Raw genomic sequence first — 57671 nt, 5'->3', positions numbered from 1 at the left:
AGAGGCTGTTTGGACGCCAATTTGCCCAAGTACGGTGATAAAAACGAGTGCGACGAGTACGTAATAAGTGATATTTTTTGTAAAATTGCAAATGGTTGGGTCGATATTACGGGCGTTCATGCCTTTTTCAAGTAGCTTAGATAAGAGCCCTGCCAGCCATTTACCCACAATATAAATAACAATTGCGAGAACGATCTTTATTCCATAGGTAACAATCAATTCGGGGGCTTGCTTAAGCAGAGCCTCGATGTCCAGTGTCATGATATTTCCTTGTCAAATGAAGGGGGATTTGGAGTGGATAACAGCGGGGAAATTATAAGTTAATTATTATGAAAAGCTTGAATAGTTTTAATAATAGAAGCAATCGGGCCGACAAGTTGTAACTAGCGTCACGGCATAGCGGAGGGAATTTAAACGGATTGGTTGGCCTGCATCCAAGCGTTTAGAGCTTCAATTTCGGCTGGATTGAATTCGATACCCAGTAGCGTACGTCTCCACACAATATCATCCGCATTAATCGCCCACTCCATATCCATTAAGTAGCGTACTTCACGTTCATAAAGGTGGTGCCCGAAATGCTTGCCCAGTAAATTGACGCTTTTACAGTGCCCCAATACAACATAGGTTAAGTTGCCGTAGTTATGGGCCAACCTATGCAGTAGTGCGCGAGGAAGTTGACTGAATTCATCGCATAACGCCTCAATAAATTCAGCAAGGCTGGCTTGTGTAATATCGCCCCCTGGCAGTATTTCATCGGTAAAACGCGCATGCCTGCGTTTCTTTGTGAATGGCTGCAAAACATCTAAGGCTTGTTGCGCGACCTTGCGGTGTAGCGCCGGGTCTACGCCAAATATATTGAGTAAAACGCCTTTTTTTCCAGGGTTGTCTAGGTCCAGTAGTGGGGCTGTCATGGGTGAATCGTTGGTTGAGCAGGGGTCAGCAATCAGCGCAAGTTTTGCTTTGCGTTTGTGAATAAAATGATCGCGTGTTAGTCGAGTTTCCAATCCATTTTTAAGTGCGTTGTTATTCCAGGTATCGATAAAATCCTGCATCAGGTCTATGCATTCTTCGTAACCTTGCTGGTCGCATTTTCGCGGCCCAAATGCGAGCACTTGGTCGTCGATGGCATAGACATAATAGGCATGGCGGCTTTCGCCCTGAAGCTTCAGTACAAAATTTTGCGGGTAAAGGTTGTTGGCCGTTGGTAGGGGGTTTTTGAAAAAAAATTGTGTGCGATGCTCTTTGGTCGCGTGGCAGCGTGTTTTTACTTTGAGTACTTCTTCTAATAGTTCGTTGGCCCAGTAGCCGCTGCAATTAATTATGAGCTTACTGGTGAGGGTTTTATGGGGTTCTGATTTTTCTTGTTGCGATTCGAGTTCGAGTTGCCAGCTATTCTCGTTGCGTAGGGCGTTTATTACCTTGTGGTAGGTGAGTATTTCGGCGCCGTATTTTTGTGCCTGTTGCGCTTTTGCGAGGATGAGTCTCGAAGGTTTAATGCGTGCGGCCAAGCTTTGGGGGGCGGGGGATAGCTTGTCACCGCAAACACTGGCAAAAGCCTTATCTCTTAAACCTTGAAAATACTTTTCGACGAGGCTATGACCTTTTTCCTTTATGGCTTCGCCCGCTATGTTGGTAACCGGTAGTAGCTCAATTAAATGAGGCGCCTGCGTTCTTAGGCGCTGTAGTTCATCGAGCATGCTATTTAATTGAAAGTAATCGAGCGCGGACAGATGTTGCAGGTGTGTACCGGCGAGGGTGGCTGGAGCTGCAGAAGCACTGGAAGCGATGTCGCCGGTGTGAACCAATAGGGTTTTTAAACCACGGCTTGCCGCTTCTGCGGCAACACTTACGCCATTTATGCCGCCACCGATGACGGTAATATCAACGTCTTGCATACCAGCACTCCAAAACCCGGGGGCCCGGTGGTTAGGGAAGTTTTTCGCCGTAAATATCGGTCATCATGTTGGTCAGCTCTTTATACTCCTCGTCGATCTGATTCTCTAGATCTTCGAAATTCGTATTTATGTTGCGGCCACTCATCATATCGCCATCACGCTCCAGTGAGCGAAGAAAGCTTTCAAAGCCACGCCCTGCGTGAAAATAGCCGCCTTTACTTAGCAGGTAGCGAGCAACCAGCCCACCGCAGTCTCTACACTGCACAAAAACTTTTTGTAGTTCGTCGCGAACGAGAACATTGCGTAAATTTCTGGACTGACAATTTTGGCATTTTTGAATTTTAACTTCCATTATTTCTCCCATAATGAATCCCCCGAGGAATCGTCAGTTGGCTCAAATAAGCACAAAGCTTATGGAGCCAACACGCTAGTTTTATTGTTATACGCCCATTATAGATATTATGAATTCCCAATAGGGAGGGCCAATGAAGGCGACACATATATAGCCAGCAATAGTAATTAATCCGCCGGTTAGAATCATATCTTTACTTTTAATTGCACGAGAACTAAAAGCAATTGCATTCGGCGGTGTGCTGACGGGCAGTGCCATAGCCATGGAACACATTAGCGCCAGAGCTACCACAAGGGCAAGGATAAATTCATTTTCGAAGGGCAGGTTCATTACCAGGGGGATAACCAAGCCAGCAGTAGCCGTATTACTCATAACCGTAGACATCAAGCCGGCAACGGCGGCGGTAATGAGTAGCAGAATGAATGGCGAGCCATTGAGGGGTAAAGCGCTAATTAAAACTTCCCCCAGCCCGGTTACATTGAGCGCAACGCCCAAAGCCAAGCCACCGGATACCATGTAGAGCACATCCCAGGGTAAATCACGGAAATCCTTGGTGCTTAAAAGTCCGAACCAGAAGCAAACAATAACGGGGAATAGCCCCACGGTGCCCGTTGCTAGGCCGAGTTTACTGGCGAAAAACCAGCCAAGGGCGGTAATGGTGAAAACGGCAACCGCCGCCCAGTGTTTAACGCCAAATTTACCGGTGTGCCTTTCTGGCACTTCTAAGCGCAAGTCACCGGCGGGGAATAAACGCACCAACATTTGCCAGAGTATCAGTAGAAATACAATCATGAACGGCATGGTAAGCGCCATCCACTTGGCAAAAGTTACGGTATAGCCATGTTGCGTGAGGTAGGTGAGGGCAATGGCATTGGGTGGCGTGCCTATGGGTGTGCCTATACCGCCTAAATTACAGGCAAAAGGTATACACAGAACTAAGGCTTTACGAAAGGGATTTTCGTCGGGAATCTTTTTGATTAGAGGGAATACCATTGTCAGCATCATGGCTGTTGTCGCGGTATTACTGATCCACATCGACAAAAAAGAACACGCAATAATAATGCCCAGCAAGGTCATAGAGGGCAGACCTTTGGTACGCCGTAAAATCATTTGTGCGAAACGAATATCCAACCCGTATTTTTGCATCAGGCTTGAGAGTACAAAACCACCAAGGAAAAGCAAAATAATATTGGAAAAAAACGGGCTAAAGAATACGTTAGTTTTTATCGGCGTTGTACTGAGTTCGTTAAACGCCGGTAAAAGCCAGACAATTTCCAGCGCAAGAATAAGAAAGCTAACGACAAACAGGGAAACCCATTCTGAAACCCATAATACAGCGGCAACAATGAGAATGGCTGCTGTAATTTCTTGCGCATGGGTTAAATTCGCACCTGGGATACCAAAGAGTTCAACGAATAGGATAGCTGCAAAGAGTAAAACCGTAGCTGCCAAACTACGTATATTGGCGGAGGCCATACTGTCTCCTTACGAGTCTTGGGGGTAGTGGGTTGGGGGGGAGGGACCACCTCGATGTTGTTGTTCAACGGAGATGTTTACCTTAATACCTTTTGGGTAACACTATTGTAGCCGCTTCGGTAGCGTTGGTGTTTCGGATTTACACCTTGATTGACATGTAGCAAAGCGCTACGCCCAGATAAGGTAAGGCAAGCTACTTTACCTGCACTAATACCCAGGGTGATATAACCACGGCCCAAACAGGGGTATCGTTTTCATACCATTGCAGAGCCTGTGGGTCGGGAACCGGTTGCACTTTAGCTTCGTCGAGCCAGGTTTTTAACTCTGTGGCTTTGTCTTCACTTATCGCCATGGCGACGTTGATGAGATCCAGCTCTGGGGCGACCATTATTGCGTTACCGGCGGCAAAAAAACGTTGCAGGTCTCGCCAAGCAATGGTCGCCGTTTCCAAGTTAAGCTTGGTTTTTAAGGTGTTCCCTGTTAACTGTTCTGTCATTCTAGCGCGCGTAAAATTGTGAGTGGTGGTCTTAGGGTAACTTTTCTGGCCGACAGCCAGCCGATTAAACCAATGAGGATGGCGCCGCCAGCAGGGCCGCTGAGTATTATCAATGGGTTGGCGGTAAAGTCCAGTTTAAACACCTGTGTTTGTATAAAATAGAGTGAAATTTGTGCACCAAGGGTGCCCAGCAAACCCGCCATACAGCCAAGGCTACAAAATTCAATAATAAGTACTTGGTTTACAAATCGCCTTCTGGCGCCAAGGGTTCTTAAAATTGCGCTTTCCTGAAAGCGAATGTCCAGTGTTGCTTGAATACTGGTAATTAACACCAGTATGCCTGCGGCGAGCACCAGCACAAGAATAAATTCCACCGCCAGAGATACTTGGTGGATAATACTCTGCATCTGCGTAATCATCTGGTCGAGCTCAATGATAGACGTGGTTGGAAAATCTCTCGCCAATTGGTTAAGAAAGGTTTTTTGGCCTGCGGGGAGATAAACACTGGTTAACCAGTTTGTGGCGGTGTTGTCGAGTAGAGGCTGATTAAAAATCATAAAAAAATTGGGGTTCATGGAATCCCACTGCACTGAACGGATACTACCCAGTATTGCGGTAACTTCCTGACCGGCAACACTAAAGGTTAGTGTGTCGCCAACAGCCAGTTGAATACCGTTGGCGTACTCTGCCTCGGCCGACACGGTTAATAGACTCTCGTCATCTCCATGCCAGTCACCTTTTACTAGGCTATTGTCTTTGCCTAGAGCCGTGGCCCAAGTAAGATTTAGCTCTCTTTGGTAGTTCATTTGCGAGCTGGTGGCTTCTACGCGAGGCTTAACGGACTCTGCGTTTACCATGATAAGTCGGCCGCGCATCATGGGGTAAAACGGGCTGTGGACAAAGTTAGACTCGGCGAGAAGCGCTTCTACTTTCGGCTTTTCTTCGTTAAAAATGTTAAACAAAAAGTGGTTGGGTGTATTTTCCGGTAATTGTTTTTGCCAAGTACCGATTAAGCTAGTACGCGTGTCGATCAAAATTAGCAGCAGCATTATTAACGTAGAGAAAATAACAATTTGGACCGCGTTAAAGCCCTGGTGGCGTTTCAAATTGGATAAGCCAAGCCGCCAGGCGTTGCCAAGCTTGTTACTGACCAATTTACCCAGAGCGAGAATTCCCCACGCCAGTACGCCGCCTCCGGCAAGAGTAACGATACCGCCCGCGGCTAATACGGCGGTAATGAGAACGCTCTCGCTGTAGCCAAAAATAAGTGCAACAACACAGACAAACCCAATGGCGGCAGCAATACGAGGGCTAATAATACCGTTTGCAGCACCTTGTCGCAGCACGGCGGCGGGGGGAACATTACGCAGCGAGAGTAGAGGCGGGGCCGCAAAGGCAAAAAGGGTAACAAACCCTGAGATTGCACCCGTAGCAAAAGCATCGGTAGAGGCCTGAGAAAGCTCCCGAGGTAAGAGTGAGCCTAATATTTGCAGAATTAAATTATGCAATAACCAGCCTGTAATACTGCCCAGGAACACACTGCTAATGCCTAAAATGAGCAGAATAGAAATATAGCGGCGTGAAATTGCGCTAGGCGTTTGGCCAAATGTTTTTAACAAAGCAACGGATGTAGATTGGCGAATGGCATAGCGACGGGCCGCAAGTGCTATGGCCACGCCGCTTAACAAAACACTTAGGCTACCGGCGAGTAGCAAAAACTTTTCGGCGCGTTCTAGTGCATCACCGATATTGCGATTACCCTGTTTAACGCCCACCCAGCGATTGTGGTGCCCCAGTTGCGGTTCCACCACATCTTTGAACGCTTGTATATGCTCGCTAGTACCGGCGAGCAGTAACGAATAGTTCACTCGGCTACCCGTTTGCACCGCACCAGTGGCTTCTACATCGGCAAGATTAATGATTGCCCGAGGGGCAACACCAAAAAATGATTGCGGGCTATCGGGCTCCTTGATCAAGGCACGCGAAGCGATAAACGCTTTGTCGCCAATACTGATTGTGTCGCCAGGGGAAATATGCAAAGCGGCAAACAGGCGTGAAGCAAGCCACACTTCGCCTTGTGCTGGGCCACGCTGATGCTTTTCGCCCTTGCCAAAGGGTTGTTTCGCAAGGGTAACGGCGCCTTTTAAGGGGTACTCTTCAGTCGCGGCTTTAACGGCCACCAATTGCATACCTTGCTCGGTAAAAGCCATTGCTCGAAACGAAATTAGCTTGGCTGTGCGCAAATTGTGCGTGGCGGCTAGTTCTTCCCAGTGATTGTGTTGTGGCACGGTACTGCGAATTTGCACATCGGCGGCGAGAAATTGAGTTGCTTCGTCGAGAATAGAATTTTGAATTCGGCTGGTGAATAAACTAATACTCGTAACGGTTGCGGTGGCTAGCAGTAGTGAAAATACCAAAATGCTCAGCTCTCCACTACGCAGGTCTCGCCACAGAAGCAGCAGGGTGGATTTCATTATTCGTGAGCTCCAGCGGGGTTTACAGCTTGAGTGTCGAGCCGTCCGGCATCCATACGGAATTGTTGTTCGCAGCGCGTGGCGAGCGTTTGATCGTGGGTTACCAAAATTAGCGTTGTACCGGCTTCACGGTTCATGTCGAACAGCAGGTCTGCAATGGTGTGGCCGGTGTCTGAATCCAAGTTTCCGGTGGGTTCATCGGCAAATAAAATGGGTGCTTCTGAAGCAAAGGCGCGAGCCAGCGCAACCCGCTGTTGCTCACCCCCAGAAAGTTGCCTGGGGTAGTGACGTTCACGTTCAGACAACCCAACCCGTGCAAGATAATCCTTGGCTTGTCGTTCGATATTGGCGCGGTTGGCTACTTCCAGCGGCAGCATCACATTTTCCAGGGCGGTAAGGCTGCCCAACAATTGGAAGTTTTGGAAGACAAACGAAACCAGCCGAGCGCGAACCAGTGCTCGGGCTTCTTCATCAAGGCTGGTGATTTCGGTATTGTCTAAATACACTTGCCCTTCCGAGGGAACATCTAAACCTGCGAGCATACCCAGCAGAGTGGACTTGCCGGAGCCAGAGGCGCCTATTATGGCTACCGATTGGCCCGATGCGATTTCCAGGTTTATACCTTTAAGAATATCTAAGTGCCCATCAAAAACGGGTACTCTTTGGTGGAGGTTTACGGTTTTAATCATGTACTACCTACTTAAAATGAGAACGACTCTGTATCGAGTGATTTTGTGCGTAACCATACTTGTGCCGCTATACAGCGCTAGCGCCCATGCAGCCATTGAACCCTACAAAAAGCTCCTTGTAGTAGGTGACAGCCTGAGCGCCGCCTACAACCTAGCAGAAGAGCAGGGCTGGGTTGCCCTGTTGGCAAAACGCCTACAAGAGCGTGAAAGTGGCTATCAGGCAATTAACGCATCGGTGGGCGGCGCCACCAGTGCGGCGGCCCTACAGCGCCTGCCATCGCTTTTAGACCTTCATAAGCCGGCTCTGGTTATATTAGAGATGGGCGCCAACGATGGTCTGCAGGGCAAGCCTGTTAGCTATATAAGCGCCAACCTTAAGCACTTGATAGAACTTTGTCTGGCGCGCGGCATTCGAGTTGTAATGGTAGGCATACAGCTTCCGCCAAACTACGGTAAACGCTACACCGCCCCCTTCTATAACCAATACGCACAACTCGCGGAAAAATATCAATTGCCCCTCGTGCCTTTTCTACTGGAGGGCGTAGCCGGCAACAATGCGCTGATGCAGGCTGATCGTTTACACCCAACGGCCGAGGCACAGCCCATCATACTGGAAACGGTTTGGCGAATATTAGAAGAAGAACTGTGAGGGCTAAGTGTAGAAGGTTCAGGCTCATTACACCCGGCAACGCTAAGCCTTTGACTTAATTCAGCAATTTTTTGCTCAAGCACTTGCGAGAAGCGGAATCATATGTATAATTCGGCCCCTTCCGGTGGGCTGGCTGAGTGGTCGAAAGCGGCGGTCTTGAAAACCGTTGAGTGTAATAGCTCCTGGGGTTCGAATCCCTAGCCCACCGCCAAATAGAAAAAGGCTCGTCCCTATGGACGGGCCTTTTTTATTGCTCTCGTGAAAGTCTGATCATTGAAGCCACTACCTTTATGCGCACGCTCTGTAGCGCTGCATGGCCCGTAACGCCTACCTTCTGCCTATCTGGCTACGTAAAAACACTAGTTTTGCCCCTGAGCTCATGAGTGTTGAATTGTGTCTGGTGAGGGATCTCTAAGCCTTTTTATTCCTGGTGACTACAGAATGGGCGCATAGGTTTGCTGTTGTAGCTTAAAAAACCAACAGTTTTACTCAGCGCGTCACAATAGTTAGCTGAAGGTACTGGGCCGTTTTGGGTTTGTGCATCAAACCCACACAGGAATGCTCGGCGTACGCAGCGAGAGGTATAATGTAAGTAGGGCGTGGCTTCATAGGGAGGTTTGTTGCTGCTCTGGGCGCAGCATGTCTCATTCCTTCAGAAGCTGATGTCTGTGTTAATGCACAGTGATATTTTGTTGGGTGCAAGTGTTGGTGTGGGTGTCTGAAAAAATGGGGAGATTTGTTGCTTCCTTGGGCGGGGCATGGCTCATTCCTTGAGTTGCTATTTGCTGGTGTAATGCACAGTATTTTTTTGTTGGGTTCAAGTGTAGGTGTGGGTGTCTCGAGAGTTCGTTGACCCGTATCCGGACTTTCAGCCCGTAATGCTAACCCACCAGCTTTAGCTGGTGGTTGTTGAGTTACGCGGGAAGATTGATTCGTCCAAATGGCCAGTTAGTGCTGAGCATGAACTCAAATGACACACTGAAAAATGATATGGATAAGTATTTCGCGTGCCTAAGTTAGCCATATTTATGCATAATTAGGGTTTATTCAAGCAATGTTTTTCTTACGCCAAATGAGTACTGCTACCATTGAAAATAATAGCAAATACACGGTTGATGGCTCCGTAACAGTATTAACAATTACATTGTCAAAAGCTACACCACTAGACAAAAATTCCACGCTTGTTAAGTTTTTCCAGTTTAATAGATAACTTTGAAAATCATCATGCCCACCGGCATCGTCTAATATTTTATCAATTGATAGTTCAGCCAAAAGTACTCCACCATCTGCTTGATACCCAGCCAAATTAAATGTATCTATGAACATTACATGTTCACTATATTCAGCAATATCTAACGAAACAAATGAAAATACGCCACCGTTATCGCGTGTTAAAATCGGACCACCACCAAGCGTTATTCCCACATGCGTTGTCCCATTGTTTGGAACAATTGCGTTTTGATTATTTGGGTTGAAACGGATAAATGACCCATACTTATCTGAATGGTTTGTTAATGAAAAACCGTCCTCTGAAAATGCATCACCATCACCATAGCTAGTTTGGAAGCCGACCAACGGTTCATCAAAATCCAAAATAATGGCGTGAACCGAACTACTTGCGAACACAATAGCGAACAATGTGCATATAAAGTATTTCATTGTTTTAACCCTTCTCTCTGTTTAACAAATTTTGTGCATAACGAGGCTGTCGAATTACTCACTTATCAGGCCGAATAAACTCAACTAGCCTTTACTGTTTAATTTTCACTAATCGAGGAACATTTATTTATCCATAATGGAAAAGCAATGCCCTAACATTAAAAAACGACAAAAAACCCCTGCAGGGGCTCATATTCGCGGTATTTTTGAATCTTTACCATATTATGTACCATTGTGAATAGCAACCATTAACCCGTGACCTTTTCTAAGCCTCGTAGGCTCAGCCACTTTAATCCAATGTTATGCTTGATGTCGGCTCTACAGCACCCATTTTACCACCGTATATGTCACGTCCCTCCGGCGAATCTATCTTTTCTTTCATCAAATCATAAGGTCTCGGAGGATTCGATTCCGCAACATTACGCTCACCAAAATCAGCGAACTCCCAGGCAGGAAACTCTTCGTCGTTTCCATACTCCCAGCCAAGCTTTTGAATTTAGATTCAAACTGGGTGGTCAGTACACGCCATTCACGGCTGGAGATATTGAGGCGCTCAAGAATGGAAGGCAAGTTATTGTCGATAAAGCCACGCTTGTCTTCACGAATAGCCCTTCCGGTAATATCCACAAGCTGCACGTAATCTTGTAGATGAAAGGGTAGGCCTTGGGGCATGGGTTCTCTTGGGTTACCCACAAATTCGGCGAGCTTTAACGGTTGTGGGTTATTAGTCTCTTGGTTTTCAATACGGCGTTTTATTGAGGTGTGGTCAGAGCTTTCTGGTGTCTTGGCCATTCTGGCTCGAATGGGGTTCAAATCCACATAGGCCATACAGGCGGCTAAGGCTTTTTCATCGAGCAACGCTTGTGATTTAAACCGGCGCTGACCAACATGGATGTTGGAAATGCAGGTTTTGCAGGAGCAAAAACCTGTCCAGAAGCGTCCTGTACATTGGTCTTCGGCGTTGGCCATACGGGCAATGGGTTCGTTTAAGGCCCACATCCAGCGGCTGATATTGGCCAGCTCAAGGCGCCAGTGGTCCAGTTTTTCTTTAACGGCAAGCCATTGGGCTTCGTCGAGTAGCTCACCCTTTAAAAATTTCTGAGTTAAGAGGGTGCCCTTGTAAAGCTTGTGCCAGCGTTCGCATACTTCTAGGTCCGTCAGGCTTTGGGCATCAGCCATATTGATGTGTAGCACCACATGGTGGTGGTTACTCATTACGGCGTAGGCACACACGTCAATGCAGAAAATCTCACCCAAAAATAGAATACGGTCTTCAACCCATTGCCGACGATGCTCGTAATCCTTGCCCGTTAACGAATCCAGTCCACAGAGAAAGGCTCTGCGTACACAGCGAGAGGTACACGACTGCAGGACGCAGAGCGACGCAGGATGCCAAAGCCGAGTGGTAGTAGGGGGTAGCATCTAGGGAGATTTGTTGCTTCCTTGGGCGGGGCATGGCTCATTCCTTGAGTTTCTGGATACTGGGATAATGTGCAGTGATTTTTTGTTGGGTTCAAGTGTTAGTGTGGGTGTCCTATATTGCGTTTTTGCCTTATTGGCTTGAAAGTCCCATGTTTACTGAACTTGTTGCCTTAAGTAAGTACCATTCAGGCCTGACTCCAGCCCTTACTTACAAATACAAAGTTTTTGTTTCTTCAATAAACCCTGAAAGCGAATATATGTCACCACGTATCCCCTTAGGAAAAGCTTTGTGCAACGGCTTGGGAACAACCAATTTCACCTTTTCTTCCTGCATTTCCTTGAACTGATTTTCAGAAACACCTTGCTGTAAGGTAAAAAGGTAGGAGAAATCAATACGATTTGCTTCATTCAAAATTTGTCGCCATCGATCTTTTACTGTTGTTTTTACCGCAAGCATACGTAGCTTATTTTCAGGGTATTCGGGATCATGATAAGAAGCGCAGTCAGGAAATAAAAAATCAGGTTTTTTATTTCCTTCTGTTGTACACTGAACACCGAAGTCATCAAGGCCCTCTTCTTTGAATATGTTTTCAAGATGTAATTCAAGAGATTTGCCTGATCGTGATTTTCGCCTGTTAGAAATAGAATTTGCTAATTTTATAAATCCTTCCACATTTTCGAATCCCTTTTTTATCAAAGGAAAGGAGTGGTGGTGCTCGACAAGCTTGAACAAATCAAATTCGTGATCACGCCTTTTCAAGATTCGAGAATCCACACCCAATTCAGCATGAAAACCTTGTGCGAAGAGGTGGTTGATGATTTCTGAACCAGAGGGAAATGCATCGTTCCACTCGGGCGGATATTTTTCAACTTTGAGCGAACCGGCAGGAAGTACACCTCCAAAAATTATATCTCCACGCTCAAAATACGAACTTTTCGGGTCCACCTCACCAACACGTTCCTCCAAATAGTTTTCTTCTTCTATGTTTCGGCAAACCCAAGACCTCATGTATTCAGAATCGCCTGCACTGTTATTAAAAGCAAAAACTGCAATAGCCCCAGTTTTTTCTTTATCCTGAAGCGGGGTGTAATCTACTCCAGTGCTCCAGCGTGTAATTCTTTTTTCATTTCTTGTCGATTGCTTTAGAACCTTACCATTATAGTAAACTGCGCGAAGGCTTTGTTCTGGAACATCGTCTGAATCAACTACCGCTCTGAAATTAACATCTGGATTTTTTACATCAATGCGATTTATTGTCGGAAATACTGTGCCCAGCACTGAATTTGGAAAGTAAATACCTACCTGATGGCTTTTGGTTGCGCCCGTGTCATTTGCGGAAAGTCGTTTTATGTAAATAATCCAGTCGTCGTTAGCAATATCAAATACCCAGTCTTTAAACTCCATGCTACCCATCCCCCCCCAAAAGTGATTTTCGGTCACATCAATTACTTATTACATAGTGCTCCCTCAATATAATCACTCTGGAGCCACTTTCAAAAATTCCGCTCTACCGATCATTTCAAGATTCGCATCATTCCCATTGATAGAAGTTGTTTTTTTACTAAGCCGTTCCTGCTTTAGGCTATTTTCCACAAGTCTTGTCGATCCGGTATAACTTCACGATCACGCTCAACGAGGTCCAGAATATGAGGTTGCATAATACGTGCAATTTCATTAACAACCGGAACAACAACAGAATTTCCAAACTGGCGGTAAGCCTGGGTGTTCGACACTCCAATTTTTAGCGAATCAGGATAACCCATTAATCTAGCGCATTCTCGCGGGGTTAATCGTCTTGGGTTTTTCCCTTTCCCCCTGTAAATCAGAACCTCAGAGCCATCTTTGTGATAACGAGCTGACAAAGTTCGGCAAGTATCATCCCCAGTCACAATGCCAAAGCCAAAGCCATTCCCCTTCTCTTCATGCTTTTTCTTATAATTTTTTAGATATTTCCATAGCTTTGTGGTGATTATAAAGTTTTTTGATACAGTTGCTCTTTTCCCTTCTGTAAAAGGGTTTTCAAATTTTTCTTTCCCATCTTCCGGGTGCAAAATATCCTTCATTGTTACCGTCCCCTTGCCCGGATGCCTGAATTCACCCCAATCAAACGAAACATCATCACGAAACCCAACTATAAATATACGCTGACGGTTTTGCGGAACAAATCCGTTTGCGTCAATTACCCTGTAAAAAATCTTATACCCAAGCTTCTCTTGAAGAGAATGAGTGATTACCTTGAACGTCTTTCCTTTGTCGTGACTCATAAGGTTCTTAACATTTTCCAGTAAAAATGCTTTAGGATGCTTTGCTTCAATAATTCGCTCTACATCAAAGAAAAGAGTACCTTGGGTACTGCAATCGAAACCATGGGCACGACCCAAAGAGTTTTTCTTGGATACACCAGCAAGAGAAAAAGGCTGACATGGAAAACCAGCCAGAAGCACGTCATGATCGGGGATTAGCGCTGTATCGACTTTGGTGATATCCCCCACTACAGGATGATGATCAGGATAATTAGTGCGATAAGTCTTCTGAGAATACTTATCCCATTCCGAAGTAAATACACATTGACCACCAATTGACTCAAATCCACGACGAATTCCGCCAATACCGGCAAATAGGTCAATGAAGGTAAAATCAGAAGCAGGTAATATTACTGGGTTTACTATGCTGGCCAATATTTGATCAAACTTGGCCGAAACCGTACTTTCTTTAGGGATGCTTTCTTCCTTCAGCCAGTTTTTGAATGTCTTATTTGTAATGTCTAATAACTCTGTAAGCTGATCCTCACCAATCAAGCCATGTAGTTTTTCCAGCTTTTGTACATTATTCATACGGGAACCTTGGGGGGAATTATTTCCATTTTTATTCCCAGAAATAATACATTATTGACCTTGAAGGTCAAGAAGAACTGCTTAAATATACAGCATTTTGTTCCACGTAATCACTAAGTGGGCGCGCGGACCACTTACTTACTTGGGGCACCCACACTAACACGCTGAGGGAGCTCCTAAGCAGAGCTCTAAGCACACGGCGCACCACATTTGTCTTGGTAGAGGTCGGTGGGAAAAGAACATGGTCCGTAATACCCGTATCCACATACATTCTCACGGCATAATAATCAACGACCCTGCAAACGGAGTCTACTTGGTGCACAAAGATGATTACACGCCTCACCACTTAATGCCTAGCTCAAGATGGCACCTGAAGAACCATACCCGTGAATACGAAAAGCTTGTGGCTGCTCGTATCGGTACGCTCCCCAATCAGGACGTTATTAAAACCCAGCTTCAAGCGATTGGGCGGTTGCTACAACAGCATGAACCTAAACCCGTATTTACAAAGATGAGGGGGATGAGGCTGTAAGTAAAGTCTACGCAATATGACGCTCAACGCAGCCGTGTTTTCGTGAGCTGGAAGTGGATGTGATGGACACAGCGCGCTACTCGCCTGATGGCGTCTCGATAGATGATGTCATCTGGTTTTCTGAGTTGAATACATCCATGGCCGACTGGTGGCAACCCATCATCACCAATCTTTATGATGATTCAGGCGACAGGTGTGTGGATATTCCTGAGATCTGTCAGTGGGTTGGAGGTACCTTAATCCTTTCTCCCAAAGCTTTCAGGGCAGTTGAAGATTCAACTGCAGGGTGTGGTGAGTTTTACCGGTCAAGGTTGGGTCTGAAGAGTATCAAGTATTTAATTGTTTAAGCTTGGGAGGGGATGACCCGGCTGCGCCTGGAGTTGAATATGATGGCGATGTGGCGATGTGGCGATGTGGCGATGTGGGCCAACAACCTGGTTACGTAACCTGCGAAGGATAAGCAGATTGTGTTTAAGTCATCACTGGAGAGGGGCGTAACTTTTTTTGCACTGAACGGTCTAAGGGTGTGATGGATTCCTTTGGGGTGAAAGGGCATCACTTTTGTGAGGCGCTTATTTAGGTAAAGGTATTTTAGCCATTGATGATGGCGGTATTTCAGGGATAGAAAACTGAATACGGCTTACACTCTACTAGCGTTAGTTTCAGATGAACCTTCACCACCAATGCAGCACCAACAACTTTAATACCACCTTTCAATCCAGATTTATCTGCATCTGAAGCCGTGACTGCAATATAAAACTGATTGTTTTGAATAAGGCCAGTATGCATAATTTTGGTGCCCCAACTAAGGTTGATTGCTCCATTAATATAATTTAGATTAGTCTCGTCTATTGCTACTTGAACGCCTTCTTGAATTTCATTAAGATTTTTTTCTGCTACTATGGGACTTAATAATTCATTGGCTTGTCCGGTACAATGCTTTAGTAGAGTTGTTGGCCAGTAATTCCTTATATTTTTCAGCGGAGCCAACTAAATCTAAATGGCTATATCGATCATTTGATATCACGGGGTAAGTTGAATAAACAAGTTGAATAAAATCTTCGTAGTTTTTTTTCTTAGTGGCATCGATAACAAAGTTAGCGATATCTTTTTGCTCTTTAGTTAAGTCAAAGCTTCCCTCAAATTTCTTTTTAAGCTTAAATAGTTGTTTTTTTCCGCCATAGTAATTTGATGTATTCTCAACGGATATATCCTTATCTTCTTTCGCCAATTTCACAAAATCTTCGACATAAGGGCCATAGTGATCGAAGTGCCACTGAGCATTAGTTATCTGATGGCCAGAATCAATTGAGCTTTTCCAATCCATGAGGTAAATCATTTTGGTTAGCCGTGAAGCTGAAAGTTCAGATTTATGTGGATACTCTTTTAATAAATACTTGATGATATTTGATATAACAGTTTTCATTAAAACCCCTCCTCTCTGGCTGATTTTAGAGTTGGTATATGCTCATCCAAAGATTCAATAAGTGTTGTTAAATTCGTCTTTTCCTGTTCATTTAATAGACGCGCAAGTTTTCCAAATGGCAGGCCATTTGGTTTCAACGACTCGAAAAGAATCACTGCTATAGTTTCATTTCGAGAGTTTTTTAGCCGAACCCCATAAAAGGCCCGACTCTTCATTCTTATGTTTGACAGCGCCTCTTCCGTGAACGAGTATTTATTAACATTGTAGTCAACCCAAGCTTGCATATCATCCACTGGGTCTGGCGCTTCCGTATCTTGAAATTTGCCCATTTCCCAGGCACGAGATATACCGCCTTGCTCCCTTGGATAAAGACGATTGGGCTTGCTATTAAACAGTTCATTCTCTGAATATCTACCAATACAAGAAAATAAATCCATGTCCAGCTTGTAGAGGCTTACCCTTTCATCTACTGTCAGACCAAGATGGTTACTATATGAATACAACCAGTTACTAAAAAGCCTATAACAATTGATTGATTTACTTTCACTTTCTTGCCTTAAAGACACATAAGAATCATAAACTTCTCTGCACTTGCGTTCCACTAGGGTCAAAGTCACATGACTTCCAAGGCCGCCCCAAATCAAACAAACAACACTTATAACGAGAACTACAATTAGCCAAGTACCTGTGGTACATAGAAGAAGTAGGTGCTCTCTAGCAGTTTCTGGAAGCCACCGCCTAACAGTTATCTGCAAGCTTTCCGGTATACCTATGTAAGCAAAGCCTATGGCGCTAACAATAGTTGGCACAAGGCTGGCGCCAGCAATTTTATATGACCACCGTTTATACCAAGGAAGCTCTTCCAACGCTATTTCCATTCTTATTTCTACATCCTAATTCTGACGTGGTGCTCCAGCATTTGAATATGCGTCATCTTATATGTAGACATTATGTCTACATATAAGAAAAAATGTCCACATTCAGACTCTGCATGAACCATGGGGTCAATGGGGTCAGGCTTTAAATCACACAACGAGAAAAGGGGGAATATCTATCCTTTTATGTGTAAATGTAGGCATCGCAATCACAAAGATTAATTTGTTTTGTGTCTCCAGTCCATACTGGGCTCGCGGGCAAGATGTTGGCGGTAAATAGTCCGTTAATGTAGGGGGTATAAATGGGGGTATATACAATTTTATATTTATTTATTATTAATAATATCAATAATTTATAGGTAATTCATGAATCCCTAGCCCACCGCCAAACACAAAAAAGGCTTGCCCCCCAATGGGGCAGGCCTTTTTTGTTCAGTTTGTAAATGACCTATTAGGGTCTCCTAACTCGATCAATTAGCCAAAAAGCCAATGGAGCTGCCGTAGGCTGCATGCTTCAGTGAGTACCATTAAAGCGTTAAAGCCTTATTGCAAAAGCGGACAAGTGCGCGGTAGCCGCCAACCGAGGAGGGTAATCAGAAATAGCAAAGCATAAAAAAAGGGGCCAATCGGCCCCTTTACATAGAGTACTTGTTAATTATTAAGAATCTTGCTCGGCTTCACGCTTCTTCCTGGGGTCATTGGTAGGGCGTTTGAGTTCTCGAGGCTTATGTTCGATTTTTGCCGGTGCAGATGTGTCTAATGGGCGCCCCATACGGCTATCAGCGTCCACACTTGAAACCAGCGTATTCTTTACTGGCTTGGGGCTGTAGCGAGGGTCGTTAGACGGACGAGAAACATCTCGTGGGGCTACTTCCTCTTTGGCAGCGGGTTTCTGTGAGCTTTTGGGAGCAGCGGGTGCGGGTATTACCGCTGCTTCCTCGGTGCCGGCCTTCACTTCTGTCGCTGCTGGTTTAGCGGCAGGTTTTTCGGCAACAACAGTTGGCTTGCTTTCTTTTGCCGCTGGCGGGCTGCTAGGCTCTGCGTTAACGGCTGGTGCAGCTTCTTCAGTAGTGACTACTTTCTGGGTTGCTACTACTGCGTTAGCGTCGGCTTTAGCCGACTCTGCTTTTAACGCTTGGGGTTCTTGTGCAATAGCTGCTGTTTCAATAGCGGCAGCGGCTGGTTTTTCGGCTGGCGCATCAACAGCAGGTGCCTGTGCGGGTGTTTCCTGGGCAGCTGTTTGTGTCGGTGCGTCGGTTACAGGTTTTTCTTGCGCCTGAGCGGTATCGGTAGTTGAGTCTGCTGAGCGTTCCGCGTCTCTGGTGCGGTTGCGGTTGCGGCCTCTGTTGCGACGGTTACGGCCTTCGCCACGATTGTCGGCATTTTTGTCCGTTTCTGTTGCCTGAGGGCTGCCGGCTGATTTTTCTTCCGTAGGCTCGAGTGCGTCATCGGCTGTTTGCGTTAGGCCTGCTTCCACTTCGGGTAATGGACCACGCTGTCTCTGTTGAGGACGGCCACGACGATTGGATGGTCGTTTGTTCGGACGATTTTCATTACTAGTCTCAGTTTGCGGCTCGCTACTAGGTTTGCTTTCGGTCTGAGCAACGTTTTTATCTTCAGGCTTCTCGTCGGGGCGACGACTGCGGCGGCGGCGCTCAGGACGGTTCTGGTCGCGACGCGTTTTTTCTTGATTATTGCGGTTGTTTGTCTTGTTAGCGGGTTCCTCTTCACGCTCACGAGGAGTCTCTTTTTCGCCTTGGCGGCTACCCTTACGGTTACGATTGCGATTCGAGTTGGTGCGTTTCTGGTGGCCTTTGCCTCTACCTTTACCTTTGAACTCTTTCTTGGCAGGCTTGCTATCACTGGTGAAGAAGCCCTCAATAGCTTTGAGTATGCGGGCTAATAAACCGGGTTGCTTGGGCGGTTTAGGGGCAGGCTGTTCAGGGGCTACTTGCTCTACAGCGGGTTTAGGTAGGTCAATGGGTTCACTGCTTATATCAAGCCCTGATTCAGAGCTTTCCTCGGCGGACAGGTCTATCTGGTAACTGATTTCGCTTGTACCTGAATCGTCATCGCGTAGGCGATGCACATCAAAGTGGGGGGTTACCATTTCGGTGTTAGGTAAAATGGCGACGCGAGTTTCGTGTCGCTTTTCGATACCGGAAATGGCCGCGCGCTTTTCATTTAGCAGATAAGTGCCGACATGCACAGGTACGATGGCTCGGATTTCTGCGCTGCGCTCTTTCTGGGCTTCTTCTTCTACAAGGCGAAGAATGGAGAGTGCGATGTTCTTGGTGCCACGAATAGTACCCTGACCACTACAGCGTGGGCAGACTTTCGACATTGTTTCACCCAGCGAAGGGCGTAAACGTTGACGCGACATCTCAAGTAAGCCAAACCGGGAAATGCGCCCGACTTGTACACGGGCGCGGTCCATTTTCAGGGCTTCGCGCATACGGTTTTCAACTGCACGCTGATTGCGCACAGGCTGCATATCGATAAAGTCGATAACGACTAGGCCGCCCATGTCTCGAAGGCGGAGCTGACGAGCAATTTCATCGGCGGCTTCAAGGTTGGTTTGTACGGCGGTTTCTTCAATATCGCCGCCTTTGGTCGCGCGAGACGAGTTGATATCGATACTAATGAGTGCTTCGGTAACATCGATAACAATGGAGCCACCGGAGGGTAATTTAACTTCGCGCTCAAAGGCGGTTTCGATTTGCCCTTCGATTTGGAAGCGGTTAAACAGGGGTACATCTTCGCTATAGAGTTTAACCTTGCTGCGGTAGTTGGGCATAACCTGCTGGACAAACGTCGTGGCAAGGTCGAAGGCCTCTTGGTTGTCTACAATGACTTCGCCGATATCAGGGCGTAGGTAGTCTCGAATTGCGCGAATGATTACATTGCTTTCCTGAAACAAAAAAGCCGGGGCTTTTGTTTCATCGGCGGCTTTTTTGACGTTGCCCCAAAGCAGCGTTAGGTAGTTCATGTCCCACTGTAGTTCTTCTGCTGAGCGGCCTACACCTGCCGTGCGGACGATAATGCCCATGCCGTCGGGTATATCGATCTCATTGAGGGCGTCTTTAAGTTCGGTACGGTCATCGCCGTCGATCCTGCGGGAGATGCCGCCAGCGCGTGGGTTGTTGGGCATAAGGACCAGGTAGCGACCGGCAAGGCTAATAAAGGTCGTCAGTGCGGCGCCTTTATTGCCACGCTCTTCTTTATCGACTTGGACAATAACTTCCATGCCTTCTCGGACAACATCTTTTATTCGGATGCGGCCTTCAATTTCTTTAGGCTGTTTTACGAAGTATTCGCGGGAAATTTCTTTGAGTGGGAGGAACCCGTTGCGGCCATTGTCATATTCAACAAAGGCGGCTTCTAAAGAGGGTTCAATGCGGGTGATTTTGCCTTTGTAGATGTTGGCTTTTTTCTGTTCCCTGTGCCGGTTTTCGATATCTAGGTCGTACAACCATTGGCCGTCCACTAACGCTACGCGTAACTCTTCAGGTTGCGTAGCATTGATTAGCATTCTTTTCATGTAAGTTATTCTCGATGTTGCGCGTCAACATCAATGCTAGTACGGAGGGAAACAATCGATGGGGCTGAAGGGATAATTTGGATGAATCGCTGTGAAGAGAAGAGCTTGTGGGTAAAGTAAATAGCATTTGACCCAAGCGAATGAGCCGGGGAATGTGAATTACTTTACGATAGCTGCTCTCTAGCGGCCGCTACACGATGTGCGTGTAGGGCCAAAACTATTCACTTGAGGCTGTTGGGCAACTGTAACCCGCAGCACAATTGGCTGCTTGGGTTTGAGTATTTTACTGGCAGGGCCCATCGATTACCTGTGTCATCCGATAAGCGCGTACGTGGCAATTGAGTGTTTCCAGGTACAGCGTTTATTTAATTATCTATTCAGTGGCGTAAGTATTTTATGCGGGCAGAGGTGCAGTGGTTTGGTTGAGGTTGCAATAGCAACTTTTTTTCGCAAACTGGCGATTCAACGCATCCGTTCTGTTTATACCTTTTTTGATCGTTGCCAATTATGCTATCCCTTAGAGGAGTGCGCCGTAATTGAGCAGCTTCGCCTCGTTATATGGGATTACTGTTATCGCATTGCTGCTTGTTGTCGGCAGCCAGTAGTAGCAGTCAGTGTAACGATCTTAAAAAGGTCTTCTGCCGGCATGTTCGCCGATCAGTTGTTTCTTTCGCAAAGCACGAAATATTCGCGCGTTGGTTTCAAAAAAAATCGCTCAAGCCCTAAGGGCTAAAGCACCATTTGTAATATTCTTTGCCTTTGAGCGCTGTTCTTTAGAAGCAGGTAACTCTGGCTCGGTTTTAGAGTGAAAGGGCTCTCTTGTTGAAATTCTCGTTACAGGAGCGGCTTTCAGCCTGGTCGGAATATAGCACTCTTGTCTGAAGCATGCAATTTATGGGGGCTTCGATGTTAGCGATTACTCTCGTTTGGGGTAATTTAGCCACTTGTTTGGCGCAATTTCGAAGATTTAGGCTGTTTTTCTGTGTGGGGCTGGCTGTCCTCAGCTTGTGTGAGCGCTGAGTGTTGTTATCATGTCCGGCCCGTTCAAGCCAATCTACCCGCCAAGAGTTCTAATTGTTGTGACCATTCCCGCCGGTAGTACCAAAAGTACCCATAGTGCCAAAGTTCAATACTTAGTTATTGATGAGGATTCAGAAGGTCAACGCCTGGATAATTTCCTGCTGTCAAAGCTAAAGGGTGTGCCTAAGTCGCTTATATACCGCGTCATTAGAAAGGGCGAGGTGCGCATTAATAAAGGCCGCGCCAAGCCAGAGCGAAAATTACAGGCCGGTGATTCCGTGCGTGTTCCGCCTATTCGCGTTTCTCAGGAAAAGCCTGAAGTAAAGCCCAGCGGTAACCTGCGCAGCCTGTTAGAGGCCTCGGTTTTATATGAGAGCAAAGAATTAATGGTCGTTAATAAGCCCTCGGGGCTAGCGGTGCACGGTGGAAGCGGTATTAGCTTGGGTTTGATTGAGTCTTTGCGGCAAATGCGCCCGGAGAACAGTTTTATGGAGCTGGTTCACCGTTTGGATCGCGATACCTCTGGCTGCATACTGGTGGCTAAAAAACGCTCCATGCTGGTGTATTTGCAAGGGTTGTTTCGGGGAGTAAAGCAGATTGACAAGCGCTACTTGGCCCTTGTTCGGGGTCGTTGGCCTAACCGTGCGAAAGTTATCGACGCATCCTTGCAAAAAAATGAGCTGTCTAGTGGTGAGCGAATGGTACGGGTTAGCTTGGAAGGTAAACCGTCGAAGACAGAGTTTGACGTTGTTAAGCGTTTTGAAGAGGTTACGCTAGTGCAGGCCAAGCCTATAACCGGCCGTACCCATCAGATACGTGTTCATGCGCTTCATAAGGGTCACCCGCTAGTGGGTGATGACAAATATGGTAACGATGATTTCAACAAGCAAATGAAAAAACAGGGCTGTCGCCGCTTGTTTCTGCATGCGGCGTCGTTGCAGTTTATGTTGCCGGATGGGCAGTCATTGTTGGTGCAGGCGCCTTTACCTGAAGAATTACAAAACTTTATCGATGTGCTGGAGTAGTTGTGCTTTATATATTTGATTGGGATGGAACAATTAGTAACTCTGCCGCTAAAATTGTCAGTTGCATGCGTGCCGCCACTGATGATGCTGGCCTTGCCAGTAGAAGCGACGACGAGATAAAAAATATTATTGGCCTGGGTTTGCCTGAGGCGATTCGTTTGCTTTACCCCGATATTTTGGACGAAAAGTTGGAGCATGTTCGGCAAGGGTATTCAGCCTTTTTCCTTGGGGCTGATGTTACGCCGTCACCCTTTTTTGATGGTGCGATGGAAACCATGCAGGCGCTGGCGGATGCCGGGCACTCACTTGCGGTTGCTACAGGTAAAAGCCGTCGTGGGCTAGATAGGGTATTAAAGAAACTTGATTTGCACGCCTTTTTCCACGGTAGTCGTTGTGCGGACGAAACGGTATCCAAGCCAGACCCTAAAATGTTAACGGAGTTGTTGGCAGAGTTTAATTGTTCTGCTGCAGAGGCGGTAATGATTGGTGATACTGAGTACGATATGGCGATGGCTCAGGCTATTGATATGCCGCGTATTGCCGTGAGTTTTGGCGCTCATCATATTGATAGGTTGAAGCCGTATAAGCCTGTATTGTGTGTGGATGAGTTCAGTCAAATATTGGAATGGAAACCCTAAATGTTAGCCTCATTCTCAACGGTTGTTGCCGATTACGATAATACCGCGCATGTTGAAGCCATTGGCTGTTTAATGCGAGATTATTCTGCCGATGTGATGGGCGGCGGTGAACCGCTTACTCATGAGCACTGTAAGCGTATCGCAGGTGAGCTAAAGCGCTATGGTGGCGCGGTAACGGTGTTGGCTTTTGATAGTAGTGAGAAGGCTGTTGGCTTGGCTACGTCGTTGCGTTCTTTTTCTACGTTTATGCTTAAACCGCTGTTAAATTTACATGATGTTTATGTGGATGAAGGTTGGCGCCGCAGGGGCGTTGGTGCTGCTCTTTTAAAGGAGAGTGAGCGGGTGGCGCGGGAGCTGGGTTGCTGTAAGTTAACACTTGAAGTGTTGAGCAATAACCACTCGGCGCAATCACTTTATAGAAGGGTAGGGTTTGAGCCGTACGAGCTGTCGGGTGAGGCTGGCCAGGCGCTTTTTTGGCAAAAGAAAATAGTATAGCGTTGTGGAATCCCCGTTAATTTTGGCGTAAAGCGGAGCTTATTCACAGCAGTAAATGCGCTACGCTCATACGCCATTATATTGAATGGTACTTTCTTTCGCTGTCCATCGGTGCCCTTAAAGGGGTTATTGTAATTGCGCTTCTAGTGACTCTTTTTCTTCACTCAATTCCAGCCATTCTATTTCTATGGATTCCATGGCGTTCTTGATTTCACCCTGCTGTTTGAGTAGTGGGGGGAGTTGTGCGGACTGGCTTTCGTATAAGGCTGGCTCTGCTAGTCTGGTTTCTATTTTTGTAAGCTCATCGGCAAGTTTCGCGAGCTTATTTTCAAGTTGTTTTATTTGTTTGGTGAAGGGCGCGAGCTGATTGCGGATGGCGGCTTGTTGTTGTCGCAGTTCTTTTTTGTCTTGTTTTGCTGACGGTTTGCTGCCTGCACTTATGTCCTGTGGGGCATCTTGAAGTAGCCAGTTTTGGTAGTCATCAAGCGTGCCATCGAAGTCTGTTATTTTTCCGCCATCGACCAACATAAATTGATCGACGGTTGAGCGCAGTAGGTGCCTGTCGTGCGATACGATTACCAGTGCGCTTTCCCATGTTTGCAGGGCGAGCGTAAGCGCGTGGCGCATTTCTAGGTCGAGATGGTTGGTGGGTTCGTCAAGTAAAAGAAGATTGGGTTTTTGCCACGCAAGAATAGCCAAAGCTAGTCGCGCTTTTTCACCACCTGAAAAATGCTCGATTGTTTCAAAGGCGCGATCTCCTTGGAAGCCGTAGCCGCCGAGGAAATTCCGAACTTCTTGTTCTGTTGCTTTTGGTGTGAGCCGTTGTAAATGCAGCGCGCAGGAAGCATTAAGATCCAACGCTTCTAGTTGGTGTTGGGCGAAGTAGCCGCATCGAAGGTGAGTGCCATCGACTTTTTCGCCACTCATTAATGCAAGCTCGCCCGAGAGTGCTTTAATAAGTGAACTTTTACCTGCGCCATTGTGGCCCAGTAGCCCAATACGGCTGGTGCCAAGAACGCTGAGTTCGATACCCGACACAATCGGCGTTTGATTGTAGCCAATGCTGGCGCTATCCAACGTAATCATGGTTTGTGGGATTCGATCTGGCTCGGGAAAAGAAAAGCTAAAAGGCGAGTCTATGTGGGCGGGAGAAATTTTCTCCATGCGCTCTAGCTCTTTAAGTCGGCTTTGCGCTTGCTTGGCCTTGGTTGCTTTTGCACGAAACCGGCGAACAAAATTTTCTATTTCGGCAATACGAACCTGCTGTTTATCAAATTCGGCCTTATGCTGTGCAAGCCGTTCGACGCGCTGTCGCTCGAACGCGGAATAGTTGCCGTTGTACGCGTTGAGTTTCAGTTGATCTACGTGCACGATGCCTTCGGCTAAATTATCGAGGAAATCTCTGTCGTGAGAAATAATAAGCAGTGTGCCTTTATAATTTTTCAGCCACTGTTCGAGCCATAGTGTTGCATCCAAATCGAGGTGGTTGGTCGGCTCATCTAGTAGTAGTAGGTCAGAGCGACACATAAGTGCGCGCGCGAGGTTTAGGCGTATTCGCCAGCCTCCGGAAAAGTCTTTTACGTGTTTGCCGCTGTCGTTGGCCGAAAACCCCAGCCCGTATAGTAGGCGCTCGGCCCGTGTGGAAGCGGTGTAGCCATCAATAGCTTCTAGCTGTTGATAGAGCAGGGCGAGTTGTTCTCCTTTATCGGCGTTTTGTAATATCTTCTCTTCAATTTTTCGCAATGGCTGATCGCCGTCGATCACATAATCGAGGGCTGTTCGCTGCGTTGCACCGACTTCCTGTGCCATGTGTGACAGTTGCCAATGGCCTGGAATTTGGAGTTGGCCCGAGTCCTCGCTTACTTCGCCCAGTAACAGTTTGAAGAGGGTTGTTTTGCCGCTGCCATTTCCACCGACGATGCCCCATTTTTGTCCGGGGTATATTGTTAGGTCGGCATCTTCCAGTAGTACCTTGTGCCCGCGCTGCAGGCCTATTTTGTTTAGTTGAATCATAGAGGTTGCGATTGTTGAATAGCGTCCACGCCGAATTGGCGCAGCATACGGGTAAGTGCAATGAGCGGCAGGCCAATGAGGGCCGAAGGGTCATCGCTGTGAATGGTGTCAAAGAGCGCTATCCCTAGGCCTTCGCACTTGAAACTTCCGGCGCAGTCTAGTGGTTGCTCCTTCTTTATATAGGTAGTGATGTCTTTTTCGCTAAGAAGCCGAAATTGAACGCGCGTAACGATATTGTCTAATAGCGCTTCGCCGCTATAGTTGTTGATCACGCAAAGTGCGCTGTTAAACGTTACGGTGGTGCCGGAACATGTGCTTAGCTGCTTTATGGCCACGGCTTCTGTTAGTGGCTTACCTAGTAGCGTGTTGCCGCAACTGGCGGTTTGGTCGCAGCCGATAATCAGCGATGCAGCATTCGTTGTTTTGGCGATAGCCCGCGCTTTGCCTTCGGCAAGCCTGAGGGCTAGCTTTTCGGCGGGCTCACCGGTTAAAGGGGTTTCATTAATGTCGGCTGGCTGGCATGTATGTTTTAGCCCCAGCTGAGCTAGTTGAGCACGTCGGTATGATGAGCTGGAGGCGAGAATGAGTGGAGCCGACGCCGGTATTGAACCGCTTGCCTCAGAGTTGGAAGGAAATGTCATGAAATCACCAGCATAAGCCGTGTATTGGGGGAAAATGTCTTAAGATTCAAGGTTTTCTTTGACAGGGATTAGTCAATTCCCTATTATCGCGCGCTTATGTCAGAGGGTACCCCGTTGAAACCGCTTCCGAGGCTAGTAGAGCCTAGAAAACTCGCTCTTGCGAACGCCAAACTGGCGGGCATTGTACCTGAGGTTTCCCTATCTCGCTTGCGCGAAATAGCGTTAGATTCAAGTACTGAATCCACGTCGACCATACTGGTCCAGGCCGAACTCGAATTGTTCAGAGATGAGCAGGGAAGGTTGGTTGTGGTCGGTAAGGTTTCGGCAAAGTTGCAAATGCAATGTCAGCGCTGTTTAGGGCCTCTTGAGAAAAGCGTTACCACCGAGGTTAGCTTAGCGGTTGTTCGGGACGAAGAAAAAGCCCAGCAATTACCGAAGCATCTCGAGCCCTGGATTGTAGAAGACGATCTGGGTGATTTGCATGCAATGTTAGAGGAAGAGCTACTGTTGGCGTTGCCAGCTTTTGCTTTGCACGACTTTGCATGTATCGACGCAGACCAGTTAAGTATTGGTGATGTCGTTGAAGCAGTAGATGAGGTTGAGCACGATGAAGAGGGTAACCCCTTTAACGCGCTTGCCAGTTTAAAGCAGACTTTGAAAAAATCTGATTAAACCCGAATCGATACTACACTCACTTTGTATCGATTTGCAGTGTATGCAGGAGTAGATCATGGCAGTTCAGAAGAGCAAGAAAACCCGTTCAAGACGTGGCATGCGTCGTTCGCACGATGCGCTTACCGGTCCAACCCTTTCGGTAGATCCTACTACCGGTGAAAAACACCTTCGTCACCACGTGACGGCAGATGGTTTTTATCGTGGTACTAAAGTGATTGATATTGCCGACGACGAGTAAGGTTGTCACAACCAATTCATCTCTCGATTGATGCGATGGGCGGGGACCAAGGTTCCCGCCTTGTCGTTCAGGCTACACTCGCCTATCTGAAAGCTCATTCCGATGTAACAGTTACCCTTGTCGGTGACCGGGACATTGTCCAACCCCTTCTTGAATCCCAAAATGTCGATAAGGCACTTCGCTCGCGTGTGGCACTACTTCATGCGGAAGAAACCGTCGATATGGCCGATAAAGCCAGCGATGTATTGCGCACTAAAAAAACATCGTCTATGTGGCAGGCTGTCAATTTAGTGGCAGAAGAAAAAGCCGATGCCTGTGTTAGTGGCGGTAATACCGGAGCCTTTATGGCTATCGGCTGCAAGCTTGTTAAAACCTTTGATGGCATCCGTCGTCCGGCAATTTGTAAGCGTATTCCAACCTCCCAGGGCTATAGTGTTCTGTTGGATCTTGGCGCCAACATAAATTGCTCAGCCGAACAGCTTGTGCAGTTTGCGGTAATGGGTGCTGCGTTGGCAGAGTTGGGTGGCATAAAAGCGCCATCGGTTGCTTTGTTAAATATTGGCACAGAGCGCAGTAAGGGCGGTGAAGAAATTCAGCTTGCTGCACAGGCTTTAAATAAGCGGGGCGATATTAAGTACGCCGGTTTTGTAGAGGGGCACAACCTTTATTCCGGAGAGTTTAATGTCATCGTTTGTGATGGCCTGATCGGTAACGTTGCCCTTAAAGTGAGCGAAGGTGCTGTTAATTTTGTGTTGAGTAGCCTAGCGCAGACCTTCAATAGAAGTGTCTGGCACAGCCTGATTGGTTGGCTGGCAAAGCCGGTGTTGCGAAATTGGAGAAGACTCTTTACTACGTCGCGATATAATGGTGCAGCATTGTTAGGTTTACGACGTACGTTGGTTAAGAGCCATGGCGGGGCCGACCAATTAGGTTTTGAGCAGGCTCTTGATACGGCTGTTCAGCAAGTTCGTCAGCGTATTCCTCAGCGCATTGAATCGAGTTTGAGTGAGAAAGTTTCGCACAACTGATTTCTGTAAATCGATTAATTTGAGTGGTCCATGTATGAATAGTAGCAATAAACTCGCTTTTGTCTTTCCTGGTCAAGGCTCTCAAAAGGTTGGGATGCTAGCGGAAATGGCAGAGCATCATCCGCAGGTCATTGATACCTTTAGTGAAGCATCTACTGCGTTGGGCTATGACCTGTGGGAGCTGGTGCAAGCCGGTTCGCAGGAAGACCTGAATATGACAGAAGTAACCCAACCGGCATTGTTAACATCGAGTGTTGCGCTTTGGCGTGTCTGGCAGGCCCAGGGTGGTGTAATGCCCGAGTATATGGCCGGTCATAGTTTGGGTGAGTGGTCTGCACTTGTTTGTGCGGGTGTGCTGGATTTTTCCGATGCCGTTAAGCTTGTGCGTGCGAGAGGAAAATATATGCAGGAAGCTGTGCCAGCAGGCCTAGGCGCGATGGCTGCCATTATTGGCTTAGCCGATGAAAAGGTAGAAGAGGCTTGCGGTCAGGCGTGTTCGGCGGAGGAGGTGGTGTCGCCGGTTAACTACAACTCCCCGGGTCAGTTGGTGATAGCCGGGCATAAATCTGCCGTCGAGCGGGCCATGGCTGGCTGCAAGGAGGCTGGCGCCAAGCGTGCACTGCCGCTTCCGGTTAGTGCGCCATTCCACACGTCTTTGATGAAGCCTGCGGCGGATAGGTTGGCGGCGGAAATTGAGGCGACGACGTTCTTATCGCCTACCGTTCCCGTTGTGCATAATGTAACGGCTAAAACAGAGCGTGACCCGGCGAAGATTAAGGCGCTGATGGTGGAGCAAATCTATTCTGCGGTGCGTTGGGTGGAATGTGTCCAAGAGCTGGTGCAGTTGGGTGTGGGCAGTACGCTGGAGTGTGGCCCCGGCAAAGTGCTGTCTGGCCTCAACAAGCGAATTGTTAAGAGCCTTAATGCTAGCAATATTGAAACTACGGCTTCGCTGGAATCCAGCTTGGCAGAACTAAAATAACAGGGGATATTCGATGTCATTTGAAGGAAAAATAGCTCTGGTAACGGGCGCAAGTCGTGGAATTGGCGCTTCAATTGCCGATACCTTGGGTGAGGCTGGCGCAACGGTTATTGGTACGGCAACTTCAGAGTCTGGCGCCGCGGCTATCAGTGCGCGTTTCGCAGAAAAAGGTATTAATGGCGCTGGCATGCAGTTAAATGTAACGGATGCCGAATCCGTGGCGGCCTTATTGAAGGCTATCAACGAACAGTTTGGTGCGCCTCAAATTTTGGTGAACAATGCCGGCATAACGAAAGATAACCTACTTATGCGCATGAGCGAAGATGAGTGGTTTGACGTTATTAATACGAACCTCAGTGCGATTTACCGCCTGAGTAAAGCCTGTTTGCGTGGCATGATGAAAGCACGCTGGGGGCGCATTGTGAATATCAGCTCCATTGTTGGTCAAATGGGTAATGCCGGGCAGTCGAACTATGCAGCTACTAAAGCCGGTGTAATGGGCTTTGCACGATCTTTAGCCAAAGAGGTGGGTTCACGCAATATTACGGTCAACTCAGTTGCACCGGGTTTTATTGATACGGATATGACCAAGGGGCTCGCAGAAGACCAGAAAGCTGCAATGTTGGGCGTTATTCCGCTGGGCCGTCTAGGGCAGCCTGAGGAGATTGCCGGGGTGGTGAAGTTTTTGTGCAGCGATGATGCCAGCTACGTTACGGGCGAAACACTGCACGTAAATGGCGGTATGTATATGTGCTAACAGGCCTAATTGCGGGTTTTTGTTGTGGGTTAGAGGCATTTTTTTGTTTCTAACCCTTTGTTTTATAAGAAAAAAATTGCAGTGTTACAATAAATTTGCCTCCATGCGTTACAACGCGGAGAAAATCGCGTTAAAATGCGCGGCACGTGTGGACCGGAACACTATTTTCACCCGCAACTTAGAGACTATTTGCGGTTTGGAAGTGTTCGTTAACGGCTTCACAGAACGGTTATCATTAGGAGTTAATTAAGACTATGAGTAGCAGCATTGAAGAACGCGTAAAGAAAATTGTCGCGGAACAGCTCGGTGTTAAAGAAGAAGAGGTGAAGAACGAAGCATCTTTTGTTGAAGATCTGGGTGCTGATTCTCTTGATACTGTTGAGTTGGTAATGGCTCTTGAAGAAGAATTCGAAACCGAAATCCCTGATGAAGAAGCTGAAAAAATCACCACTGTTCAGCTGGCGATCAACTATATCAACGAAAACCTGGCTTAATTAGCCGGTCTTTCGATTGACCCTATCTACAGAAGCCGTATCTATCTTGCATAGTACGGCTTTTGTCGTATTTGGAATTCAAGTTTCCGAAGCGGCTGGGGTTTATTTCAATGCTGGTGACGTAGAGAGTAAAACTGGAGAATATTTGTGAGTCGAAGAAGAGTTGTAGTAACGGGTCTTGGTATGGTGACCGCCGTTGGTCACAGCGTAGATCAGACATGGCAGTCCATTCTTGCAGGCAAAAGCGGTATCCGACCTATCACGTCTTTTGATATTTCTGCTTTTTCGACAAAAATTAGCGCGTCAGTTCAAAACTTGGATATTTCGCCGTATCTGAAGGAAAAAGAAGCTCGAAAACTGGATTTGTTCATTCAGTATGGCATGGCCGCGGGCGTTCAGGCTGTAGAGGATTCTGGCCTTGTCATAACCGACGAAAATGCAGCTCGTATCGGCTGTGTGATTGGTTCTGGTATTGGTGGGCTGGGGTCTATTGAAGACACTGCCATAACCATAAAAGAACGCGGCCCACGCCGTGTATCGCCATTTTTTGTGCCCGGTGCGATTATTAATATGATCGCAGGGAATCTCTCCATTCGCTACGGTTTTAAAGGTATTAACCTTGCTGTCACTACGGCCTGTACAACGGGAACCCACAGTATTGGCCTTGCGGCTCGGGAAATTATGTATGGTACCGCCGATGCCATGGTTGCCGGTGGTTCAGAAATGGCGACAACATCCGTTGGTATTGGTGGCTTTGGTGCGGCACGCGCTTTGTCTAAGCGCAACGATGACCCCGAAGCCGCAAGCCGCCCCTGGGATAAAGGTAGAGATGGATTTGTCTTGGGTGACGGCGCAGGTATTATGGTGCTAGAAGAATACGAACATGCAAAAAAACGCGGCGCAAAAATTTATGCGGAATTGTCGGGCTTTGGTACTAGCGGAGATGCTTTTCATATAACGTCTCCTAGTGGTGATGGCGCAGCATTGTCAATGCGCAATGCGTTACTGGATGCAAAAATCAATGCAAGTGCGGTGGACTATATCAACGCCCACGGAACTTCAACTCCCGCAGGCGACGCCGCAGAAGCGGGTGCGGTGAAGTCTGTATTTGGTGATCACGCACATCAGTTGGCGGTAAGTTCTACTAAGTCGATGATTGGTCATTTGCTCGGGGCCGCGGGAGCTGTAGAGGCGATATTTTCCGTGTTATCTATTCGCGATCAGGTTGCTCCACCCACTATCAACCTAGATGACCCGGATGAAGGCTGCGATCTAAATTTCGTACCTCATACGGCGCAAGAAATGAAAATTGATAAGGCCATTAGTAATTCCTTCGGCTTTGGTGGTACTAATGGAACACTTCTGTTTTCGAAAGTGTAGTTTGCATTCAGAGTAATGGCAGCCGGGAACATACGTACATTCGTTTCTTTAAATGGCCAGTTGGCCAGCGAAACCAGCATTTCCGTTAATAATCGCGGTTTTATGTATGGTGACGGTATTTTTGAAACTGTCCGAGTTTCGGCTTCAAAATTACCTCTGATGTTAGGCCACCTCAAGCGATTAAAATGTGGAGCCGATTTTTTAAATTTTGCGCTTGATACAAAGGTTGTTTTGTCTGCGGTTGAGAGTTTAGTCGATCAACTGAATAGCGAAACAGGCTTTGATGGCATTTTAAAAATAATTATTTATCGCCGTGAAAGTGAGCGCGCCAGCTATCCATTAAACACGGCTGTTGATGTGCTTTGTACGCTCAGCCCATGTGAGCTTCAAAATTGGCAGCAACAGCCTGTATCACTTAGGCCCGCGAGCGGAATGCTATTTTCGAAAGCGGAGCATGCTGCTGTAAAGATGCTGAGTCGAGTGGACTATTTGACCGCCACAAAGCACGATGCGCTTTTACCGCATGAAGAGCTGTTGTTGTGTGATGAAACCGACTGCGTTATCGATACACCACACCATAATATTTTTTGGCGGAAGCGTCAGCGTTTATATACTCCCTGTTTAAAGACCGCAGGTGTAAAGGGTGTTATGCGGCAGTATTTACTGGAAAACTCTAGTCTGGTTTCTGTCGGCCCAGTTGATGTTGGCCGATATAAGCTAAAGGATTTACTTGCAGCCGATGAAATATTTTTAACCAATGCCGTACGTGGCATAGTCCCAGTAAACTGTTTTAATGGGCGAGATATAGATGATCACGTTGTTGCGAAAACATTCGCCCAGTTGTTGGCGACAAATCTTCGATAAAATTTTAGCCTGGTATTAAACCGATGAATGTAAATCCGTTACGGGTTGTAACAGCTATAGCTGTGTGGGTCCTGCTGATGACGGCGGCCTCCGGCTATTATATATGGAGTTGGTTGAATACTCCGCAACCGGTAAAGTTGCCTGACAGCGTCTATGTGATAGAGCGCGGCTCGTCACTTCATTCTGTAGCGCAGGAATTAAATTCCCACGGTTTGGTTCGCTGGCCTAGAGTGTGGGTGGGTTATGCTCGTGTTTTAAATCTATCGAACATTAAGGCGGGTGAGTATCGGCTGGCTCAAAAGGAATCACCCGTGTCATTGCTGGCGCGTTTTCAAAAAGGTGAACAGCTACAGCATCAGATAACACTAGTAGAAGGAAGAACGCTAAAAGAGTTTTTAAATACGCTGCATCGCCATTCAAAAATACAGCGTACCCTAGAAAATAAAACATACGATGAAATTCTGGCGGAGCTTGGTTTGACGATCAAGCACCCAGAGGGCTATTTTTTCCCCGATACCTATCGCTTTATTCGCGGTGACAGTGACCAAGGCATATTATTGCGGGCGTATTTAAGGATGAACGAAGTCCTGCATCAGGAATGGATAAATAAAGCCGAGGGTTTACCCTATAAAAGTGCTTATGAAGCGCTAATTATGGCGTCCATTGTCGAAAAGGAAACGGGGGCAGCGTTCGAGCGTAAACAGATCGCCGGTGTCTTTGTTCGTCGCTTACAGAAAGGTATGCGGCTACAGACTGACCCGACCGTAATTTATGGTATGGGTGATAGCTACAAAGGTAATATACGGAAGCGCGATTTAAAAACACCAACCCCGTATAACACGTATACGAATCATGGGCTGCCGCCAACCCCTATAGCAATGCCAGGCCGAGAAGCCATTCATGCCGCACTTCACCCGGCATCGGGCAATACGTTGTATTTCGTTGCAAAGGGCGATGGAACCCATCAGTTTTCGTCAACGTTGAAAGAGCATGAAGCGGCTGTGACAAAATTTCAAAAGAAAAGGCGTTCAGATTATCGTTCGGCGCCGCTTAAGCAGGAGCCTGTAACAGAGCAGAGTGATAGCACGATTGGAGAGTCAAAAGAGTGAGCGGGGGTAAATTTATAACCGTAGAGGGCACTGAAGGCGTTGGTAAGTCTACCAACATTGCTTTTATACAAAAACTTATTGAATCTCGTGGAGTGGAGCTGGTTATATCCAGGGAGCCAGGCGGAACGCCTCTGGCAGAAGAGTTACGTGAAATACTGCTTAATAAACGTGATGAGCTTTTTGATCCTACGGCTGAGTTATTAACCGTGTTCGCTGCCCGGGCCCAGCATTTAAATTCCGTTATTTTGCCGGCCCTTGCTCAAGGTAAGTGGGTGTTATGTGATCGCTTTACGGATGCTACTTTTGCCTATCAGGGCGCTGGTAGAGGTTTGTCTTTGGATGTTATCGCGGGATTAGAGTCTATCGTTCAGCAGGGGCGTCAGCCCGATATGACGATCTTTCTTGATATTGATGTTCGTACGGGTTTGGAGCGCGCAAGTGCCAGGGCCGAATTGGACAGATTTGAATCGGAAAAAATCGAGTTTTTCGAACGGGTTAGGGCAGGGTACAAATCACGTGTGAATTCACGTCCTGAAAAATTTCTTGTGGTAGATGCCGGTAAACCGCTCGAAGAAGTACAAAGCAGTATTTTGACAAAGTTTGAGCCGCTATTAGACCGTTGGCTGGCTCGCTAAAAAGTTGGCTCACAGCGTATATCCATTTCGGTATGATTGATGGGGTGGGTGAACAATAGGCGGGAAGCATGCAGCAGCATACGTGATTGCTGGGCGGATTTTTCCGGGCTTGAGTAGAGTGTGTCACCGGTAATAGCGTGCCCTATTTGTTGGCAGTGCACCCGAAGTTGGTGGGACCGGCCAGTAAACGGTTTGAGCAATAGTCGGGTTTGATTTGTGGCTAGGTTACGCGCTAATACTTTAAAAAACGTATGCGCATGTTTTCCGTTGTACCATTCAACAATTTGCCTTGGCCTGTTTTCCCAGTCGCAAAGCAGCGGAGAGGCAATTTCGCCAGTATCGGGTTTAACCAAACCCTCAACAACGGCAGTATAATGTTTAGTTATTGATCGGTTTTCGAAAAGTTTTCCCAGCTGTTTTTGGCTTGCGTGGTTTTGCGCGAAAATTACTAAGCCCGAAGTGGCCATGTCGAGCCGATGTACAACTCTTGAGTTCGGGTGGTGTCGCAATAATTTGTCAAAGGCATTTTCAGGCGAGACTAAACCGGGTACTGTCAGCAGACCTGCTGGTTTATTGATAATAATCAGGTCGGAATCTTCGTGAATTATTTGCATGGGTAAGCGAGTGTTATTACTAGTATTAGTGCGGGCGTTAGTTCGGGTGTTAATTCGGGTGTTAGTGCCGGTGTTGTCAATGGTTTCGTCCAACAGCGGGCCTATTGTACGTCAGGCAAGGCGCCAATGAGCAAAATAATCATGCCGCCGTATCAATGGCAGGCCGACCTCTGGGCGGCGTTTATTAGCCAGGTTACCTCTAATGTCTTACCGCATGCGCTGCTGCTGACGGGGGCGGCTGGCACGGGTGTAGAAAAATTCGCAGCGAGTATGGCGCATTACCTGCTTTGTGGATCGCCAATGGAAGGTTCGGCCTGTGGTAGCTGTAAAACCTGTCAGTTGTTTCGGGCGGGTAGCCACCCCGATATGCTTAACGTTGCGCCGGAAGAGGTTGGAAAACAGATAAAAGTTGATCAGGTTCGCCAGGTCACCGAATTTGTGTATAAAACGGCCCAGCAGGGAGGCCGAAAGCTGATAAAAATTCAGCCGGCTGAGGCGATGAATATCAATGCAGCCAACAGTCTACTTAAGTGCCTTGAAGAGCCGGCCGGCAACACAGTAATCATTCTTGTTAGTTTGGTTACCAGTCAGTTGTTGCCAACAATTAGAAGTCGCTGTAGCAAGTGGAACCTACCTGTTCCTTCCCGTAAAGACTCTGTCGAATGGTTGACAGAAATGGGGGTTGTCGAAAATGTTGAGCCATTGCTGGATGCGGCTTTCGGGGGCCCCTTGTTGGCTATGGACTGGTGGCAAAATGAGCATTTTCAGCAACGCGAAGAAATGTGCGCTCAATTGGTTGCCGTATCTTCTGGCCAGCTACCTATGTCAAAAGCCGTATCCGATTGGAGTCGGTTAGGAGCACTGGATGTATTGTCGACGATGTTGGTCTGGGTGGAGCGTTTGATAAAGGCTGTTTCTACTGGAGAGCCGGTTAGTGGTACCGAGGCATGGCGCGGGTTATTCGCTCAGGCAGAGAAAGTTCCACTGACAATACTTTTCCGCTACCGCGATAGTCTTTGTCACCGTAAAGGGCAGCTACAGGCAAACCCCAATTTGAATGTGGCCCTAGTAGTGGAGGAGTTGCTCCTTGACTGGAGGGCGGCGTTGGCGGTGTCAAACAGGGCTGTTGTGGGGCGGATTCACTTGTGAAGGCGTGGGTGCGGGTATATTCTGACAGCAATCGCTACCCAGAGCGTGACCCGGGTGTTTTACTCGGCTATTCTTGCAATAGAAACAATGACATGCGAGTGAAATCTCTATGAAAGGTTTAGGTGGTGCGGCCCGTAACGGGATTCTTTCTCTTACGATTAGAGACAAGGCTGTGTTGTACGCGGCTTACATGCCATTTGTAGAAAACGGTGGGCTTTTCATTCCAACGAATAAGTCTTATAGCCTTGGTGATGAGGTCTTTATGCTCCTGAGCTTGATGGACGAGCCAGAGAAAATTCCCGTGGCGGGTAAGGTTGTATGGATAACCCCTCGGGGAGCCCAGGGCAACCGTGCCGCCGGGATTGGCGTTCAGTTTAGCGGTGAAGATGACGTTGCCAATCAAAAAATCGAAACTTACTTGGTTGGCTCCCTCGATTCCGACAGGCCTACGCACACCATGTAATTCAGTCTAGCTTTTCGGCAGCGACCCGTTCATACTCTGCCTCCGCACACGCTTAGCCTGCACAATTCCCAACTAATTTACCTACTAATAAAGTACTGATGCTAGTTGATTCACACTGTCACCTGGACCGCCTTGATCTGTCTAAATACCCAAATGGACTCGAAGATGCGTTAAGCGCTGCCCGAGAGCAGGGTGTTAGCGAGATGCTGTGCGTGTGTATTAGCGAGGCTAATAAAGACGCTGTGCTGGCCATTGCCGCTGAAAATCCGGGCATCTACGCCAGTGTTGGTGTTCACCCATCAGATGTGAGCGACGCCGTTGTCGGTATTGAGCAGTTAAAGCAGTGGGCCGAAGCCGACAAAGTGGTAGCCTTAGGTGAGACAGGCCTCGACTATTATCACAGCTCAGAGCTAGCAGAGCAGCAGCAGCAGAGCTTTATTAACCATCTAAAAGCTGGCGCTGACCTTAACCTTCCGGTAATCGTTCACACACGTGAAGCGCAGGTAGATACCATTTCCTTGATGAGGACTCATGCGGGCTCCCAAAGTGCCGGGGTTATGCACTGCTTTACGGAAAGCTGGGAAATGGCACGAGATGCGCTAGACTTGAACTTTTATATTTCTATTTCCGGTATTGTTACATTCAAAAACGCCGAAGCGTTGCGAGACGTAACACGCAAACTGCCTCTAGACCGCCTTTTAATTGAAACCGATTCGCCGTACTTGGCCCCGGTGCCTTACCGGGGTAAGCCCAATGAGCCTAAGTATGTGCGGGAGGTAGCCCAATATATTGCAGAATTGAGAGGGCTGTCCTTCGAGGAGCTGGCCGAAATCACTAGTCGCAATTTTGCCCAGCTCTTCCCCACGAAGACCAAAACACAGGAACTTTGATGCGTCAGCAAATTATTACTATGCTCGAGTTACAGGAAGCTATGAACAGCAAGGTAAATGCTGAGTGGCGACAGGCGAACTATGAATGGTATCGCGCAATTTGGGTTGAATGTGCAGAGTTGATGGATCACTACGGATGGAAGTGGTGGAAAAAGCAGTCGCTCGATACCGATCAAGTAGTGCTCGAACTCATTGATATTTGGCATTTTGGCCTTAGTATACGATTGTTGTGCGCTAGGGCTGATGCGCAGGGCTACCAGTCTGTGGCTGAAAAAATAGAAAATGAATTTGATCTGGATTCCGGGCATGAAGAGTTTCGGGTGTTGCTAGAGCAATTCACCGAAGTAACTCTGAGGACAAAGGCGTTTTCAGTTTCGGATTTCAGCAAGCTATTAGGTGTAGCTGGCGTAAGTTTTGAACAGCTCTTTAATAGTTACGTCGGTAAAAATGTACTAAACATTTTCCGGCAAAATCATGGATATAAAGACGGATCCTACCAAAAAACCTGGCATGGAAAGGAGGACAACGAGCATCTCGTAGAAGCCCTGGCCAAGCTGGACCCAAAGATGCCGGAGTTTGGCGCGGCTCTATACCAGAGCCTGAAAGATCGCTATCCGGTCTAAACTGCTGAGAAGCATAGACTTGTGTGGGCTCTGTTGTATCGAGTACCACTAAGTAAACATATAAAACGGAGATATATTGTGAAAGCACCCGTTCGAGTAGCCGTAACAGGCGCTGCAGGTCAAATTAGTTACTCACTTTTGTTCAGAATCGCCGGTGGTGAAATGCTGGGCAAAGATCAGCCTGTCATATTGCAAATGCTGGAAATTACGCCGGCTCTAGAAGCGCTGAAGGGTGTGGCGATGGAGCTGGAAGATTGCGCATTTCCGCTTGTTCAGAGCATGGTATGCACCGATGATGCTAACGTTGCATTCAAGGATGCCGACTATGCACTGTTGGTGGGTGCGCGTCCACGTGGCCCAGGTATGGAGCGTAAAGACTTACTGGAAGCGAACGCGGCTATCTTCTCTGTTCAGGGTAAAGCCATTAACGACCATGCGTCACGTGGTATCAAAGTACTGGTTGTGGGTAACCCTGCCAATACTAATGCGCTTATTGCTCAGCGTAATGCGCCAGACATTAACCCGCGTCAATTTACCGCGATGACACGATTGGATCATAACCGTGCGCTCACACAGTTGGCCAACAAAGTAGATGTTTCTATCAATGACATCACCAAGATGACTATCTGGGGCAATCATTCTTCAACTCAATACCCCGACCTTTTTCATGCACAGGTTAATGGTGAGGTAGCGGTAGGTAAAGTTGAACAGGATTGGTACGAGAGCGATTATATACCAACAGTACAGCAACGTGGTGCGGCGATTATTAAGGCGCGCGGTGCCTCCAGCGCAGCGTCTGCAGCTAATGCGGCCATCTTCCATATGCGCGATTGGGCGCTCGGGTCTGCAGCAAATGACTGGGTGAGCATGGCGGTTTATAGTGATGGAAGCTATGGTATTGAAGAAGGTTTGATTTACTCCTTCCCGTGTACTTGCGAAGGTGGTGATTGGAAAATTGTTCAGGGCCTTGAAATTGATGCGTTTTCTCAAGGGCGCATGATCGAAACTGAAACAGAGTTGCGTGAAGAGCGTGACGCAGTGAAATCATTACTTCCAGCTTAATATAGAGCTACAAAAAAGCGCGGTGCATACCGCGCTTTTTTTTGTCTGAGCGAAAGTGATAATGATTAATTGTGATACATAGGAGTACGGTAATGTCTTTTCCAAAAATCGGCAACAAAGCGCCGGCGTTTACCCTTAAAAATCAAAATGGTGAAGAGGTTAAGCTTTCTTCGTTCGTCGGCAGTAAAAATGTTGTCGTCTATTTTTATCCAAAAGCGATGACTCCCGGCTGTACCGTTCAAGCCTGTGGTATTCGGGACACGGAGACAGACTTCGCCAAGCTGGAAACGGTTGTGCTGGCGATTAGTCCTGATCCATACCCTAGGCTCAAAAAATTTGAGGAAAAGCAGGATTTAAATTTTTATTTACTCTCCGACGAGGATCATGCCATTGCTGAGAAGTATGGGGTGTGGGGGCTAAAAAAATTCATGGGCCGTGAGTTTATGGGGATACTACGAACGACATTTATCATTGGCAAGGATGGTCGCCTAAAGCATTTAATGAATAAGGTGAAAACCAAAAGCCACCATGATGATGTAATAGAGTACATCTCCAATAATATGTAGTGTTACGTTATGCAAGGTAAAGCGTTGTTCATTTAAGCAAAAGGCGGCGTGCGAACTGCGCCTTTTGCCTCCCCTCTTTACGCCTTTATTCGACTTTTCTGCTATAAAATGAGCCCACTGAAAGCTGATATTTGGGTTGATTTGTGTGTGGCTATACTCGTAGGTTCAACTAAAGTTAAGATTGGCGCATTAAATGTCATGCTTAGGTGTTGGTTTGGTTGGCGGAAATTCGTTAAAAAGCAGTAGGGTATGCAAGTTTTTCCCTTTGTTTTCTAAGACATTAAAACAATTATCATGCTAACTAATGTAGACTTGGGTACGATTAGAAATTAATGACACCCAAAACAACTGTGTGGCGCATTCTGATCTGGCGTGTTAAGTGTATTCCCAATATTTTATACAAGTAAGAAGTTAACGGGAGCTTGCCGCCATATCGTCTTCTTTTCGGACCTTTTGTGGTCCGTAAATTGCGTATGCAAAATTACCCTAGTGGAGTGATGGCTGTTTAGGATTGTTTAAAAGGGAAGATCGTCGGGTAAAACGGAAGCCTTAATAACATACGAATATATAAAAACTATTTTTAAATAACAAGGTGTGTAGTTTGAAACTTTTATCCAGTAGTACCTTTCAGCAGTCTCTGCCTGGAGCTCCGCCTGATCTTCAATTTTATAATATGGACAACTCTCTGGATGGGGTAAGCTACTTATATAGGGTGCTTACAACCAGCCATGCAGCCGAGTCGTGCAATCAGGCTATAAGGCTCTTTTTGCAGGCGGGGCTGAAACGCTTCGATGCAGATATTGCACTTGTTACACGCCCGGTATCAGCTCAGGTATATGAAGTTGTTTCGTGTTTTGGGAATGACGAAAAGTTTTTTGTGGGGCAGCACTTATCGCTAGATGGCACATATTGCGAGCAGGTAATAACAAAAAATGAGACATATATGTGCTCTAAATTACCCGATCAACGTGTGCATTCAAACTCTATGGCGTATAATAATACCCAAGTAGGTGCGTACTTGGGCACTGTAGTTAATTCTACACATGCCAAGCGTGCGGTACTGTGCTTCTTAAAAGCGCAGAGCTTGGATGCAGGAACTCTCGCCAGCGGCGGTTACAGTTCCGAAGACGCAGCTTTTCTAGAGCTATTGGCAGAAGGAGTGGCCTTTATGACCGACCAACAATTAGCACAAGCTCAACGTAAACTGACTGACCAGGCCATGTTTGCTTTAGGTTCTGTAAAAACGCTTGATGAGTATCTTGAGCAAGCTCGACTTCCTGAAGTATTTGGTGTTCCTGCACGGGTTGTTGAAGTATTAGAGCGCAGAATCGGGCGGGCTCCTCTTAGTATTGGCCATATTGCCGAAGAGCTAAATCTCTCCAAGCGCACGCTTCAGCGCAGGCTGCAGCAGCAAGATGTCAGTTTTGCAGATTTACGGGATCAGGTACGATTCCACTACTCGATAGACTACCTAATTAAGCAGCATTTGAGCATAGACAGTATTTCTGCTTCTTTGGATTTTTCTGATCGAACCAGTTTTACTAATGCGTTTAAGCGCTGGACAGGTTTATCGCCCAGCACTTTTAGAAAGCTGTTCCGCGATTACGTGTAAGAAATAGTGCTGTCTGCCTGCGGGTGGGCATTCTACGCGCCATCCAGCATAACCCTCGCTGCCTTGCGGTGAGGGCGTGTTTTTTAATTTTGTATCACCCTTCCTGCTGACTGCACTTGACAGTTGCCCTACATCTTGTAGAGTTACCCGCCTTAATTCGACCGCCATTCATGATGGATTTCCTTTAGTGTTTTGGTGGAACTTATCTTGTTAAACAGGGGTTTATAACCATGGGATTTTTTATTGCCGAAGCAATGGCTCAGGCGGATGGCGTAGCGGCAGCACCAAATGCTGGATATTTGAACTTTGTTCTGCTTGGCGGCCTGTTTCTATTTATGTATTTTGTGATCATTCGTCCGCAGCGCAAGCGAACAAAAGATCACCAGTCTTTGGTGGATAGCTTGAGCAAGGGTGACGAAGTGGTTCTCACCAGCGGTATGTTGGGTAAAATCGTCGAAGTTGATGAGGCTTATGTCACCATCAATGCAACCAACAACGTAGATCTAAAATTCCAAAAGGTTGCTGTGCATGCGGTTTTGCCCAAGGGCACTATCAAGGCGCTGTAATATCTAACGGCTACTAGCACTTTAGTCGGTGTTATTTTAGTAGGTGTTTCCGGGTAATGAGTGGTTAATATCCTCTACCCGGAACCCGCTTCCCACGCTTTACGTTCCCTAGCTTTCGCTGTACCTTTATTGCATGCTTTCATATCAGCCCCCCCGCATTTCCCTTGCCAACCTTCCTACACCTTTTCGACCGCTAGATCGTATTTCTGAAATACTCGGTGGGCCACGCATTTGGATAAAGCAAGACGACTGCACTGGCTCCGCAAATTCCGGTAATAAACTGCGAAAACTGGAGTTTGTAATTGCCGACGCGCTTGAGCAAGGCTGCGATACGCTTATTACCTGTGGTGGAGTGCAATCTAATCACTGTCGAGCAACGGCATTGGCTGGGGCACAGCTTGGGTTGAAAGTGCATTTGTTATTGCGAGGAGACGATGAGGTTGCGGTCGATGGAAATTTATTACTGGATAGGTTGGCGAACGCCGAAATATCAATGTACCCCTCGAGTGAGTTCGTGCCTAACTTGAATTCACTGTTTCAGTATTGGCAAGCGCATTATCAGAACATCGGGCGAAAAGCTTATTGTATCCCCATGGGTGCTAGTGATGAGGTTGGCTTGTGGGGCTATCTGCAGGCAGCACAAGAGTTACAAGCGGATTTTGACCGGCACAAGCTTTCACCTGGCGGGGTGGTTACGGCTACGGGGTCTGGTGGAACCCAGGCTGGCTTAACCCTCGGTTTTCAGTTGTTGGGTTCGTCTATACCGGTATACGGAGTCGCGGTGTGTGACAGTGAAAGCTACTTTAACAACAAGGTGGTGCATGACGTTAAATTGTGGCTGGCAAGGTGGGGTAATAGATTAAGCGATATAACAGAAGAGCAGCTAATCGGGAAGTTGGATGTTAGAACAATCGCAGCCTATATTGGCCCAGGCTATGCGAAGGGATATTCCGCCCTATTCGAAAGCATAAAAGTGCTCGCTGCCACAGAGGGGGTGGTTTTAGACCCGGTTTATACCGGCAAGGCATTTCACGGGCTTATACAAGAAATTAAACAGGGCCGGTTTGAGGGGGTGGACGATATTGTTTTTGTTCACACTGGTGGGGTGTTTGGTTTGTATCCACACAAGCAAGAATTTGGATTTGATTGACCTAAGGGGCGGGTATGTCAGTAACAGAAACACTTAATAGTATCTCCAGTATCGTATGGGGGCCGGTAATGCTTTCGCTTATTATGGGTGTGGGCTTTTGGCTTACTATCCGCATTAACGCGATCTCAATTCGAAAAATCCCCTACGCCTTCAAACAGTTGATGACGGGTAGGAAAAACCAAGGGAATGGCTCTATAGCGCCTTTTAGCGCGCTCATGTTGTCGCTTTCGGCAACCATTGGTACGGGCAATATAGTCGGTGTTGCCACCGCGATTGGAATAGGTGGGCCGGGCGCTCTATTTTGGATGTGGTGCAGTGCTCTCTTAGGTATGGCAACTAAGTACGGCGAAGCTGTTTGCGCGGTGCATTACCGTGAAAAAAACGAAACCGGTGAATATGTGGGTGGGCCGATGTATTACATTAAAAATGGCCTCGGTAAAAAGTGGCTACCGCTGGGTTATGCGTTTGCGGTGTTCGGCGGTCTTGCTGGGTTTGGTATTGGCAATATGGTGCAGGCTAACTCCGTTGCCGATGCCCTAGGGGCGGCGTTCGATATTCCCCGGGTAGTGACCGCGATAGCGCTGATTGTATTGGTTTCTCTAGTGTTACTGGGTGGTGTTAGGCGTATTGCGGAAGTGGCTAAAACGTTAGTGCCTTTTATGGCAATAACCTACCTGATCGCGGGCTTGATCGTGCTTGGATTCCACGCACCGGACGTTCCTGCGGCCATTGCATTGGTTGTTAAGAGTGCTTTTTCTCCGGTGGCTGCGCAAGGTGGTTTTGCGGGTGCCGCGATTGTTTTGGCTATCCGTATGGGGGTGGCACGTGGGGTTTTCTCAAACGAAGCTGGGTTGGGCAGTGCGCCTATTGCCCATGCCGCTGCGGCAACCAATAGCCCTGTTAGGCAGGGTACTGTAGCGATGCTTGGAACCTTTATTGATACGATTATAATTTGTTCTGTCACGGGTTTAGCCATTGTGGTAACTGGAGTATGGACGGGCGAAGGGCAGGGCGCGGCTATGTCCCAGGCGGCATTTAGTAGTGTGATCCCCCATGGCGATAAAGTTGTATCTGTGTCTCTGGTGATATTTGCTTTCACCACCATTCTGGGGTGGAGCTATTACGGTGAACGTTGTGTAGAGTTTTTATTTGGTAAAGGGGTTGTATTTCCTTTTCGTGTTTTGTGGGTTCTGGCGATAGGCGCTGGTGTGGGGGTAAGTTTAAAAACGGTTTGGTTGATTGCCGATATTTTGAATGGTTTGATGGCAATACCCAATTTAATTGCACTGCTTTTACTTTCAGGTGTAATTGCAAAATTAACGCGAGAGTACTTCTCTTCGCCAAAACAGCTCGAGCCTGATCAGAGGTAGTAAATGTGAGTCCACAGTTAGGAGATAAGCTGGTTATAGCCATTTCATCAAGAGCCTTGTTTGACTTGAGTGAAAGCCACAAAGTATTCGAAGAGGAGGGGCTGGAGGCTTATTCCAAATATCAAATAGCCCATGAGGATACTGTTTTGGAGCCCGGAGAAGCTTTTCCTATGGTGGAAAAGTTTCTGCGCATTAACGAGCAGTTGGAAGGGGATGCGCGGGTAGAAGTCATATTGTTGTCGCGCAACAGTGCCGACACAGGTTTGCGAGTGTTCAACTCTATTAATCATTATGGTTTAAGCATAACGCGCGCGGCTTTTTCTGGCGGCGAAAGCCCTTACCGTTATATTGCACCATTTAATGGTCACTTATTTCTTTCCACGGATGCTCAGGATGTACGCCACGCGTTGGATCATGGTGTTGCCGCCGCTACCTTATTAACGTCTTCTCATACGGAATCTGGTTCGGAGCAGCTTCGTTTCGCCTTCGATGGTGATGCGGTGGTGTTTTCTGACGAAGCTGAAAAAGTGTACAAGTTAGAGGGCTTGGACGCCTTTGCAAAAAGTGAAAAAGCATCCGCAAAAACGCCATTAAGTGGTGGGCCATTCAAATCGTTTTTGGCGGCATTACACAGTTTGCAAAGTGAATTTAAGGGGCGTGACTGCCCTATTCGTACCGCGCTGGTTACTGCGCGCTCTGCGCCGGCGCACGAACGGGTAATACGCACACTGCGAGCGTGGAATATTCGCATCGACGAATCTTTATTTCTCGGAGGGTTGAGTAAGGGCGAGTTCTTGAAGGCTTATGGTGCAGATGTGTTTTTCGATGATCAGCAATATCACTGTCAGTCGGCAAAAAATCATGTTGCGACGGGTCATGTGCCCCATGGAATAGCCAATAACCCGAGCGCTTAGCTTACCGTTACAGCGGTATTTCTTTCGCCGTGAGGGCTTCAGGTTTCAGGCTGCTGGCGGGATAGCGTTAGTGTCCGCCAGGAAAGAAGGCAAATTTAATTCCTATAATAAGTAGCAGGCACGCAAGGATGGGCTGTAGAACGGTGTTGGGCACTCGCGCAGAGAGCTTTGCGCCTAGCTGAACGGCGGGAATTGAGCCAATGAGTAAGCCGATGAGAAGCGTAAAATCTACATTGCCCATCCATAAATGACCGAGCCCGGCAATGAGGGTTAGCGGTACCGCGTGGGCGATGTCGGTGCCAACAACTTGTAGTGCGGGGAGTCGAGGGTAGAGCGTTAAAAGCAGGGCTGCACAAAAAGCACCAGCACCAACAGAAGAGAGTGTTACCAAGATTCCTAGTATAATACCGGCTATAAAGGTGATGGGTGTGGAGTGGCGAAAAAACCAGCCGCGCTCGGTGTCACTTAACACGTTGCCTTTTTGCAAGCGTGCGCGAAAGAATACAACAATAGCCGTCACAATTAGCATGAAGCCCAGGCTGTGGGTGAGTATGGGGGTGTAGTCCAGTTCCTTTGGAACAAAAAACCTAAGAACCAATGTGGTGATAAGCGAGGCGGGTATACTGCCAGCTGCAAGCGTAATGACCAGCTTCCAGCGCACGGTTCCCTGACGGTGATGGGCGTGCATGGCGCCGGTTTTTGTTGCGGCTGCATAGAGGAGGTCGGTGCCAATAGCAATCTTTTCCGGGACTCCCCAGAGGATTAATAGTGGCGTCATTAATGATCCACCGCCAACACCTGTCATGCCCACAGCTAATCCGACCACCGCACCAGCGGCTATGTAAAAAACTAAATCCATATATTGTGCGGTAAATTGTGAGTCTGGCTGCTAAATTACAAATACGGGTGGCAAATATACGTATTTATAACTATTCTTCAAAAGAATATTTACTTATATTTTTATAATGAATTAGCGTTTTGGGCAAGTTTGGCTATAAAACCCCCAAAAATGAAAATCATGTTCAGCGTCTGCCGCCAACTGGAGGGCATATGAAACTGCAGCAACTGCGGTATATTTGGGAAGTGGCTCATCATGAGCTTAACGTATCAGCTACTGCTCAAAGCTTATACACATCGCAACCAGGGATCAGTAAGCAGATTCGCTTGTTGGAAGATGAATTGGGTGTAGAGATCTTTTCTAGAAGTGGTAAGCATCTCACGCGAATAACGCCAGCAGGGGAGGCAATACTTAGAACCTCCGGTGAAATTTTACGCAAGGTAGAGAGTATTAAGCAGGTTGCTCAAGAGTTCAGTAATGAGCGCAAAGGCAGTCTTTCAATTGCAACGACTCATACGCAGGCGCGTTACGCCTTGCCTAATGTGATTTCCAAGTTTATTGATAAGTACCCCGATGTTTCGCTGCATATGCATCAGGGCACCCCTATGCAGATCTCTGAAATGGCGGCGGATGGCTCAGTAGATTTCGCTATTGCAACGGAAGCTCTGGAGCTATTCAGTGACCTGATTATGCTGCCTTGTTACAACTGGAATCGCTGTATACTGGTTCCTCGTAACCATCCTTTATGCCAAGTATCGACGTTAACCTTGGAGGATGTTGCCAAGCATCCCATCGTAACCTACGTGTTTGGTTTTACGGGGCGTTCCAAGCTGGATGAAGCCTTTATGGAGAGAGGTTTGGCGCCAAGGGTGGTGTTTACTGCCGCTGATGCCGACGTAATAAAGACCTATGTTCGCTTGGGGCTTGGTATTGGTATTGTGGCTAAAATGGCTTATCAGCCAGATGAAGATAGCGATTTGGTTGCCTTGGATGCTAGCCACTTGTTCCGTGCCAGTACTACAAAGATAGGCTTCCGACGCGGTACTTTCTTGCGCGGCTTTATGTATGAGTTTATCGAGGAGTTTGCTCCGCACCTGACAAAAGAACTGGTAAGCGAAGCCTTTAATCGACACTCCAAGGTTGAATTAGATGAGCTTTTCTCTCATGTTGATTTACCTCAGTATTAATTAACCGTTTAAAAAAAGGCCGGTGTCCCTTGGGCGCCGGCCTTTTTATTTGCGTGGAATAAGTTGATTTAAATGAAATCGAGGTCGTCGTTGTTCTCCATAATTTCTTTTAACTCTTCGCTTTCTTCTGTTTTTTGATTCAGCACGTCTTTAACAAACTTCATATACACCGTATACACGACTGTTTCTTTACCTGCTTCCTCAACAACAAAAAAAGGTGCACGGTCAACATCGTACTGCTTTGCAAGCAGCAGGCCTTCACTTTCAGGGTCGCGTTCGTCGGCAATGACGGTTCGATTGATTTGATCCATCTGGCCTGAACTTACTAGTTTATTCACTACATCCCCACATTTCTTACAGGGCGAGCCGTCGGCGAGAATTTTTTTAACAAATGTAATTTCCACGAATTAACTCCTACTTAACGTTACTTGAGTGTAGGCCACATTCTTTTTTAGTGGCTTCTTCCCACCACCAGCGGCCTTCGCGTTCGTGCTGACCAGGCCCCACCGGGCGTGTGCAAGGTTCACAGCCAATGGATATATAACCTTGATCATGTAAACGATTATAAGGAACCCCGTGCTCGCGAATGTACTGCCAAACCTGATTTGATGACCAGTTCGCCAGTGGGTTGAATTTCACCAGGGTTTCGCCAGGGCGGGCGAACACCTTGTCATTTTGTATCACGGGTATCGATGTGCGTGTTCCGGGGCTCTGATCTTTCCGCTGTCCGGTAACCCAGGCATCCAGTTGCAGTAATTTGGTGCGCAGTGGGCCAACTTTGCGAACACCACAGCATTCTTTGTGGTTGTCGTCATAAAAGCTGAATAGACCTTTTTGCCCTACCAATTTCTGTACGGCGTCGGCCGAGGGGAACAGTAACTCTAGGTTAATATCATAGTGCTTACGCACTTTTTCAATGAATTGGTAGGTTTCGCCGTGCAGACGGCCTGTGTCTAGGCAAAAAATACTGACGCCAGGGCGTATGCGTGCGGCCATATCGATGAGTACTACGTCCTCGGCACCACTGAATGAAATTGCCAGATTCTCGTGTTGAGATAGTGCGTATTCAAGAATTTCCTGGGGCGTGGCTTGTTGCAGTTTAGCGTCAATATCGACTAGATTCAGGGTATCGTTCATTGTGTGATCAGTTTGTTTTAGTTGCAAAGCGCGGAAGAATACCAGAGCCTTAATATGTTTAAAAATATTGATACACAATATGCTTATAATCCTTGTATTTCGGGGTGAGTTCTGTAGATTTGCGCCCCGTAAACTTAAGTAAGAAGTGATTTAGGAGCTGATTGTGGAAATTGCCTGTCTTGACCTTGAAGGTGTATTGATCCCGGAAATTTGGATTGCATTTGCCGAAAAAACCGGCATTGACGCCCTTAAGGCAACTACCCGAGATATTCCCGACTATGACGAGCTGATGACAATGCGTCTGAAGGAACTCGAAAAAGCAAACCTAGGCCTGAACGAGATTCAGGAGGTTATTGCAACGTTAAGCCCCCTTCCGGGAGCTGCTGAGTTTTTGGATTGGCTCCGTGAACGCTTCCAGTTAGTGATTCTGTCGGATACCTTTTATGAGTTCGCCGGCCCGCTTATGGTGCAATTGGGGTATCCAACACTGTTGTGCCACAAGTTAACCGTAGATGATACTGGAAAAGTTGTCGATTACAACCTACGCCAAGCCAACCCGAAGCGTCAGGCTATATGCGCATTCAAGTCTATTTACTACCGCACAATTGCTGCGGGAGACTCCTATAACGACACCACTATGCTGGCGGAGGCCGATGCCGGTATTTTGTTTAGTGCCCCTCAAAACGTTATTGATGAGTTTCCTCAATTCCCCGCGGTGCACACCTATGACGAGCTAAAGCAGGCCTTTATTGACGCTAGCGTTAGAAATTTGTCGCTCTAGCAGCTAACGGCAAGGGAAGGATATATGGCTTTTGTTCCCCTGGAAAAGCTTGGCCGATTACACGATGGCTATAAAAAAGTTTTTAAGGTTGATCGGCATAATTTACTGTTGATGCAGCTGGAGGGCAAAGTCTACCTTATCGAAAATCGGTGCCCACATATGGATGTTCCTCTGGATACCGGTACAGCCCTGCCGGGCGGCAGGCTTCGCTGTCGCGCACACGGTATCGAGTTTAATTTGGAGTCGGGCAGGGCTGATGGCCCTTTGGCCAAGCAGTTGGAGTGCCTAAAGAGATACGCTATCCGTTATGAGGGCAGTCAGCTGGGTGTAGAGCTGTAATCAGATATGAATTTGAGCGAGGTTAGGATCCGTATGGCTGGAATAACGCCACATTCGCTCGAACTCATCCATTAAGGTTCGACATTCTCCAGGGGCGCAATAGTTCATAAAACCCGATAGATCCTCTTCGTTATTGAAAAACAGTAATTGGCGCTGGTCAGTAATGGCGTATGCGTGCTCTTGGGTTGTTGTCTCTTTGTCTAATACCCTAATTGTCATTCTCGAGTTCATGCGTTGGGTCAGCGTTATCAGTGGATGAGATGTGCCAATGATGGCTGAGCTGTCTTGAATCAGAATGTGTACTTTGGAGTTTCGACTTCTTCGGGCCAGAGCAGAGATGGCGTTTACAACAGAGTGGCTTCCCCAAAGAGTGGGGTTGAGGTGACGACAGAATATTTGTAGGGTTCGACTGGCATTCGAGGCGGCTTGACTGAGGTGTTGACCAAATTCATCTGCGCTAGAAAGCCGTAAAACGCTATCGCCGTAGTGTGTTTCGAGGAATGTGCGGTCGACGACTAGGCCCATGGCTTTATGGGGAATACCGGCGTCTATAAATTGCTCGCCAGAGGCTTTAAATCCGCCTTTCTCGTAGAAGGGTATCGCCTGGGTTTGTGCGTGAAGAAAAATATCCAACGCGTCGCCGGTTTTGTACTGCGTTGCCAGGGTTCGCTCTATTATGTCTTTCAGCAATCGCAGGCCGTAGCCTTTACCACGGTACTCCTTAAGGATTGCCATTCGCCCTATTTGACCATTGGCCAACATTCTCGCGGCGCCAATAGTGTGGTTTGCCGTCTTTAGCAGAAAGTGCGTTGTGTCATCCCTTGCGTCGCGTTCGCCCCATTCTTCGGCTTCAGAAACTCTCTGTTCTTCAATAAATACCGTGCGCCTGACGTGGCTGAGTATAGGTTTAGCTTCATCCCAGTTTACAACGGCTACCGAAGTGGATTCGATGGCTGAGGAGGCTTCAGTCATCGGCAGGCTCCAGTAAGCCTTCTTCGGCGAGGTGTCTTACTAGATACTGCTCTTTAGTGTTGAGTTGTTTGAGGTTGAGCGGTTCGTAATTACTCAGTAATACCGCAAGTGCTTTTGAGCAATGCCATTTTTCACCGTTAATGAAAACAATACAGTGGTCACTGGTTTCATAATAGGCGCACCGAGCAAAGGCGTTTAGTCGGCACTGGTGAGCGTTGAGTGCTGCCATTGAGGTTTCGGTTCGGCTGGCTTCGTCTCCACCGGGGTTGGGGCGTGTCATGTATTCCCCAAACCAGTTGGCTACGTAACTTGGGTTGCCGACAAAGGTTTGTAATATCTGACTGACTTTGGCTACGGTTTCTGGTGTGATTTCGCCAAACAGTCGCTGTTGCTTATGGGCTGCATCGCTGTAGCGCATATCTTGATTGGTTTGGGACGCCATTTCCTCGGCAAAGTCGAGCAATATGTCGCTGTAACTTGGTGCTCGAAATCCTACCGAATAGGTGATGCAATCTTTGCCTTTAGCTTCACCCCAGTGGGCGATATTGGGTGGAATGTAAAGCAGGTCTCCTGGATTCACCAGCCATTCCTGCGTTTGTTCGAAATCTCGCAGTATTTTCATGTCTAACCCCGGTAGCAGTGGGCTTTCGGTGTTACAGGTTTGGCCAAGCTTCCAGTTGCGACTGCCTTGCGCTTGCAGTAAGAATACGTCGTAGTAATCGAAATGTGGGCCCACGCCGCCGCCGTCGGCAGCGTAGCTAATCATAATGTCGTCTAGCCGCCAGCTGGGAATAAAGCGAAATGCTTCAAGTAGCTGGTTGATGTCGGGGTCTAGTAGGTCGGCGTGCTGAACCAGTAGGGTCCAATCGACTTTGGGTAATGTGGAGAAGGTACTATCGGCTAGGGGGCCGTGCTCCACTTGCCAGTGGCCAGCTTCCCTGTCGTGTACCACTAAGCGTGAGACAACGTCTTCTTCCAGCGCAAAGCCTGCCAGCTCGTCGGCGGATACGGGCGACACAAAATTGGGGAATGCGTTACGTACCAGTAGTGGTTTTTTCTGCCAGTATTCACTTAAAAACGTGTCTACTGGCATATCCCCTAAGTGTGTAAGCCGGGAGAAGGGGTGAGATTTTGCGCTGTTCATAATGACCTCCTGTCGCCAGAAGGATTTATCGTTATCGGATAAGATCCTTCACGGCTTTGGCTTGGGCGATAGCATTGCCGATATAGCTGGACGGTGTCAGCTCACTGAGTTCTTGCTTTGCTTGCGCTGGAATATCTAATTTTTCGACAAATGCCTGGATAACGTCTTGAGTGATGGCTTGGCCGCGCGTTAGGTCTTTGAGTTTTTCGTAGGCGCCTTCAATGGCGTAACGACGCATGACTGTTTGAATAGGTTCGGCCAGTACTTCCCAGCAGTTATCGAGGTCGGCTGCCAAGTTTTGCTCGTTAATGTGTAACTTACTGATGCCTTTAAGTGTAGATCCGTAAGCAATTTGACTGTAGCCAAAGCCAACGCCCATATTACGCAGTACCGTCGAGTCGGTTAGGTCTCGCTGCCAGCGGGAGACCGGCAATTTTGCCGCTAAGTGCCCAAATATAGCATTGGCGATACCCAGGTTGCCTTCGGAATTTTCGAAGTCAATGGGGTTTACTTTGTGCGGCATAGTCGAGGAGCCTACTTCACCGGCTATAGCCTTTTGTTTGAAATACCCAAGGGAAATATAGCCCCAGATATCACGGTCGAAATCTAGCAGTATGGTGTTGAATCGAGCGATGGCATCGAATAATTCGGCGATGTAATCGTGGGGTTCGATTTGTGTGGTGTAGGGGTTCCAGCTAAGCCCAAGGTTTTCTACAAATACCTTGGCGTTGGCTTGCCAGTCCACCGCTGGGTACGCCGATAAATGGGCATTGTAGTTGCCAACGGCGCCATTAATCTTACCCAGTAATTCAACCTGCTCGACTTGCTGAACCTGGCGCTGCAAGCGCGCGGCAACGTTGGCAAGCTCTTTACCTACCGTCGTCGGTGAGGCCGTTTGCCCGTGTGTGCGAGACAGCATGGGTACGCCCGCGTGCTGGATAGCGAGATCTGCTACGGCATTTATGATTTGCTTCATTGTTGGCAGTAGTACGTGTTCGCGCCCAGATTTAAGCATCAACCCGTGGGAAAGGTTGTTTATATCTTCAGATGTACAGGCGAAATGAACAAACTCCGATACCGCTTCCAGCTCGTCGTTGCCTTTGAACTTGTCTTTAATGAAGTATTCAACGGCTTTGACGTCGTGGTTGGTGGTGCGCTCTATATCTTTAATCGCTTGGGCGTCGGCTTCAGAAAAATTATCAACAATACTGTTCAGCAGGTTTTGCGTTTCAGTACTGAAGCTCTGGATTTCTGGTATTTCGGCGTGTTCGGCTAGCCGTTGTAACCAGCGAATTTCAACCTCCACCCGGCAGCGGATCAGTCCGTATTCGCTGAAATAGGGGCGTAGATCGGCGGTTTTACCGGCGTAGCGACCGTCGATGGGGGAAATGGCAGAAAGTGCAGATAATTCCATAAGCTAGAGCGTCTCTCGTACGAGTTGAACCGCGTAGAAATAGCGGAACATGGTGTGAATGATCGTGAAAGGCGCGCAGTTTACCCGAATTTGTAGCGAAATTCAGGTGTTAATGCTGCTGCGCCAGTGTCTTCAATTCAGTAACCGCATTCACTAATTTAGATCGATAAAACAACAAGTGCCAGCGCGTACCTCCAACTTGTCGCCAAAGTGTTGCGGCGCGAATACCTGACAGCAACAGTGCCCGAATTTGAGAGGCAACCCGGTTTTGTTGGAGATAGCTGTATTCTCCTGTTACTTGAATACGAAAGGCGAACGTGCTGATGGTGTCTGTGTAGATATCGGCAATATTACCCACCACATTGTCGTGAGCCGGACCAAAATGTTCTGCCTGCTGTTGAGCTTTTTCAAGCCGGTTGCCGATGGTGTGGAGCAGGTCTTTACGCTTAGCTAGGCGTTTTTGCAGATGGATAATCCCCAATATATAGCGCATGGCATCGGCATGTTTGGGGTCGCGATGATTGTGTAACAGTTGCTCTAGCGCTTCCAGGCCTACTGCCAGTGCAGGAACACCACCAAACACCTCCTCGGTGGAATTGGGGTTCTGGTTTAGCAGGCTGTTCACCGCCGTTTCAAACTGTGCCGTTTTGAGATAACCAGTTTTGGCAAGCTCCTCTACCTGATGGGCGCACTGCACCACACCGGCTAAGGCAAGAGCGATATTCTGCCAGGATTTCTCCAATGTATGTTCCTTAGTTGTTAATTTTACAAGTGGGGTGAATTGGCGCGGCTCAGACTGCACCCTCAATCACCGCGCCACCGAGGCAAACATCGTCTTGATACAAAACGATACTCTGGCCGGGGGTGATGGCACGCTGAGGTTGGTCAAATATGGCGACGATTTTGTCGTCCTCAACCTCTCTAAGTGTGCAGGCCTGGTCTGGCTGGCGATAACGGGTTTTTGCCATGCAGCGGCTACCGGAAGGGAGTGGGGTATTGTTTATCCAGTGCACTTGGCGGGCAATCAGACCCGATTCAAAAAGCAGCGGATGGTTTGTACCCTGAACGACTACGAGCTGGTTGGTATCGAGCTTTTTCTGGACGACAAACCAAGGCGCTTCGGGTGCTCCGGCAACACCGCCAATGCCAAGCCCTTGGCGTTGGCCAATGGTGTAGTACATCAGCCCTTCATGCTTGCCAATAGTGACGCCATCGGGCGTTACTATTTTACCTGGTTGTGCGGGTAGGTAAGTCTCCAAAAAGTCTTTGAATCGACGCTCGCCAATAAAACAAATACCTGTGCTGTCTTTTTTGTTGTGGGTGACTAAATCGTGCTCTTCGGCCAGCTGCCTTACCGCGGGTTTGAGTAATTCCCCGATGGGGAATAGGGTTTTAGCAAACTCTTTTTCGCCGACAGCATGGAGGAAATAGCTTTGATCTTTATTAGGGTCTAGGCCTTTACACAGTAGTGTTTGCCCATTTTTTTGACGCGTGCGTGTGTAGTGGCCCGTTGCAATATAATCGGCACCTAAAGATTCAGCATAATCGAGAAACACCTTAAATTTTATTTCTCGATTGCAGAGGATATCGGGGTTTGGTGTACGACCGGCTTTGTATTCTGCAAGAAAGTGTTCAAACACGTTGTCCCAGTACTGACCCGCAAAATTAGCCGTATGGAGATGAATGCCTAATTTCTGCGATACTGCGGCGGCATCCATTAGATCGGTCATCGCCGTACAGTATTCTGTGCCATCGTCCTCATCCCAGTTTTTCATAAACAGGCCTTCTACCTGAAACCCTTGCTGTTGCAAGAGAAGGGCAGAAACAGAGGAGTCTACGCCGCCGGACATACCGACGATGACTTTTAAGGGTTTATTAGGTTTGGACAAGGTTTCAGACATGGGCAGTGGTTGGAACATCAAAATCAGTCGGTATTGTATTACATGGAGCTTGGCAACGTCATGATGAAAGCGCTACAAAGTTTACGTTGGTCTTATATTTTTACAGTGGTTAGTTTGCTGGCGAGCAGCGTTTGTTCGGAGGAAATCGCACAGGACCTTGAGGAATTTTGGCAGCAGCAGGCAAAAACCAGCCGTTTTGTGGGTAAGGGTGAAATTACCATCGCTTATGTGAAAGTGGTGCACCCCAATCCCAAGGGTGTCGTGGTGTTGGTGGGTGGGCGAACGGAGTCCTATCTAAAATACCAAGCCTTGATATACGCGTTTTATCAGCGTGGGTATTCGCTTTATTCGGCGGATCATCGTGGTCAAGGTTTGTCGCAAAGATTACTGGAGGATCCACTTAAAGGGCACGTGGTAAATTTCAGCGATTATGTGGAAGACTTGCAGCAATTTTTGGCGGCTGTAGTAATGCCTGAAGCAGGTAAAGGCTTATACATGGTGGCGCATTCTTTGGGCGGAGCCGTAGGCATATTAACGTTGGAGAAAAATCCTGACCTGTTCAAGGCTGCGATACTTAGCGCCCCTATGTTAGAAGCTAATTTGGGTCTGCCGGCAGCTTGCGGCATTGTCAGTTTCGTTAACGTGTTTTGTAATCAGTGCTCAACCCCAAGAAACGATTATAAAAACATCAATGAGGCCTTTGCTGATAACAATGTGACGCACTCACGTGACCGTTATCAAGCATCTCAGATGTTGTTCAAAAGCAAACCCGCCCTTGCTCTAAGCGCTCCCACCTTTGGCTGGGTAAACCAAGCGTGTGCCATACAGCCAGATTTAAAGCGAGCGGCCGATAATATCCGTACGCCGATACTGTTATTGCAGGCCGGAGAGGATACCGTTGTGCACAATCGAGCGGAGGATGAATTTTGCGCAGTGAAAAAGCCGACAGCTGAATCGGTGTGTGAAGGTGGAAAGCCGGTTGTGATTGGTGGCGCCTTCCACGAGATGTTTTTTGAGGCAGACCAATACCGCACCCCGGCGATAAAGCAAATGATGGCGATGCTTGAGCGTTATCCCTAGTAAGTAATAGGAAAACCAAGAACTAGGGTAGCGGCTGGTGCGCTCTATTACTTAGGTTTGTACTTCCGAACGGCATGAATGACGTAGTCAGACTCGAAGTACACGGTGAATTCGGCGTATTCCCAGTAGTAGATGGGAGGGGTGCCAGAGGGGCCTTCTTTCGATTGTGGCGAGCCGTAGGTTGATTCCACCTGGGTTTTACTTTGCCCACGGCTTGGAACGGGCACGCTCCAAGGCTTGTTTCCGTTTTCAGCTACAGCCGGCTGTAGTGGCGGCAATTGAACCGTTTCGGCCGATACAACGGATGCCGATAGAGCACACAAGGTGAAAATCGCTGTATGGCGCGCATATCTTTTCGCTGTGAGGGCAGCGAAACTGCGAAAGGAGGAGTGAACTGGCTGATTGTGAAACTTCATTTTATTACCTTCTATGACACGTCTCGCGTTACTTGCTGGCCTTGGGATTTGCCGACGGCTTGTTAGCGCTGGCGGCTGGCAGAGCTTTTTTTTGGCTAACCTGCGTTTTGAGGATCTGGCGCGAAAGCTCTTGCCGGTCTTTATCGGCTAGTCGGTGGAAGCGAGCGGCTATCTGGTAGCTGTCGCCCTTGGCTTCGCAGCGAATAACTTTGGCAAAGATTACCACGGGAGCATAGTTAGGTAAAAAAATCAGTCGCAAAGCGATGAAATTTCCTTTGTACAGTGTGCGTTCGGCCAAAAATGCGATGCCATCCTCACTCAAATTGATACGTGATTTGGGGCTTTCCCCATGATTGTCATTTTGTGCAAAGAGCGTGTGGCGGGCAATGAGGTCAATTTTACTGCTGAGGGTTTGAAGGTAGTCACCTAACAGTCGATTTTTTTCAGTCAGCAAGCGCAGGGTTTGAGCGCTGTCACGGTCGAGACGACGAAGTTCGTTTACCAATCCCAGTGCTACGGAGTCTTCAAATTCAATTTCGGGGCTATCGTTCTCGGCGGTAAAGGCGTCGATTATTTTATAATCAAAAATGACATCCTGATTTACCCGGAAAAAATCACGTTTTTCTCTCCCGGATACCTCTTCCGTTCGACTAGGGTTGGGAGTTTTGCTCATTTTGTGATCGTCTTGTGTCGGTTTCTGGGGGGCGATAGATTCTCTAATCATAGTCCAAGTTTATGCCGGGAAGCTTCAGTATTGTACCGGGGTGATACTTTTCTGGGGCCATAGCATAAGGCAGCTAGCTTATTTAGCGGTTACGCTAACGCCATAAATAGTAGGCCACACATGTTCACAAGTAAATAATCCAGCGGTTTATTCACTTGTTCTACAGCCGTATCTACTGAATAATCGCTGCCATGTTTCAAACGTCATCAAACTCAGTTGCATTACATATTGGGCTTCGCTACACCAGGGCAAAGCAGCGAAACGGTTTTATATCGTTCGTTAGCATTTTTGCATTGGTGGGTATGGCTTTGGGGGTGTTTGCCCTTATCGTCGTACTCTCGGTAATGAATGGTTTTGACCGAGAATTAAAGCAGCGCTTGTTGCGTGTGGTGCCCCACGGGAATTTGTCTACACATAGCCCACTCATTGACTGGAAAAGCCTGT

Annotated in this window: 58 protein-coding genes, 1 tRNA gene and 1 pseudogene (2 of these 60 only partly in view); 33 read left to right on the top strand and 27 right to left on the bottom strand. The window is 47.6% G+C overall.

All coding sequences use genetic code 11. From position 1 onward, the window contains the following. The 7 genes from H5336_RS01455 to H5336_RS01425 all read right to left on the bottom strand — a co-directional run. Nucleotides 1-261 carry the start of a mechanosensitive ion channel domain-containing protein gene (locus H5336_RS01455; protein WP_185230730.1) on the bottom strand. The gene continues 558 nt to the left of window position 1, outside the view, so only the first 261 of its 819 coding nucleotides appear in the window; the start codon lies at nt 259-261; its stop codon lies beyond the left edge, outside the window. Between the two features lie 149 nt (nt 262-410). After that, nucleotides 411-1895 carry an FAD-dependent oxidoreductase gene (locus tag H5336_RS01450; RefSeq protein ID WP_185230728.1) on the bottom strand — a complete coding sequence of 495 codons (1485 nt, stop codon included), beginning with the start codon at nt 1893-1895 and terminating at the stop codon, nt 411-413. A gap of 31 nt (nt 1896-1926) precedes the next feature. Then, nucleotides 1927-2247, bottom strand: coding sequence for a hypothetical protein (locus tag H5336_RS01445; RefSeq protein WP_185230726.1), 321 nt, complete (start codon nt 2245-2247; stop codon nt 1927-1929). Nucleotides 2248-2334: 87 nt separating this feature from the next. Beyond that, nucleotides 2335-3723 carry an SLC13 family permease gene (locus tag H5336_RS01440; RefSeq protein ID WP_185230724.1) on the bottom strand — a complete coding sequence of 463 codons (1389 nt, stop codon included), beginning with the start codon at nt 3721-3723 and terminating at the stop codon, nt 2335-2337. Nucleotides 3724-3916: 193 nt separating this feature from the next. After that, nucleotides 3917-4219 carry a DUF2288 domain-containing protein gene (locus tag H5336_RS01435; protein ID WP_185230722.1) on the bottom strand — a complete coding sequence of 101 codons (303 nt, stop codon included), beginning with the start codon at nt 4217-4219 and terminating at the stop codon, nt 3917-3919. Next, on the bottom strand, nt 4216-6693 hold the full coding sequence (locus tag H5336_RS01430) for an ABC transporter permease (RefSeq protein WP_185230721.1): 2478 nt from the start codon (nt 6691-6693) through the stop codon (nt 4216-4218). The genes H5336_RS01435 and H5336_RS01430 overlap by 4 nt, the downstream gene beginning before the upstream one ends. Continuing rightward, nucleotides 6693-7382, bottom strand: coding sequence for an ABC transporter ATP-binding protein (locus tag H5336_RS01425; RefSeq protein WP_185230719.1), 690 nt, complete (start codon nt 7380-7382; stop codon nt 6693-6695). Before H5336_RS01425 ends, H5336_RS01430 begins: the two co-directional genes overlap by 1 nt. Between H5336_RS01425 and H5336_RS01420 the strand changes: the two genes are divergently transcribed. Further along, the gene (locus tag H5336_RS01420; RefSeq protein WP_185230717.1) at nt 7381-8031 is read left to right on the top strand and encodes an arylesterase; all 651 of its coding nucleotides are present in this window, start codon (nt 7381-7383) and stop codon (nt 8029-8031) included. The two genes, H5336_RS01425 and H5336_RS01420, sit on opposite strands and share 2 nt — an antisense overlap. Nucleotides 8032-8154: 123 nt before the next feature. Continuing rightward, nucleotides 8155-8242: transfer RNA gene (locus H5336_RS01415), tRNA-Ser, on the top strand. A gap of 836 nt (nt 8243-9078) precedes the next feature. On the opposite strand, the gene H5336_RS01410 is transcribed toward H5336_RS01415, so the two are convergent. The 4 genes from H5336_RS01410 to dcm all read right to left on the bottom strand — a co-directional run bounded on the left by H5336_RS01410 (nt 9079) and on the right by dcm (nt 13947). Next, the gene (locus H5336_RS01410) at nt 9079-9690 is read right to left on the bottom strand and encodes a hypothetical protein (RefSeq protein ID WP_185230715.1); all 612 of its coding nucleotides are present in this window, start codon (nt 9688-9690) and stop codon (nt 9079-9081) included. A 381-nt stretch (nt 9691-10071) separates the two neighbouring features. Next, complete coding sequence (locus tag H5336_RS01405) at nt 10072-11112, bottom strand: hypothetical protein (protein ID WP_246438994.1); 1041 nt, start codon at nt 11110-11112, stop codon at nt 10072-10074. A gap of 208 nt (nt 11113-11320) precedes the next feature. Continuing rightward, on the bottom strand, nt 11321-12553 hold the full coding sequence (locus H5336_RS01400) for a type II restriction endonuclease (protein ID WP_313555713.1): 1233 nt from the start codon (nt 12551-12553) through the stop codon (nt 11321-11323). Nucleotides 12554-12690: 137 nt separating this feature from the next. Next, nucleotides 12691-13947, bottom strand: a complete 1257-nt coding sequence (dcm, locus tag H5336_RS01395) for a DNA (cytosine-5-)-methyltransferase (RefSeq protein ID WP_185230713.1) — start codon at nt 13945-13947, stop codon at nt 12691-12693. A 178-nt stretch (nt 13948-14125) separates the two neighbouring features. Here dcm and H5336_RS01390 point away from each other — a divergent pair. Then, a pseudogene (locus tag H5336_RS01390) lies at nt 14126-14479 on the top strand (AHH domain-containing protein); the annotation flags it as partial. Nucleotides 14480-14538: 59 nt separating this feature from the next. Then, nucleotides 14539-14826, top strand: coding sequence for a hypothetical protein (locus H5336_RS01385; RefSeq protein WP_185230711.1), 288 nt, complete (start codon nt 14539-14541; stop codon nt 14824-14826). A 569-nt stretch (nt 14827-15395) separates the two neighbouring features. Here H5336_RS01385 and H5336_RS01380 read toward each other — a convergent pair. From H5336_RS01380 to rne, 3 genes are all read right to left on the bottom strand, one after another. Then, complete coding sequence (locus H5336_RS01380) at nt 15396-15905, bottom strand: Panacea domain-containing protein (RefSeq protein ID WP_185230709.1); 510 nt, start codon at nt 15903-15905, stop codon at nt 15396-15398. Further along, nucleotides 15905-16783 carry a hypothetical protein gene (locus H5336_RS01375; protein WP_185230707.1) on the bottom strand — a complete coding sequence of 293 codons (879 nt, stop codon included), beginning with the start codon at nt 16781-16783 and terminating at the stop codon, nt 15905-15907. The genes H5336_RS01380 and H5336_RS01375 overlap by 1 nt, the downstream gene beginning before the upstream one ends. Before the next feature lie 655 nt (nt 16784-17438). After that, nucleotides 17439-20321, bottom strand: a complete 2883-nt coding sequence (gene rne / locus H5336_RS01370) for a ribonuclease E (protein WP_185230704.1) — start codon at nt 20319-20321, stop codon at nt 17439-17441. 1031 nt (nt 20322-21352) lie between these two features. Between rne and rluC the strand changes: the two genes are divergently transcribed. The 3 genes from rluC to H5336_RS01355 are packed head-to-tail and all read left to right on the top strand — an operon-like array spanning nt 21353 to nt 23499. Beyond that, entirely contained in the window at nt 21353-22366 is a 1014-nt protein-coding gene (gene rluC, locus H5336_RS01365) for a 23S rRNA pseudouridine(955/2504/2580) synthase RluC (RefSeq protein WP_185230702.1), read from the top strand. A 2-nt stretch (nt 22367-22368) separates the two neighbouring features. Then, a complete protein-coding gene (locus H5336_RS01360; protein ID WP_185230700.1) occupies nt 22369-23004 on the top strand; it encodes an HAD family hydrolase in 636 nt (211 codons plus the stop codon). Beyond that, complete coding sequence (locus H5336_RS01355) at nt 23005-23499, top strand: GNAT family N-acetyltransferase (RefSeq protein ID WP_185230698.1); 495 nt, start codon at nt 23005-23007, stop codon at nt 23497-23499. 126 nt (nt 23500-23625) lie between these two features. Here H5336_RS01355 and H5336_RS01350 read toward each other — a convergent pair whose 3' ends face one another. Both H5336_RS01350 and H5336_RS01345 read right to left on the bottom strand, forming a co-directional pair. Beyond that, complete coding sequence (locus H5336_RS01350) at nt 23626-25512, bottom strand: ATP-binding cassette domain-containing protein (RefSeq protein WP_185230696.1); 1887 nt, start codon at nt 25510-25512, stop codon at nt 23626-23628. Continuing rightward, nucleotides 25509-26153 (bottom strand): Maf family protein, encoded by a 645-nt coding sequence (locus tag H5336_RS01345; RefSeq protein ID WP_185230694.1) that lies wholly within the window; start codon nt 26151-26153, stop codon nt 25509-25511. Before H5336_RS01345 ends, H5336_RS01350 begins: the two co-directional genes overlap by 4 nt. A gap of 114 nt (nt 26154-26267) precedes the next feature. Between H5336_RS01345 and H5336_RS01340 the strand changes: the two genes are divergently transcribed. The 10 genes from H5336_RS01340 (at nt 26268) to tmk (ending at nt 34315) form a co-directional block, all read left to right on the top strand. After that, on the top strand, nt 26268-26825 hold the full coding sequence (locus H5336_RS01340) for a YceD family protein (RefSeq protein ID WP_246438993.1): 558 nt from the start codon (nt 26268-26270) through the stop codon (nt 26823-26825). Nucleotides 26826-26883: 58 nt separating this feature from the next. Beyond that, entirely contained in the window at nt 26884-27066 is a 183-nt protein-coding gene (rpmF, locus tag H5336_RS01335) for a 50S ribosomal protein L32 (protein ID WP_185230690.1), read from the top strand. A 2-nt stretch (nt 27067-27068) separates the two neighbouring features. Further along, nucleotides 27069-28094: a phosphate acyltransferase PlsX gene (gene plsX / locus H5336_RS01330; protein WP_185230688.1), complete on the top strand. Its 1026-nt coding sequence runs from the start codon at nt 27069-27071 to the stop codon at nt 28092-28094. Between the two features lie 34 nt (nt 28095-28128). Further along, nucleotides 28129-29076, top strand: a complete 948-nt coding sequence (gene fabD / locus H5336_RS01325; protein WP_185230686.1) for an ACP S-malonyltransferase — start codon at nt 28129-28131, stop codon at nt 29074-29076. Between the two features lie 13 nt (nt 29077-29089). Further along, a complete protein-coding gene (gene fabG, locus H5336_RS01320) occupies nt 29090-29833 on the top strand; it encodes a 3-oxoacyl-ACP reductase FabG (RefSeq protein ID WP_185230684.1) in 744 nt (247 codons plus the stop codon). 254 nt (nt 29834-30087) lie between these two features. Further along, entirely contained in the window at nt 30088-30327 is a 240-nt protein-coding gene (acpP, locus tag H5336_RS01315; protein ID WP_045860003.1) for an acyl carrier protein, read from the top strand. Between the two features lie 147 nt (nt 30328-30474). Continuing rightward, on the top strand, nt 30475-31707 hold the full coding sequence (gene fabF, locus H5336_RS01310) for a beta-ketoacyl-ACP synthase II (RefSeq protein WP_185230682.1): 1233 nt from the start codon (nt 30475-30477) through the stop codon (nt 31705-31707). Between the two features lie 15 nt (nt 31708-31722). Continuing rightward, a complete protein-coding gene (locus tag H5336_RS01305; protein WP_185230680.1) occupies nt 31723-32571 on the top strand; it encodes an aminotransferase class IV in 849 nt (282 codons plus the stop codon). 23 nt (nt 32572-32594) lie between these two features. Next, nucleotides 32595-33680: an endolytic transglycosylase MltG gene (gene mltG, locus H5336_RS01300; RefSeq protein ID WP_185230678.1), complete on the top strand. Its 1086-nt coding sequence runs from the start codon at nt 32595-32597 to the stop codon at nt 33678-33680. Beyond that, on the top strand, nt 33677-34315 hold the full coding sequence (tmk, locus tag H5336_RS01295) for a dTMP kinase (protein WP_185230676.1): 639 nt from the start codon (nt 33677-33679) through the stop codon (nt 34313-34315). The genes mltG and tmk overlap by 4 nt, the downstream gene beginning before the upstream one ends. On the opposite strand, the gene H5336_RS01290 is transcribed toward tmk, so the two are convergent. Continuing rightward, the gene (locus H5336_RS01290; protein ID WP_221627961.1) at nt 34312-35022 is read right to left on the bottom strand and encodes an RluA family pseudouridine synthase; all 711 of its coding nucleotides are present in this window, start codon (nt 35020-35022) and stop codon (nt 34312-34314) included. The two genes, tmk and H5336_RS01290, sit on opposite strands and share 4 nt — an antisense overlap. Nucleotides 35023-35055: 33 nt before the next feature. Here H5336_RS01290 and H5336_RS01285 point away from each other — a divergent pair, with 33 nt between their 5' ends. The 11 genes from H5336_RS01285 (at nt 35056) to H5336_RS01235 (ending at nt 45294) form a co-directional block, all read left to right on the top strand. Beyond that, a complete protein-coding gene (locus H5336_RS01285) occupies nt 35056-36078 on the top strand; it encodes a DNA polymerase III subunit delta' (protein ID WP_185230674.1) in 1023 nt (340 codons plus the stop codon). A gap of 109 nt (nt 36079-36187) precedes the next feature. Next, the gene (locus H5336_RS01280; RefSeq protein ID WP_185230672.1) at nt 36188-36541 is read left to right on the top strand and encodes a PilZ domain-containing protein; all 354 of its coding nucleotides are present in this window, start codon (nt 36188-36190) and stop codon (nt 36539-36541) included. Nucleotides 36542-36639: 98 nt separating this feature from the next. Next, nucleotides 36640-37431 carry a TatD family hydrolase gene (locus tag H5336_RS01275; protein ID WP_185230662.1) on the top strand — a complete coding sequence of 264 codons (792 nt, stop codon included), beginning with the start codon at nt 36640-36642 and terminating at the stop codon, nt 37429-37431. After that, on the top strand, nt 37431-38054 hold the full coding sequence (locus tag H5336_RS01270; RefSeq protein ID WP_185230660.1) for a dUTP diphosphatase: 624 nt from the start codon (nt 37431-37433) through the stop codon (nt 38052-38054). Before H5336_RS01275 ends, H5336_RS01270 begins: the two co-directional genes overlap by 1 nt. A 78-nt stretch (nt 38055-38132) precedes the next feature. Next, nucleotides 38133-39116 carry a malate dehydrogenase gene (locus H5336_RS01265; RefSeq protein ID WP_185230658.1) on the top strand — a complete coding sequence of 328 codons (984 nt, stop codon included), beginning with the start codon at nt 38133-38135 and terminating at the stop codon, nt 39114-39116. A 92-nt stretch (nt 39117-39208) separates the two neighbouring features. Further along, entirely contained in the window at nt 39209-39682 is a 474-nt protein-coding gene (bcp, locus tag H5336_RS01260) for a thioredoxin-dependent thiol peroxidase (protein WP_185230656.1), read from the top strand. A gap of 601 nt (nt 39683-40283) precedes the next feature. Next, a complete protein-coding gene (locus tag H5336_RS01255; protein WP_246438992.1) occupies nt 40284-41294 on the top strand; it encodes a helix-turn-helix domain-containing protein in 1011 nt (336 codons plus the stop codon). A 230-nt stretch (nt 41295-41524) separates the two neighbouring features. Further along, nucleotides 41525-41860, top strand: coding sequence for a preprotein translocase subunit YajC (gene yajC, locus H5336_RS01250; protein ID WP_185230654.1), 336 nt, complete (start codon nt 41525-41527; stop codon nt 41858-41860). 133 nt (nt 41861-41993) lie between these two features. Then, on the top strand, nt 41994-43010 hold the full coding sequence (locus tag H5336_RS01245; RefSeq protein WP_185230652.1) for a D-cysteine desulfhydrase family protein: 1017 nt from the start codon (nt 41994-41996) through the stop codon (nt 43008-43010). Between the two features lie 14 nt (nt 43011-43024). Further along, entirely contained in the window at nt 43025-44380 is a 1356-nt protein-coding gene (locus H5336_RS01240; protein WP_185230650.1) for an alanine/glycine:cation symporter family protein, read from the top strand. 5 nt (nt 44381-44385) lie between these two features. Next, the gene (locus tag H5336_RS01235) at nt 44386-45294 is read left to right on the top strand and encodes a 5'-nucleotidase (RefSeq protein ID WP_185230648.1); all 909 of its coding nucleotides are present in this window, start codon (nt 44386-44388) and stop codon (nt 45292-45294) included. A 67-nt stretch (nt 45295-45361) separates the two neighbouring features. Here the strand turns inward: H5336_RS01235 and H5336_RS01230 are convergent, their stop codons facing one another. Continuing rightward, complete coding sequence (locus H5336_RS01230) at nt 45362-46153, bottom strand: sulfite exporter TauE/SafE family protein (protein WP_185230646.1); 792 nt, start codon at nt 46151-46153, stop codon at nt 45362-45364. Between the two features lie 191 nt (nt 46154-46344). On the opposite strand from H5336_RS01230, the gene cysB reads away from it, so the two are divergent. Next, nucleotides 46345-47319: an HTH-type transcriptional regulator CysB gene (cysB, locus tag H5336_RS01225; RefSeq protein WP_185230644.1), complete on the top strand. Its 975-nt coding sequence runs from the start codon at nt 46345-46347 to the stop codon at nt 47317-47319. A gap of 68 nt (nt 47320-47387) precedes the next feature. Here the strand turns inward: cysB and H5336_RS01220 are convergent, their stop codons facing one another. Together H5336_RS01220 and H5336_RS01215 are read right to left on the bottom strand one after the other, a co-directional pair. Then, complete coding sequence (locus H5336_RS01220) at nt 47388-47723, bottom strand: hypothetical protein (protein ID WP_185230634.1); 336 nt, start codon at nt 47721-47723, stop codon at nt 47388-47390. Nucleotides 47724-47733: 10 nt separating this feature from the next. Further along, complete coding sequence (locus tag H5336_RS01215) at nt 47734-48456, bottom strand: phosphoadenylyl-sulfate reductase (protein ID WP_185230632.1); 723 nt, start codon at nt 48454-48456, stop codon at nt 47734-47736. Nucleotides 48457-48619: 163 nt separating this feature from the next. Between H5336_RS01215 and thrH the strand changes: the two genes are divergently transcribed. Together thrH and H5336_RS01205 are read left to right on the top strand one after the other, a co-directional pair. Further along, a complete protein-coding gene (gene thrH, locus H5336_RS01210; RefSeq protein WP_185230630.1) occupies nt 48620-49237 on the top strand; it encodes a bifunctional phosphoserine phosphatase/homoserine phosphotransferase ThrH in 618 nt (205 codons plus the stop codon). A gap of 24 nt (nt 49238-49261) precedes the next feature. Further along, nucleotides 49262-49576: a Rieske (2Fe-2S) protein gene (locus tag H5336_RS01205; RefSeq protein ID WP_185230628.1), complete on the top strand. Its 315-nt coding sequence runs from the start codon at nt 49262-49264 to the stop codon at nt 49574-49576. Here the strand turns inward: H5336_RS01205 and H5336_RS01200 are convergent, their stop codons facing one another. From H5336_RS01200 to mnmA, 5 genes are all read right to left on the bottom strand, one after another. Further along, nucleotides 49577-50548, bottom strand: a complete 972-nt coding sequence (locus H5336_RS01200) for a GNAT family N-acetyltransferase (protein WP_185230618.1) — start codon at nt 50546-50548, stop codon at nt 49577-49579. Further along, nucleotides 50541-51692 (bottom strand): cupin domain-containing protein, encoded by a 1152-nt coding sequence (locus H5336_RS01195; protein ID WP_185230616.1) that lies wholly within the window; start codon nt 51690-51692, stop codon nt 50541-50543. Before H5336_RS01195 ends, H5336_RS01200 begins: the two co-directional genes overlap by 8 nt. A 31-nt stretch (nt 51693-51723) precedes the next feature. Further along, entirely contained in the window at nt 51724-53106 is a 1383-nt protein-coding gene (purB, locus tag H5336_RS01190) for an adenylosuccinate lyase (protein WP_185230614.1), read from the bottom strand. Between the two features lie 109 nt (nt 53107-53215). Further along, nucleotides 53216-53848, bottom strand: coding sequence for a high frequency lysogenization protein HflD (gene hflD / locus H5336_RS01185; protein ID WP_185230612.1), 633 nt, complete (start codon nt 53846-53848; stop codon nt 53216-53218). 49 nt (nt 53849-53897) lie between these two features. Then, the gene (gene mnmA / locus H5336_RS01180) at nt 53898-55007 is read right to left on the bottom strand and encodes a tRNA 2-thiouridine(34) synthase MnmA (RefSeq protein WP_185230610.1); all 1110 of its coding nucleotides are present in this window, start codon (nt 55005-55007) and stop codon (nt 53898-53900) included. Between the two features lie 60 nt (nt 55008-55067). Here mnmA and H5336_RS01175 point away from each other — a divergent pair, with 60 nt between their 5' ends. Beyond that, nucleotides 55068-56087, top strand: a complete 1020-nt coding sequence (locus tag H5336_RS01175; protein WP_185230608.1) for an alpha/beta fold hydrolase — start codon at nt 55068-55070, stop codon at nt 56085-56087. 47 nt (nt 56088-56134) lie between these two features. Here the strand turns inward: H5336_RS01175 and H5336_RS01170 are convergent, their stop codons facing one another. Then, the gene (locus tag H5336_RS01170; protein WP_246438991.1) at nt 56135-56503 is read right to left on the bottom strand and encodes a hypothetical protein; all 369 of its coding nucleotides are present in this window, start codon (nt 56501-56503) and stop codon (nt 56135-56137) included. A 28-nt stretch (nt 56504-56531) separates the two neighbouring features. Continuing rightward, nucleotides 56532-57176 (bottom strand): PilZ domain-containing protein, encoded by a 645-nt coding sequence (locus tag H5336_RS01165; RefSeq protein WP_185230606.1) that lies wholly within the window; start codon nt 57174-57176, stop codon nt 56532-56534. A gap of 242 nt (nt 57177-57418) precedes the next feature. Here H5336_RS01165 and H5336_RS01160 point away from each other — a divergent pair, with 242 nt between their 5' ends. Then, on the top strand, nt 57419-57671 hold the 5' portion of the coding sequence (locus H5336_RS01160; RefSeq protein ID WP_185230596.1) for a lipoprotein-releasing ABC transporter permease subunit. 1004 nt of this gene lie beyond the right edge of the window; only the first 253 of its 1257 coding nucleotides appear in the window; its start codon is at nt 57419-57421; its stop codon lies beyond the right edge, outside the window.

Origin of the sequence: Teredinibacter franksiae (assembly GCF_014218805.1) — a bacterium.
Lineage (GTDB): Bacteria > Pseudomonadota > Gammaproteobacteria > Pseudomonadales > Cellvibrionaceae > Teredinibacter > Teredinibacter franksiae.
The sequence above is the reverse complement of the archived record's forward strand: the minus strand, read 5'-3'. Positions and strand labels throughout refer to the sequence as shown.

Coding starts and splice junctions, on each gene's coding strand:
- H5336_RS01380 (WP_185230709.1), bottom strand. CDS start 15,905: ATGAAAACTGTTATATCAAATATCATCAAGTATTTATTAAAAGAGTAT.
- cysB (WP_185230644.1), top strand. CDS start 46,345: ATGAAACTGCAGCAACTGCGGTATATTTGGGAAGTGGCTCATCATGAG.
- mnmA (WP_185230610.1), bottom strand. CDS start 55,007: ATGTCTGAAACCTTGTCCAAACCTAATAAACCCTTAAAAGTCATCGTC.
- H5336_RS01205 (WP_185230628.1), top strand. CDS start 49,262: ATGGCTTTTGTTCCCCTGGAAAAGCTTGGCCGATTACACGATGGCTAT.
- H5336_RS01165 (WP_185230606.1), bottom strand. CDS start 57,176: ATGAGCAAAACTCCCAACCCTAGTCGAACGGAAGAGGTATCCGGGAGA.
- H5336_RS01275 (WP_185230662.1), top strand. CDS start 36,640: ATGCTAGTTGATTCACACTGTCACCTGGACCGCCTTGATCTGTCTAAA.
- H5336_RS01200 (WP_185230618.1), bottom strand. CDS start 50,548: ATGACTGAAGCCTCCTCAGCCATCGAATCCACTTCGGTAGCCGTTGTA.
- H5336_RS01450 (WP_185230728.1), bottom strand. CDS start 1,895: ATGCAAGACGTTGATATTACCGTCATCGGTGGCGGCATAAATGGCGTA.
- H5336_RS01170 (WP_246438991.1), bottom strand. CDS start 56,503: ATGAAGTTTCACAATCAGCCAGTTCACTCCTCCTTTCGCAGTTTCGCT.
- H5336_RS01425 (WP_185230719.1), bottom strand. CDS start 7,382: ATGATTAAAACCGTAAACCTCCACCAAAGAGTACCCGTTTTTGATGGG.
- fabD (WP_185230686.1), top strand. CDS start 28,129: ATGAATAGTAGCAATAAACTCGCTTTTGTCTTTCCTGGTCAAGGCTCT.
- purB (WP_185230614.1), bottom strand. CDS start 53,106: ATGGAATTATCTGCACTTTCTGCCATTTCCCCCATCGACGGTCGCTAC.
- rne (WP_185230704.1), bottom strand. CDS start 20,321: ATGAAAAGAATGCTAATCAATGCTACGCAACCTGAAGAGTTACGCGTA.
- yajC (WP_185230654.1), top strand. CDS start 41,525: ATGGGATTTTTTATTGCCGAAGCAATGGCTCAGGCGGATGGCGTAGCG.
- H5336_RS01405 (WP_246438994.1), bottom strand. CDS start 11,112: ATGCTACCCCCTACTACCACTCGGCTTTGGCATCCTGCGTCGCTCTGC.
- H5336_RS01345 (WP_185230694.1), bottom strand. CDS start 26,153: ATGACATTTCCTTCCAACTCTGAGGCAAGCGGTTCAATACCGGCGTCG.
- H5336_RS01375 (WP_185230707.1), bottom strand. CDS start 16,783: ATGGAAATAGCGTTGGAAGAGCTTCCTTGGTATAAACGGTGGTCATAT.
- H5336_RS01420 (WP_185230717.1), top strand. CDS start 7,381: ATGTACTACCTACTTAAAATGAGAACGACTCTGTATCGAGTGATTTTG.
- H5336_RS01270 (WP_185230660.1), top strand. CDS start 37,431: ATGCGTCAGCAAATTATTACTATGCTCGAGTTACAGGAAGCTATGAAC.
- rpmF (WP_185230690.1), top strand. CDS start 26,884: ATGGCAGTTCAGAAGAGCAAGAAAACCCGTTCAAGACGTGGCATGCGT.
- H5336_RS01445 (WP_185230726.1), bottom strand. CDS start 2,247: ATGGAAGTTAAAATTCAAAAATGCCAAAATTGTCAGTCCAGAAATTTA.
- H5336_RS01285 (WP_185230674.1), top strand. CDS start 35,056: ATGAGCAAAATAATCATGCCGCCGTATCAATGGCAGGCCGACCTCTGG.
- H5336_RS01215 (WP_185230632.1), bottom strand. CDS start 48,456: ATGAACGATACCCTGAATCTAGTCGATATTGACGCTAAACTGCAACAA.
- H5336_RS01410 (WP_185230715.1), bottom strand. CDS start 9,690: ATGAAATACTTTATATGCACATTGTTCGCTATTGTGTTCGCAAGTAGT.
- acpP (WP_045860003.1), top strand. CDS start 30,088: ATGAGTAGCAGCATTGAAGAACGCGTAAAGAAAATTGTCGCGGAACAG.
- mltG (WP_185230678.1), top strand. CDS start 32,595: ATGAATGTAAATCCGTTACGGGTTGTAACAGCTATAGCTGTGTGGGTC.
- H5336_RS01430 (WP_185230721.1), bottom strand. CDS start 6,693: ATGAAATCCACCCTGCTGCTTCTGTGGCGAGACCTGCGTAGTGGAGAG.
- H5336_RS01280 (WP_185230672.1), top strand. CDS start 36,188: ATGAAAGGTTTAGGTGGTGCGGCCCGTAACGGGATTCTTTCTCTTACG.
- dcm (WP_185230713.1), bottom strand. CDS start 13,947: ATGAATAATGTACAAAAGCTGGAAAAACTACATGGCTTGATTGGTGAG.
- H5336_RS01440 (WP_185230724.1), bottom strand. CDS start 3,723: ATGGCCTCCGCCAATATACGTAGTTTGGCAGCTACGGTTTTACTCTTT.
- H5336_RS01305 (WP_185230680.1), top strand. CDS start 31,723: ATGGCAGCCGGGAACATACGTACATTCGTTTCTTTAAATGGCCAGTTG.
- H5336_RS01245 (WP_185230652.1), top strand. CDS start 41,994: ATGCTTTCATATCAGCCCCCCCGCATTTCCCTTGCCAACCTTCCTACA.
- bcp (WP_185230656.1), top strand. CDS start 39,209: ATGTCTTTTCCAAAAATCGGCAACAAAGCGCCGGCGTTTACCCTTAAA.
- H5336_RS01230 (WP_185230646.1), bottom strand. CDS start 46,153: ATGGATTTAGTTTTTTACATAGCCGCTGGTGCGGTGGTCGGATTAGCT.
- H5336_RS01240 (WP_185230650.1), top strand. CDS start 43,025: ATGTCAGTAACAGAAACACTTAATAGTATCTCCAGTATCGTATGGGGG.
- rluC (WP_185230702.1), top strand. CDS start 21,353: ATGTCCGGCCCGTTCAAGCCAATCTACCCGCCAAGAGTTCTAATTGTT.
- H5336_RS01195 (WP_185230616.1), bottom strand. CDS start 51,692: ATGAACAGCGCAAAATCTCACCCCTTCTCCCGGCTTACACACTTAGGG.
- H5336_RS01350 (WP_185230696.1), bottom strand. CDS start 25,512: ATGATTCAACTAAACAAAATAGGCCTGCAGCGCGGGCACAAGGTACTA.
- fabG (WP_185230684.1), top strand. CDS start 29,090: ATGTCATTTGAAGGAAAAATAGCTCTGGTAACGGGCGCAAGTCGTGGA.
- H5336_RS01435 (WP_185230722.1), bottom strand. CDS start 4,219: ATGACAGAACAGTTAACAGGGAACACCTTAAAAACCAAGCTTAACTTG.
- H5336_RS01355 (WP_185230698.1), top strand. CDS start 23,005: ATGTTAGCCTCATTCTCAACGGTTGTTGCCGATTACGATAATACCGCG.
- H5336_RS01175 (WP_185230608.1), top strand. CDS start 55,068: ATGATGAAAGCGCTACAAAGTTTACGTTGGTCTTATATTTTTACAGTG.